Consider the following 55724-nt stretch of genomic DNA (forward strand, 5'->3'; position numbering starts at 1 on the left):
GCTTTTGCACCTCGTCCATGTGGCCGCGAAAGTAGGCCAGCACGTCGGCGTGCGCGCCCAGCTCGAACCGGTACACCGACGAATTGCCGACGATGCGCTCGCCAAAGCGCCAGAAGCGCGGGTATTCGTGGATGATCAAAAACTCGCCCGGCTGGGTGAAAAAATCGTCCAGCGGGCCGACGATGACCACGTCCAGGTCCACGAACAAGGCCGTGCCCGTGAGGCCGTGCAGGTCGGCCTCGAAGGTGGTCAGCTTCTTCCAGGCGCCGTCGCGCTGGCCGGGCTTCAGGTGCAGATTGAGCGGCGGAATCGGCAGGCACTGCACCTCGGGGCGAATGCCGGTGGCGTCGTCCGTCAGGCAGACAAAATTGAAGTCGCCCGACAGGTGCCGGCGCACCATGCCGTAGAGGCGATTGACGTACTCGGGGCCGTACTTGGTGCCCCATTTCATGCACAAAATGTGCCGCTGGCGCTGGTCAGTCATGCGCGGATAGCTATCAAATAAATAGTCATCGAAAGGTCAATCCGGACGATTTTTCTTGATCGACTTTTGTTTGGGCGGCGCCTTCTTCAGCTTGCCGCCCGGTGACAGCCGCTGGTTGCCCAGCACGCGCACCACGCGCACCTCGGGGCGCTGGCCGCCGCGCTTGCTGTACTTCAGCACCTTCACGTCCTTGGGACCGGCGCGCCGGTCTTCGTCGGGTTCGTGGGTCTTGGCGGGCTTGGGCCGCCACAGCACCAGCAGCTTGCCGATGTGCTGGATGGGCGCGGCGTTCAGCTCGTCGGCCAGTTGCTGAAACATCGCGTCGCGCGCGGCGCGGTCGCCCTCCAGCACGCGGATCTTGATCAGCCCGTGGGCGTTCAGCGCCTGGTCGGCCTCCTTGTGCACGGCGGGCGTCAAGCCGTCGCCCCCGATCATGACCACGGGGTCGAGGTGATGGGCCTCGGCGCGGTGGGCCTTGCGCTGGGTGGGCGTGAGTTCGATTTTCGGCATGCCCGTATTATCCGGGCAGCATGAAAGTCAAGTCCAAAAGCAAAAAGGTCAACAAGGCCTGGCTGTCCGACCACCTGAACGACCCTTACGTCAAGCGGGCGCAGCAAGACGGCTACCGTGCGCGCGCGGCCTACAAGCTCAAGGAAATCGACGAGACCTTGGGCCTGATCAAACCCGGCCAGCGGGTGGTGGACCTGGGGGCCACGCCGGGCGCCTGGAGCCAGTACCTGCGCCGGCGCATGGCGCCGCAGGGCGCGGCGGTGGGGGAACTGGACGGCACGATCGTGGCGCTGGACATTCTGCCCATGGAGCCGATCGAGGGCGTGCAGTTTCTGCTGGGCGACTTTCGCGAGGACGTGGTGCTGGCGCAGCTGGCGGCTGCGCTGGGCGGGCAGGCGCTGGACGTGGTGGTGTCGGATATGGCGCCCAATCTGTCGGGGGTGGAGTCCAGCGATGCCGCGCGCATCGCGCATCTGGTGGAGCTGGCGGTCGAGTTCGCGGGGCAGCACCTCAAGCCCGAGGGGGCGCTGGTGGTCAAGCTGTTTCACGGCAGCGGCTACAGCCAGCTGGTCAAGCTGTTCAAGGAGCGCTTTCGCGTGGTCAAGCCGATCAAGCCCAAGGCATCGCGCGCGCGCTCGGCCGAGACCTTTCTCGTGGGGATCGGGCCCAAGTAGGCGCACGCGCCGGTCGGCCGCCGCGCGGCGGGCCGTGGCGCCTGCGCAGCCAAAGCGGCTTTCGTTACAGGGTTGACGGACGTCAATCGGGTGTTTTGCCTTGAAACGCCTAAAATCAGTCTCATCTGCGTCCAACGCAGCTATTTTCTGAACTGGAGCACAGGCTTTGAATAATCAATGGTTTTCCAAGATCGCCGTCTGGATGGTGATCGCCATGGTGCTGTTCACGGTGTTCAAGCAGTTCGACGGCGGCCGCGCGGCCGGCGCCAACCATGTGGCGTATTCCGACTTCCTGGCCGACGTGCGCAATGACCGCGTCAAGAGCGTCACGCTTCAGGAGGGCCAGGGCGGCACCGACATCGTCGCCATCCTGAACGACGACCGCCGCGTGCGCACCCAGGCCACGTATCTCGACCGCGGCCTGGTGGGCGACCTGATCAACCACAACGTCAAGTTCGACGTCAAGCCGCGCGAAGAAGGCTCGCTCTTGATGACCCTGCTGGTCAGCTGGGGCCCCATGCTGCTGCTGATCGGCGTGTGGGTGTATTTCATGCGCCAGATGCAGGGGGGAGGCAAGGGCGGCGCCTTCAGCTTCGGCAAGTCCAAGGCGCGCATGCTGGACGAGAACAACAACACCGTCACCTTTGCCGACGTGGCCGGCTGTGACGAGGCCAAGGAAGAGGTCAAGGAGGTGGTTGACTTCCTGAAAGACCCGCAGAAATTCCAGAAACTCGGCGGGCGCATCCCGCGCGGCCTGCTGCTGGTGGGCCCCCCGGGCACCGGCAAGACCTTGCTGGCCAAGTCGATTGCCGGCGAGGCCAAGGTGCCGTTTTTCTCCATCTCGGGCTCCGACTTCGTCGAGATGTTCGTCGGCGTGGGCGCGGCGCGCGTGCGCGACATGTTCGAGAACGCCAAGAAGAATGCCCCCTGCATCATCTTCATCGACGAGATCGACGCCGTGGGCCGCCAGCGTGGCGCGGGCCTGGGCGGCGGCAACGACGAGCGCGAGCAGACCCTCAACCAGATGCTGGTCGAGATGGACGGCTTCGAGACCAACCTGGGCGTGATCGTGGTGGCCGCCACCAACCGTCCCGACATCCTGGATGCGGCGCTGCTGCGCCCCGGCCGCTTCGACCGCCAGGTCTACGTCACGCTGCCCGACATCCGTGGTCGCGAGCAGATCCTGAACGTGCACATGCGCAAGGTGCCGATCGGCCAGGACGTCAACTCCAGCGTCATCGCGCGCGGCACGCCGGGCATGAGCGGCGCTGACCTGGCCAACCTGTGCAACGAAGCCGCGCTGATGGCCGCGCGCCGCAATGCGCGCGTGGTCGAGATGCAGGATTTCGAGCGCGCCAAGGACAAGATCTTCATGGGCCCCGAGCGCAAGAGCATGGTCATGCCCGAGGAAGAGCGCCGCAACACGGCCTACCACGAGAGCGGCCACGCGCTGATCGGCAAGCTGCTGCCCAAGTGCGACCCGGTGTACAAGGTCACCATCATCCCGCGCGGGCGTGCCCTGGGCGTGACCATGAGCCTGCCCGAGACCGATCGCTACGGCTACGACAAGGAGTACATGTTGCACCAGATCAGCATGCTGTTTGGCGGGCGCATCGCCGAAGAAGTGTTCATGCACCAGATGACCACCGGCGCCAGCAACGACTTCGAGCGCGCCACCAACCTGGCGCGCGACATGGTGATGAAGTACGGCATGAGCGAGGCCCTGGGCCCCATGGTTTATGCCGAGAACGAGGGCGAGGTGTTCCTGGGCCGCAGCGTGACCAAGACCACCAACATCTCCGAGGAGACCATGCAGAAGGTCGACGCCGAGATCCGCCGCATCATCGACGAGCAGTATGCGCTGGCGCGCAAGCTGATCGAAGACAACCAGGACAAGATGCACGCCATGGCCAAGGCTCTGCTGGACTGGGAAACCATCGACAGCGACCAGATCGAGGACATCATGGCCGGCCGCGACCCGCGCCCGCCCAAGGACTTCACGCCGCGCACGCCCCCCTCGGGCGGCCCCAGCGGCGGCACTCCGGCCGAGGCCAAGCCCACCGAGCCGGCGCCCACGGCGGCCTGATCCGATCGCCGCCTAAAACAACAGCCGGACGCAGAGGACGCAAAAGCAAGCAGAGGACGCGAAAGAAACCATTTTTTGGATTCTTTTGCGTCTTCTGCGAAATCTTTGCGTCCTCTGCGTCCGGTTTTTTTGCGTGGCTCGCAAACCCCATGAATCGTTGGCAGACCACGCGCTTTGACGTGGACCTGACGTTGCCCCGCGTCATGGGCATCGTCAACGTCACGCCCGATTCGTTCTCGGATGGCGGCGCGCACGCCACGCCGGCCGCTGCGCTGCGCCACTGCGAGCAGTTGCTGCGTGACGGCGCCGACATGCTGGACATCGGCGGCGAATCCACCCGCCCCGGCAGCCCGCCGCTGCCGCTGGATCAGGAGCTCGCGCGCGTGCTGCCGGTGCTGGCCGGGGCTGTCAAATTGGGCGTGCCGGTTTCGGTGGATACCTACAAGGCCGAGGTGATGCAGGCCGCGCTGGACTTGGGCGCCGACATCGTCAACGACGTGTGGGCGCTGCGCCAGCCGGGGGCGGCCGATGTGGTGGCGCGCCACGGCCGCTGCGGCGTGTGCCTGATGCACATGCACCGCGACCCGCAGACCATGCAGGCCGCGCCGATGACGGGCGACGCCGTGCCCCAGGTGCTCCAGTTTTTGCAGCGCGCCGCGCACGACCTGCAAGCGCTGGGGGTCGAAAAGTCTCGCATCGTGCTGGACCCGGGCATTGGTTTTGGCAAGACCGTGGCGCAAAACTTCGCCCTGCTGGCGCGCCAGCGCGAGCTGCTGGCACCGGGCTATCCGCTGCTGGCCGGCTGGTCGCGCAAGTCATCGCTGGGCGCGGCCTTGCAGGGCGATGCACCCGCGCCGCCGCCGCCGGCCGAGCGCGTGGTCGCCAGCGTGGCCGCGGCCCTGCTGGCCGTCGAGCGCGGCGCGCGCATCGTGCGCGTGCACGACGTGCGCGAGACGGTGCAGGCGCTGGCGGTGTGGCGGCAAATTTTTTCTCCCTCTCCCTGTGGGAGCGGGTTGGGGTGAGGGCCACCTGGCATGGCGCCGCGCAGGATCGTCAATCGCCAAACGCGCGCAGCGGCGCCAGCGGCGCAAACGCCGCCGCGCGCTTGTCCCGCATCGCCGTGACGGCCTCGCGCACGTTCGCATTGCTCCAGATCGCGCCCTGCACCCAGCCCATCTGGCGCAGGCTGTCGTGCGTGGAGTGCTCACGCGCGTAGTCGATCACCTGCTTGCTGCCCCAGATGGCCACGGGTGGCTTGGCGGCGATCTCGCGGGCGCAGGCCATGGCGCCTTCCAGGCATGCGGCGGGTGACTCGAAGACCTCGTTGACCAGGCCCACCTCGCGCGCGCGGGCCGCAGGCATGCGCCGGCCGGTGTAGGCCAGCTCCTTGACCACGCCCAGCGGCACCAGCTTGGGCAGGCGCTGCAGCGTGCCCACGTCGGCCACCAGGCCAATGTTGATCTCCTGGATGCAGAAGAACGCCTCCGCGCTGGCGTAGCGGATGCAGGCGGCCGTCACCAGGTCCACCGCGCCGCCGATGCAGCCGCCCTGGATGGCGGCGATGACGGGAATGCGCAGCGTCTCCAGCCGGGTGAAGGTGGCCTGCAGCTGGGCCAGCAGGTCGAAGATGGCGGCGCGCCCCTCGGCGCTCTGATCGTCCATCTGGATGCTGCTGCCGAACACCTCCAGCGCCATGCCGGCCGAAAAATGCTTGCCGGTGCTGGAGATCACCAGCACGCGGGCATCCGTGTCCCGGTGCAACTGGGCCAGCACGGCGTCCAGCTCGCGCCAGAAGGCGGGGTCCATGGTGTTCATCGCCTGCGGGCGGCACAGCACCAGGTGGGCGATGTGGTCGCGGACGGAGAACTCGAAGCGGCTCAGGGCGGGCAAGGTCATGGCGAGGTCCTTGGGGGTTTGCGGCAGGCTTGATTCTGACTGGCCACCGCCTGCGTGCGGCGCGCATCGGCGACAAGGAGCGCCGGGTGCCATGCGCTACGATTCCTGCCGAATTTTGCTATCCACAAGGAGACACGCATGACCGTTCAGGGTTTCGATCCCGCCCGCCTGGCCCGCATCAAGACGCACTTTGCCGCCTACGTCCAGGATGGCCGCCTGCCCGGCTGGCAGGTGCAGGTCAGCCGCCGCGGCGAGATCGTCTATCGCGAAAACTGCGGCCAGCGCGACCTCGAGGCCAAGCTGCCGATCGAAGACGACACGGTGTTTCGCATCTACTCGATGACCAAGCCGATCACCTCGGTTGCGGCCATGATGCTGTACGAGGAAGGGCGCTTCGAGCTGACCGATCCGCTGGCCAAGTACATCCCGGCTTTTGCCAACATGCGCGTGTACACCGGCGGGCCGGCGCTCAAGCCCACCACCCGGGCGGCCACCGAGCCCATGCGCATCGTGCACCTGCTGAACCACACCTCGGGCCTGACCTACGGCTTTCACCACATCCACGTGCAGGACGAGATCTACCGCAACGCCGGCTACGAATGGGGCGTGCCCAAGGGCCACACGCTGGAGCAGGCGGTGGACGACTGGGCGCGCCTGCCGCTGCGCTTCGACCCCGGCACGCGCTGGAACTACTCGGTGGCCACCGACGTGCTGGGCCGCCTGGTCGAAGTCATCTCGGGCCAGACGCTGGCCGAATTCTTCCAGCAGCGCATCTTCGACCCCCTGGGCATGAAGGACACGTCTTTTTCGGTGCGCGGCAGCCTCGGCAAGCGCCTGGGCGCGCTCTACATTCCCAACGCCAAGGGCAAGGCCACACGCAACGACGACTTCGGCAATGCCGCGCGCGCCAAGCCCACATTTTTGTCGGGCGGCGGCGGCCTGCTGTCCACCACGCAGGACTACCACCGCTTCACGCAAATGCTGCTGCGTGGCGGTGAGCTGGACGGCGCGCGCCTGCTGGGCAGCCGCACGCTGCGCTACATGACGCGCAACTCGCTGCCCGGCGGGCAGGACCTGGTGCAGTTCGGCATTCCGCTGTTTGCCGAGGTCAAGTTCGACGGCCAGGGCTTTGGCCTGGGCTTTTCGGTGCTGCAAGACCCGATGGCCGCCGGCACCCTGGGCACCGCCGGCGAGTTCGGCTGGGGCGGCGCGGCGAGCACCGCCTTCTGGGTCGATCCGAAGGAAGAAATCACCGTCATCTTCATGACGCAGCTGCTGCCGTCGAGCACCTGGCCCATCCGCACGCAGCTGCGGCAACTGGTTTATTCGGCGCTGGTGGATTGATCCGCAGGTTGCCCAAACAGCGGCAGGCTTTCGGTGAGCGGGGCGGCGGGTTCGGCGGCCGGCACATCGCTGGCGTGACTGAGCGAACCCACGCGCACGCCCAGCAGGCGCAGGCGGCGTGACAGATCCACGCGCTTGAGGCACTGGCCCGCCACCTGGCGGATGCGGTGCGCGTCGGCGGTAGGCTCGGCGATGGTCTGGTCGCGCGTGGCGATCTTGAAGTCATCAAAGCGCAGCTTGATGCCGATGGTCTTGCCCACGTAGCCCTTGCGCTGCAAGTCGGCGGCGACTTGCTCGGCCAGCTCGGTGAAGATGACGCTCAAGGTCGCGCGGTCGCGCACGGCGTGCAAATCGCGCTCGAAGGTGGTTTCGCGGCTCATGCTGACGGGTTCGCTCTCGGTCACCACGGGGCGCTCGTCCAGGCCCCAGGCGGCCTGGTGCAGCCAGGCGCCATGGCTGGGGCCGAAGTGTTCGATCAGCCACGCCGGCTCGCGCGCCGCCAGCTCGCCGATGGTGTGGATGCCGCACTCTTGCAGGCGCGCGTCGGTCTTGGGGCCGATGCCGTTGATCTTGCGGCAGGGCAGGGGCCAGATCAGCGTTTGCACATCCTGCTCGTGCACGATGCTGATGCCGTTGGGCTTGTTGAACTCGCTGGCCATCTTGGCCAGCAGCTTGTTGGGCGCCACGCCCACCGAGCAGGTCAGGCCCGTGGCATCGAAGATGCTTTTTTGCAAAAGCCGTGCCAGCACGCGTCCGCCCTCGCGCTGGCCGCCCGGCACCTGGGTGAAGTCGATGTACACCTCGTCGATGCCGCGGTCTTCCATCACGGGCGCGATGTCCATGATGACCTGCTTGAAGGCGCGCGAGTACTTGCGGTACTCGGCAAAATCCACCGGCAGCAAAATGGCCTGCGGGCACAGGCGCGCGGCCTTCATCAGCCCCATGGCCGATCCCACACCAAAGGCGCGCGCCGCATAGCTGGCCGTGGTGATGACGCCGCGGCCCACGTAGTCCTTGAGGAGCGGAAAAAAATCGACCGGAATGTCGGCCACGTCGCCCGCCGTCCAGGTGCGCTCGGGGCGCTCCTGATTCAGCCGTTCGATCAGCTCATCCTCGTGCCGCCGCGCGCCGCCGATGACCACCGGCAGGCCCTTGAGCTGGGGGTAGCGCAGCCATTCGACGGATGCGTAGAACGCGTCCATGTCGAGGTGGGCGATGCGGCGAATCATGGCTGGGGACACGGGGCAGGATTGTCGCGCTCCACGGCCCCGCTCGATCGAGCCGCCGTACAGCAGGCGGAGCCAGCGAACGCCGTGGCTGGACCTGCGCCAGCCAGTGGCCTTGTCCCCCTGGGGGGAAGGCGCGAAGCGACGCAGGGCGCTACGGTTTGGCCGGCAACACCCGCCCCACGCATTCGCCAAAGCCGATGCGCGCCGCGCCCGGCTTCTCGCACCAGCCGCGCAGCAAGATGGCGTCGCCGTCTTCCACCCAGGTGCGCACCTCGCCGTTGGGCAGATGGATCGGGTTCTTGCCGCCCGCGGTCAGCTCGATCAGGGCGCAGGCGGCATCCAGCGTGGGGCCCGACAGCGTGCCTGTGCCCAGCAAATCGCCGGCCTGCAGGTTGCAGCCATTGACGGTGTGGTGCGCCACCATCTGCGCCGCCGACCAGTAGGCATGGCGGTAGTTGGTCAAGGCCAGCCGCACCGGTGCGCTCTGGGCCTGGCGCATCTGGCTGGTTTCGATCAAGGCCTCCAGCTGAATGTCAAAGCCCCCGCCCGCGCTGTGCGCGCTGCTGGCCAGATAGGGCAGGGGCTGCGGGTCGGCGGCGGGGCGGGTGAAGGGCACGCGGTAGGGCGCCAGCGCCTCCAGCGTCACCACCCAGGGCGAGACGGTGGAGGCGAAGTTCTTGGCCAGAAACGGCCCCAGCGGCTGGTATTCCCAAGGCTGAATGTCGCGCGCCGACCAGTCGTTGAACAGCGCCAGGCCAAAGATGTGGTCCTCCGCCGCGTCAATGCCCACCGCATCGCCCAGCGCATTGCCCTGGCCGATGAACACCGCCAGTTCCAGCTCGATGTCCATGCGCGCGCTGGGTTTCAGCACCGGCGCATCTGCATCGGGCGCCTTGATCTGCCCGCGCGGTCGATGAAAGTCCTGGCCCGAGACGATCACCGACGAGGCGCGTCCGTGGTAGCCGATCGGAATCCACTTGTAGTTGGGCATCAGCGGGTTGTCGGGGCGAAACAGCCGCCCGATGTTGGTGGCGTGATGCACCGAGGTGTAGAAGTCGGTGTAGTCGCCGATGCGCGCCGGCACGGTGTATTCGGCCTCGCTCTGGGCCACCAGGCAGGGCTTGAGCGCGGTTTCTTGCGCCGATCCCGTTTGCAATGCTTTCGATAGCGCGTCGCGCAGCACGGACAAGGGCTTGGGGCCCAGACTCATCAAATGGTTGAGCGTGGGCTCGGCCGCGGCCCGGGCCACGGGCAGTGCGTCACCCGTGAACACGCCGGCGGCCACGGCGGCTGCCATGTCCACGATCTGATCGCCGATGGCCACGCCGCCGCGCCAGGCCTGGCCCGAACCCTTACGCCGGAAGATGCCGTGGGGCAGGTTCTGGATCGGAAAGTCGCTGTTGCCGTCGTTGGCCGACGGCACCCAGCTGGTGCGTTGCGGGTCGTGGGTTGAATTGAGCTGGGGCATGGCGGGCCTCGTGGGTCGTAGGATTCAGAAAGCTGGGGCGAGCATAGCGGCAAGCGGCTTTCCCGTGTCGCTGGGCGGATTGTCCGTGCGCCGGGGCGCATTGTGCGCGTGCGGGCTCGAGCGCAGGCGCCAGTCGGCGTGCATGCGGGTTAACCCGTGACAAAACGGCCGCGAGATGCGATAATTGAGGGCTCGCGCAAGAACGCATGCTTTTTGCGCAGACAGACCGCATCTTCCTTCTCGCCTTGGGCCGCCATGATTTGCCGTGCGGCCCGCACGAACCAAGCCTTGCGCGCAGCGCGTGCCGGGCCGTTCATTCAAGGCCGGGCTCACCTTGCCGGTGATCTCGGTCAACGCTGTCGGATGGTGGGTGTCGATTCATGAACCCGGCGCGCCAACGCATTTCTTGCGCGTGCGCCACCCACCGACAAGCACGGGCTGCGCCGTGCCTTGCGAGAAAGCCATTGTCATCATGACCTCATTCGAGGAAAGCAGCGCCATGGCGCTGGATATCGCCGCGCCCGAAGCCGTCCAGGCCGAGGCCGCTCCCAATCCCTTTGCCGCCCTGGGCCTGTCGCCCGAGCTGCTGGCCGCCATTGCCGACCTGGGCTACAGCGAGCCCACGCCCGTGCAGCAGCGCGCCATTCCGCTGGCGCTCACGCAAGGGGCCGACAACATCAACGACCTGATGGTCAGCAGCCAGACCGGCAGCGGCAAGACCGCCGCCTTCTTGCTGCCCGTGCTGCACACCCTGCTGGTGATGCAGCGCGAGGCCGCCGCGCGCGAGAAGGCTGACTGGGACGCCAAGCTGGCCGAAGCCCTGGCCAAGGGCGAGGCCGCGCCCAAAAAGCCGCGCCGCCACAACCCGACCGACCCGCGCCGCTTCAAGCCCGCCGTGCCCGGCGCGCTGGTGCTGGCGCCCACGCGCGAGCTGGCGCAGCAGGTGGCGCGCGACGCCATCGACCTGGTGCGCCATTGCCGCAACCTGCGCATCGCCACCGTGGTGGGCGGCATGCCCTACCGCGAGCAGATCGCCCAGCTGCAAAACGCCGCGCTCGTCGTGGCCACGCCCGGCCGCCTGCTGGACTTGGCCAGCAACGGCCAGATCGTGCTCGACCAGGTGCGCTTTCTGGTGGTGGACGAGGCCGACCGCATGCTGGACCTGGGCTTTGCCGACGCGCTGGCCGAAATCCACCAGCTGACGGCGCAGCGCCAGCAGACCATGATGTTCAGCGCCACCTTCGCGCCGCCCATCCAGCAACTGGCCCTGCGCGTGATGCACGAGGGCGGCGCGCGGGTGCAGCGCCTGCAGATCGACACGCCGCAGCAAAGCCACGCCAACATCCGCCAGGAGCTGTACTGGGCCGACAGCCCCGAGCACAAGCGGCGCCTGCTGGACTACTGGCTGCGCGACCCCAGTATCGACCAGGCCATCGTGTTTGCCTGCACCCAGATCGAGTGCGACGAGCTGGCCGGTGACTTGCAGCAGGCCGGCTTTGCCGCCGTGGCGCTGCATGGCGCGCTCAGCCAGGGCCTGCGCAACCGCCGCCTGCGGTCGCTGCGCGAGGGCAAGGTGCAGATCCTGGTGGCCACCGACGTGGCCGCGCGCGGCATCGACGTGCCCAGCATCACCCACGTCATCAACCACGGCCTGCCCATGAAGGCCGAGGACTACACCCACCGCATCGGCCGCACCGGCCGCGCCGGGCGCGACGGCCTGGCGGTGACGCTGGCCGAGTTTCGCGACCGCCGCCGCCTGGCCGAGATCGAAGGCCACACGCGCCAGCCCTTCAACGCGCTGATGGTCGATGGCCTGGAGCCCACGCGCCACTTCCCGCCCATCACCCAAGCCGCGCCCCCGCGCAAGGGTGGCGCGCCGCGCCGTGGCAAGGGCCCGCGCCCCGGCGAACACCACCGCGGCGATGCGCGCTCCGGCTTTGGCGCCAAGGCACCGTTCAAAGCCAAATCAGGCTTTGGCGCAGGCCCCAAGGGCGCCGGCAGCTACAAAAACGGCAGCAAACCCGCGCCGCGCTCGCACGCCGGCCGCCCCGCCGCGGCGCGCGCCAAGGCCTACAGCCCGGCGCGCTGAACGCGGATCGCTTGAATATCGGGCGGTGACCCGGGTGCCGAATGGGCGCCGTCAAGGCGCATCGGGCATCAGCACCGCCGCGCCCTGAAAGCGCCCGGCGCGCAGGTCGTCCATCGCCTGGCCGGCGGCCTGCAGCGGGTAGCGCCGGGTGTGCACGTGCAGCGGCGGCAGGGTGCGCAGCGCTTCGAAGAACTCGCGCGCGTCGGCGCGCGTGAGGTTGGCCGCCGACAGCAATTGGCGCTCCTGCCACAGCAGGGCATAGGGGAAGGCCGGGATGTCGCTCATGTGGATGCCGCCGCACACCACGCGCCCGCCCTTGCGCACGGCTTTCAGCGCCAGCGGCACCAGCGCGCCGACGGGAGCAAACAGGATGGCCGCGTCCAGCGGCTCGGGCGGCGCCTGATCGGAGTCGCCCACCCAGGCGCAGCCCAGTTCGCGCGCATGCTGCTGCGCCGCCGTGTCACCCGCGCGCGTGAAGGCAAGCACGCGCCGGCCTTGCGCAACGGCCACCTGCGCAATCAGGTGGGCGGCGGCCCCAAAGCCGTACAGACCGAGCACGTGCGCGTCCGCGCCGGCCATGCGCAGCGAGCGCCAGCCGATCAGCCCGGCGCACAGCAGCGGCGCGGCGCTGGCGTCGTCCAGCGCCAGGTGGTCCAGCGGCACGCAAAAATCGGCCCGCGCGACCACGTGCGTGGCAAAGCCGCCGTCGCGCGTGCAGCCGGTGAACTCGGGCGCATCGCACAGGTTTTCCTGCCCCGCCAGGCAGTAGCGGCAGCGCCCGCAACTGCCGCCCAGCCAGGGCACGCCCACGCGCTGGCCCATGCGCAAGTCGGTCACGCCCGCACCCAGCGCATCGACGGTGCCGACCACCTCGTGGCCCGGCACCACGGGCCAGCGCGCCATCGGCAGGTCGCCATCCTGCAGGTGCAGGTCGGTGCGGCACACGGCGCAGGCGCGCACGCGCAGCCGCACTTCGCCGGCAGCCGGCTCGGGCAGCGGGCGGTGCTCGGCGCGCAAGGCCGCGCGCGCACCGCGCAGCACCATGGCAAGCGACTTTTCTTCGGCGGCGGCGGGGCTGTTCATGGCAGGTTTGAGCTTGATCCCCATTGTGCGCCAACGGCGGCCGTGTCCGTCGCTGCGGAGCCGGCGCTCATCAGCCAGCGGGCAAAGGGCTTGCAGAAGACGGCGCTCTCTTTGTGCCTGCGGCGTGCGGCGGCTTCGGTCGCTCGTCGCCCCGCGGGGGTCAGGCCAGCACGCGCCCCGGGTTCATGATGCCCTGCGGGTCCAGCGCGGCCTTGATGGTGCGCATCAGCTGCAGCGCCACGGGCGACTTGTAGCGCGGCAGCTCGTGCGCCTTCAGGCTGCCGATGCCGTGCTCGGCGCTGATCGAGCCCGCGTGGCGCGCCACGCTGTCGAACACCAGGGTGTTGATGCGCCGTTCTTCATCGCGCAGGAAGGCCTTGCCATCGGCGCCGTCGGGCGCCTGCACGTTGTAGTGCAGGTTGCCGTCGCCCAGGTGGCCAAAGTTGACCAGCCGAACACCGGCGATCTCGCGCGCCAGCAGCGCGTCGGTCTCCTCGACAAAGGCGGGGATGCGCGCGATCGGGATGCTGATGTCGTGCTTGATGTTCAGGCCCTCTTCGGCTTGCGCCAGCGGAATGCTTTCGCGGATGTGCCACAGGCCCTTGGCCTGCGCCAGGCTCTCGGCCACCACGGCGTCGGCGACGCAGCCGGCGTCCAGTGCCACTTCCAGCAGGCGCTCGAACAGGGCGCGGGCGTGCTGCTCGCTCTCGTGGTCGGAGTTTTCCAAGAGCACACAGTACGGTGCATCGCGCCACAGCGGCACGCGCAGCTGCGGGTAGTGCTTGTCCACCAGCGACAGGGCAAACTGGCCCATCACCTCGAAGCCCGTCAGCCCCGCGCCCAGGTGCTGGTGCGCCAGGCCCAGCAAGTCCACCGCAGCCTGCATCGAAGGCAGGGCGGCCCAGGCCGTCAGGCGCGCGGCGGGGCGCGGGTACAGCTTCATGGTGGCGGCGGTGATCACGCCCAGCGTGCCCTCGCTGCCGATGAACAGGTCGCGCAGGTCGTAGCCGGTGTTGTCCTTGCGCAGGCCCGTGAGGCCGTCCCAGATCTCGCCCTGCGGCGTGACCACTTCGAGGCCCAGGCACAGCTCGCGCGTGTTGCCGTAGCGCACCACGGCGGTGCCGCCGGCGTTGGTGCCCAGGTTGCCGCCAATGGTGCAACTGCCCTCGGCCGCCAGGCTGAGCGGAAACAGGTAGCCCGCGCCCTCGGCGGCGGCTTGCAGGTTCTGCAGGATGGCGCCGGCCTCCACCGTCATGGTCAGGTTGGCGCCGTCGATGGTGCGCACCGCGTCCATGCGGCGCAGGCTCAGCAGCACCTGCGTGCCGCTGCCGTCGGGCACCGATCCCACCGACAGGCCGGTGTTGCCGCCCTGCGGCACGATGGACGCGCCGTGCGCCGCGCAGGCGCGCACCACGGCGGCCACCTCGGCGGTGCTGGCAGGGCGCACCACGGCCAAGGCCTTGCCCTGCTCGCGGCCGCGCCAGTCGCGCTCGTAACTGCTCAGGTCGCCCTCGGTCAGCACGTGGGCGGCGCCCACGGTTTGGCGCAGGGTGTCGAGGAGGGGGGCGTAGGTGGTCATGGCGAAATACTATCGAAATGAGAGCTGTTGGCGCTTGTCCATCAAGGGCGAGGGGTCAAAAAACGCTTGCATTCAGTTGAAGCGCCGTCGGCCCCTCGCCCCTCCCTCTCCCCAGAGGGGCGAGGGCGATCGGCCCTGCTGGCTGGAATCCCCTCTTCCCAATGATGCGCGGTCGATCGGCTTGGCGGGCTTTGCCCCCTCTCCCTCTGGGAGAGGGTGGGGGTGAGGGCCAGCAGCGGCGCACCGTCCACCAGCGCTCATGAGCCCACCGACGCCCGAGCTTGCCGCAGACGCAGCCGCACATGCGCCGTGCACGCCACGAACAGCGCCAGCACCAGCACGATCTCGGCGGCGGCCAGCCACGATGCCGGGGCGCGCTCGGTGCTGGCGCGCACCACGCCTTCGATGAAGTACAGCCACACCAGCAGCGTCAGCCAGCGGTAGGTGTGCATGCGAAAACGCGCCAGGCCCGGCAGCGCGGCCGCCAGCGGCAGCACCTTCAGCGCCCACCAACTGCCGCCGGGGCGCAGCGGCGCCAGCCACAGCTCCCAGGCCAGGCCCAGGGCAATCAGGGTCAGGGTGGTGGTGACGGCCAGCGCGCGGGTGAGGCGGGCGGCGCGCGAAGGTGCGGCAGCAATCGCGCCAACGTCTGACATGGGGATGGGCATGGGCGATGGCATCATACAAAGCATGATTGTCTCCTCCCTGCGCGGGCGCTTGAACCAGCTGGTGGCCGACGTGACCGCCATTCCGCTGTGGCCCACGCTCATCACCCTGTGGGAGCGCTTTCAGCAAGACCGGCTGGGCCTGAACGCCAGTTCGCTCACCTACACCACGGTGCTGGCGCTGGTGCCGTTTTTTGCCGTGGTGTTGTCGGTGTTCACCGCCTTTCCGGCATTTGGCCACATGCAGGGGGCGCTGCAGCAATGGCTGGTCACCAGCCTGGTGCCGGCCGGCATTGCCGACAACCTGATGGGCTATCTGACGCAGTTTGCCGGCAAGGCCAGCCAGTTGGGGCTGCTCGGTCTGGTCGGCTTGGCGGTCACGGCCGTGTCGCTGATGCTGACCATCGACACCACGCTCAACCAGATCTGGCGTGTGCAGCGCCCGCGCCCGCTGAGCCAGCGCATCCTGGTGTATTGGGCCGCGCTCACGCTGGGCCCGCTGTTGCTGAGCGCCAGCCTGGTCATCACGTCGTATGTGCTCACCGTATCCAAGGGGTGGTTGCCCGACATGCCGGTGGGGCTCGGCGTGGGGCTCGCCATCCTGCAATTTTTGCTGATGACCGGTGGCTTCACCCTGCTGTACCGCTACGTGCCCAACACGCCCGTGCGCTGGCGGGATGCGCTCAGCGGCGCCGTGTTCGTCACCGCCGGCCTGGCCCTGGCGCGGCAGGTGCTGGGGCTGTATCTGGGGCGCATTCCCACCTATTCGGTCATCTATGGCACCTTCGCCACGGTACCGATCCTGCTGCTGTGGATCTACGTCGGCTGGCTGATCGTGCTGCTGGGCGCCGTCATCGCGGCCTACCTGCCCACGCTGCTGTCAGGCGCGGTGCGGCGCGGCGGCGGGCCGGGCTGGGAGTTTCGGCTGGCCATCGAGGCCCTGCAGGCGCTGGCGCGCGGGCGCGCCGACGCCGTGCACGGCCTGACACGCCCGCAACTGGCGCGTGCGCTGGAGGTCGATGGCCTGCAACTGGCCCCGGTGCTGAACGCGTTGGAGGCGCTGGACTGGATCGGCCAGCTCAGCACCCAGCGCGAAAACCAGGAGCCGCGCCTGGTGCTGCTGGCCGATCCGGCAACAACGCCGCTGGCGCCGCTGGTCGATCGCTTGCTGCTGGCACCGACGGCCATGCCCGGCTTGTCGTGCCAAGACAAGCCCTGGTCGGCGCTGATGCTGGCTGATGTCGTGGCGCCTCGACCGAAAGACGCTCAGGCGCTCAAATAGCGCGACTGGCCAGGCGCGATGCCCAGGCGCACCGCCGCGCCCGGCTCGAACATCACGACGCCGGCGTCGTGCGGCTGGTCGCAAATCAGCGCAATATCGCCCACGCGCACGCGGTAGCGCGAGAACTCGCCCAGAAACTCGGCGCTCTCCACCTGGCCATCCAGCCACACGCGCGCGGCGTCGCTGGCCGCGCCCGCTGCTGCGATCTGCATCTGGTGCGGGCGAAAGGCCAGCGTGGCCGCGCCCAGCGCAGGCGGCCGGGCGGGCGCGGGCAGGGTCAGGCGGCCCAGGCCGGGCGCGTCGAAGCAGAGGGTTTCGCCGTCCAGCGCCGCGATGGTGCCCGCCAGCAGATTCGCAGTGCCGACAAAGCCGGCGACGAAGCGGTTGTGCGGCTCGTCGTACAGCCCGGCGGCCGTGCCCACCTGTTGCAGCACGCCTTGATCGAGCACGGCCATGCGGTCGGCGGTGGTCATCGCCTCTTCCTGGTCGTGGGTGACGAAGATGGTGGTCAGGCCCAGGGTGCGTTGCAGGTTCTTCAGCTCCTCGCGCATCTGCACGCGCAGCTTTTTGTCCAGGTTGGACAGGGGCTCGTCCAGCAGCAGCAGCTTGGGCTCGATCACGATGGTGCGTGCCAGCGCCACGCGCTGCTGCTGGCCGCCCGACAGTTGCCCGGGGCGGCGCTGGGCGTAGTCCTGCAGGCCCACCAATTCAAGCGCGGCGCCCACCTTGCGGCGGATGGTGTCGCGGCTTTCGCGCCGCTCGACCAGGCCGAAGGCCACGTTGTCCCACACCGTCATGTGCGGCCATAGCGCATAGCTCTGGAACACCATGCCGATGTTGCGCTGGTGCGGCGGCACGCCCGAGATGTCCTGCCCGTCGATGAGCAGCTCGCCGCTTTGGTGCTGGTTGAAGCCGGCGATCAGGCGCAGCAGTGTGGACTTGCCCGAGCCCGAAGGGCCCAGCAGGGCAAAGAACTCGCCCGGTTCGATCTTCAGGGTGATGTCACGCAAGACGGGCGTGGCACCATACGACAAGCTGATGTGCCGGCATTCGAGGGAGGCCTTGTGGGTGCTCATGGATCAAGCCTTTGCGGTGGAGGCCACGGTGGTGCGCGAGCGCTCGACGAAGCGGTGCGAAAAATAGGTGCCCAGCGCCACCACCAGCACGGCCAGCACCGCCAGCGCCGCGCCCGGCCCGCGCCCGGCGATGCTCTGCATGTACAGGTAAATGCCCAGGCTCATCGGCGCCTGGCTTTCGGCGGACACCAGCACCAGCGTGGCCGACAGCTCGACCGCCGCAGTGATGAAACTGGTGACAAAGCCGGCCAGGATGCCGCCGGCCATCAGCGGCACCATCACGCGCCGGATGGTGGACAGGCGCGATGCGCCCAGGCTCTGCGCGGCTTCTTCCAGCGACACATGCACCTGCTGCAGCGCCGCCATGCACGAGCGCAGCGCATAGGGCAGGCGCCGCACCGCATAGGCCAGCATGATGAGCACCCAGGTTTGCACCACCAGCGTGTCGGTGAAGGGCAGCGTGACGCCCTTGAACAGGCGCAGATAGCCGATCGCCAGCACCAGGCCCGGAATGGCCAGCGCGGCCGAGGCCAGCCAGTCCAGCCACTGGCGCGCCGGCAGGCGGGTGCGCAAAATCAGGTAGGCAATCGCGGTGCCGATCACCACGTCCAGCCCCGCCGCCAGCACGCAGTACAGCAAGGTGTTGCCGATCATGCCCTTGGCGTCGCTGAAGATGGTGGCGTAGTGCGCCAGCGTGTAGGCGTCGGGCAGCACCGAGAAGCTCCACACCTGGGCAAAGGACATCAGCAGGATGCCGATGTGCGGCGCCAGCACGATGAGCAGCACCAGCACGATCCAGCCATAGGCCAGCAGCGATTCCCAGGTGGACAGCCGGCGCTTTTGCAGCGCGCCGCCGCCCTTTTGCAGCGTGGCGTAGTCTCTGCCTTTCATCACGCGCGCAGCCAGCCACAGCGCCAGGATGGAGAAGGCAATCATGATCACGCTGATGACGTAGCCCAGCGGGTCGTCCACGCCCGCCGTGGTGATGCGCAGATAGGCCTGCGGCGCCAGCATGTTGGTGATGCCCATCACCAGCGGCGTGCCCAGATCGTCGAACACCTTGACGAACACCAGCGCCGCCCCGGCCAGATAGCCCGGCATGGCCAGCGGAAAGATCACGCGCCGAAACAGGCGCCAGCCGCGCGCGCCCAGGTTGAGGGCCGACTCCTCCATCGCGCCGTCGATGTTGCGCATGGCGGCCACCAGGTTGAGCAGGATGAATGGAAAGTAGTGAATGCTCTCGACGAAGGTCACGCCCACCAGCCCGTCCATGATGGGAATGGTGAAGCCCAGCCAGTCGTCCAGCAGCAGGTTGACCGATCCGTTCTTGCCAAAGATGAGCTGCAACGCCACCGCGCCCACAAAGGGCGGCATGATCAGCGGCAGCACACCCAGCGTCTGGATGGCCAGCGCGCCGCGAAACTCGAAGCGCACCGTCAGATACGCCAGTGGGACGGCGATCACGCTGGCAAAAAAAGTGCTGGCCAGCGCCACCTGCAGGCTGTTGAAAAACGATTCGCGGAAAACGCCCTGGTTGAAGAAGTTGGTGAAGTGGCCCACGGTGAGCGCGCCGGTGTCGGTGACAAAGGCGGTGTAGATCACCGTGCCCACCGGCAGCACCAGAAAGCACAGCAAAAACGCGGTGATCAGGCCGAAGGCAAGCCAAGGGCCCCAGTGGGCGGCCGTGCGGCGCACCGGGGCACCAGCCGCCGGGACTGGCAGGGTGCTTGCAGACATGCGCAGGCGGGGCTTACTTGGCCAGGCCGCGTGCTTCGGTGGCCAGCTGCCGGGCGCGGTCGTAGTTGGCGCGGGCCTTGTCGGACCACAGCTGCTCCATGCCCGTCAGCTCCTTGGCCACGGCGACGTCGCGCCGGCTCTTGCGAAACAGCTCCAGAAATTCCTTGTTCTTGACGTTCTCGGCGCCCACCAGCGGCGTGTAGGCCAGGCTGCGCGCCTGCGCCAGCAGTTCGTTGCCCCTGGTATTGGGCTTGGCCTTGAGCGCGGCCGTGGCCTCCTGGATCGCCTTGGTGGCGGCCTGCAGCTCCTTCAGGCGGAAGGTGATCATCTGGTCGAACAGGCTGATGACGACGGGGTAGCGCTCGCCCGACAGCTCGGTGTTGAATTGCACCTTGGCGCGCTTGGCGATGTCCTGCGGCACCGGGTAGCCGGCGGGCGGTTTCAGCTCGCTGTAGGGCAGGATGGGCAGGCGCGCGATCTTGGGATCGAACAGCAGCTGCTGGCCTGGCACCGACATGGTGTAGGCCATGAACTTCTTCGCCTCGTCGGCATTCTTGGCGCCGGCCACCAGGGCGATGTTGGCCGGCACCACCGCCGTCATGGTGGGGTAAGTGAAGTCCACCGGATAGCCCGAGTACTTGCCCGCCAGTGCCAGAAAGTCGATCACGATGCCGATGCCGTACTGGCCGTTGTTCACGCCGTCGGGCACGGCAAAGCTGCGGTCGGTGACGGCGGCGGCGTTGCCCATCATCTGCAACAGCAGCGACCAGCCCTTGTCCCAGCCTTCGCCCTGCAAGATGGTTTCCACCGTGAGCTGCGTGGTGCCCGAGCGCGAGGGCGAGGAGATGGCGATGTGGCCGAAGTATTCGGGCTTGACCAGGTCGGTCCATTCCTTGGGCGCGGCCAGCTTGTTGGCCTTGAGATAGCGCGTGTTCCACTCGATGCCGTAGCCGGCCAGCGCCTGGCCGTAGTACATGCCCTTGGGGTCGTTCAGCGGGTAGCTGCCGATCTTGGCCGGCGCGTTCTTGTTGATCACCTCGGGCGCGCTTTGCAGCAGCTTGTAGCTGGCCAGCACTTCAAACGCATCGGGCGCGCTGGCCCACATCACGTCGGGGCGCTGGCCCTCGGGCAGCTCGCGGATGTAGGCCACGGAAGCCGTCGTGTTCTTGTTGAGGATCTCGATGGTGATGCCGGGGTTGGCGGCCTCGAAGGCCTTCTTGTAGGCGGTGGTCAGCTCCTTTGGAAAGGAGGTGATGACCGTGACGGTGCCTGCGTGAACGGTTGGGGCGGCGGCGAACACGCCGGTGGCCAGCAGGGCGGCCAGGATCTTGCGTTGCATCGGGTTCTCCTCGGGTGGTGGTCTCCATGCCGGCACGGCGAGCGCGCGTGCGGGTCAAGAACCATTATGGTTTCGGAGGGGCCGCCATGGGCTGCGCGGCGGTGGGGGAAAACCCCCGGGCAGCGCGCCGGCGAGGGCGTGTTGCTACCCGAGTCGAAGGCCCGTGCGCGCGCCAACAGTTCTATCAAATCAATAGCTGCCTGCGCATTGTCTCAGCGCGCTACGGCTCGATATCTTGAAAATTTGCGCGCAAGAACCAGCGCCGGCCTATCGACGCAAGAACCCCCTGAGCGCATCCAGCACCGCCCCCGGCGCCTCGTTCATCAGGGCGTGGCCGGCGTCGACTTCGACGATGCGGCCGTCCCGGGCCAGTTTCGCCAGCGCGCGTGCCGATCTGGGCGGCGTCATCTGGTCGTGCCGGCCGACGACGAACAGCGTGGGGCATTGCACCGCGGCCATGGCCTGCTCGCCGCCGGCATAGTCGTCGCAGGCCTTGAAGCCGGTGTGAAACACGTTCACCTGGCGGTTGCTGGCCAGCATGCGCCGCATCAACGCGCGGCTGGCGCCGTACAGCCAGGTGCCCGGGCCCAGCGCCGATGGGGGCGGGCTGAGCGTGCTGTGCGAAAACACGTTGACCATGTGGATGGCCTTTTCGGGTGCGCTGACCGACGCGTCGAGCAGCGCGGGCGAGACCTTCATCGGAAACGCCGTGCCGCACAGCACCAGGTGGCTGACGCGCTCGGGCGCCGTCGCCGCGGCTTGCAGAGCGATCAGCGAGCCGAAGCTGTGGCCCACCAGCGCGGCCTGCGGCGCGCCCACGGCGTCGAGCAGGGCCAGCACGCTGTCGGCCGCTTTTTCGACGCTGGCCGGTGGCGCGCCCCGGCTGCGCCCCTGGCCGGGCAGGTCGATGGCCAGCACGTTCCAGCCGTGGTGGGCGAAGTGGCGGCTTTGCAGGATCCACACGCTGTGGTCGTTGAGCACGCCGTGGATGAAGACCACGGTGGGCTGCGCCGGGTTGAAGGGCTTGCCGCCGGTGTAGGCGTAGAGCGAGTGGCCGTTGACGTTGATGTCCATGCTCAGGCTCCTGCCTTTTCAGCGGCCTTCAGGGCACGCTTCAAATCATCGATCAAGTCATCCGCATCTTCCAGCCCGATCGACAGGCGGATGGTGCCCGGCCCGATGCCGGCGGCGGCCAGGGCCTCGTCGTTCATGCGAAAGTGCGTGGTGCTGGCCGGGTGGATGACCAGGCTGCGGGCGTCGCCCACGTTGGCCAGGTGGCTGAAGATTTTCAGGCTGTCGATGAAGACCTTGCCCTGCGCGCGCGTGCCCTTGGTGTCGAAGCTGAACACGCTGCCCGCCCCGCGAGCGCCGTGCTTGAGCAGTCTGCTGGCCAGCGCGTGGCTGGAGTGCGCCGGCAGCAGCGGATGGCCCACGCGCGCGACGAAGGGGTGCTCGGCCAGAAAGCGCACGATCTTCTCGGTGTTGGCCAGGTGGCGCTCCATGCGCAGCGGCAGCGTCTCGATGCCCTGCAGCACCAGCCAGGCCGTGTGCGGGCTCATGCAGGCGCCGAAGTCGCGCAGGCCCTCGCGCCGCGCGCGCAGCAAAAAGGCGCCCACGGTGCTCTCGTCGCTGAACACCATGTCGTGAAAGCCGGCGTAGGGCTGGGTCAGCTCCGGGAATTTGCCCGACGCATCCCAGTCGAAGCTGCCGCCATCGACCAGCACGCCGGCAATCACCGTGCCGTGGCCGCCCAAAAACTTGGTGGCGGCGTGATAGACGATGTCGGCACCGTGTTCGAAGGGTTTGAGGAGGTAGGGTGTGGTGAAGGTGTTGTCCACCAGCAGGGGCAGGCCGGCCGCGTGGGCGATGTCGGACACGGCGGCGATGTCCAGCACATCCAGCCCCGGGTTGCCCACGCTCTCGCCAAACAGCAATTTTGTGTTGGGGCGAATGGCGGCGCGCCACGCATCCAGATCGCCCGGTTTGACGAAGGTCGTTTCGATGCCGAAGCGCGGCAGGGTGTAGCCCAGCAGGTTCTGGCTGCCGCCATAGATGGCGCTGCTGGCGACGATGTGGCCGCCCGCGCCCATCAGGGTCGCGATGGCCAGGTGCAAGGCCGCCTCGCCGCTGGCGGTGGCAATCGCGCCGATGCCGCCTTCCAGCGCCGCCACGCGCTGCTCCAGCACGGCGCAGGTGGGGTTGCTGATGCGGCTGTACACGTGGCCGGCGCGCTCCATGTTGAAGAGCTGCGCGGCCTCATCGCTGGAGCCGAACACGAAGGAGGTGGACAGGTGAATGGGCACCGCACGCGCGCCCGTCACCGGGTCGGGCTGGGCGCCGGCGTGCAGGGCGAGGGTGTCGAAGCCGGGGTCTGAGTAGCCGGGCATGGGGTCTCCTGATGGGGTTAGTACAGCGACACGGAAAACTCGAAACATGAAAGCGCGACTTCGCACCCATGGCGGCGTTGCAAATCCTCGCGATAGCACCGGCTATCGCTGCGGTTTGCGCCTTGCCCTGGGCGCGAATTCATCACTTTCATTTTGTCCCTCTGCTTCCGCGTCGCTGTACTGGGCAGCGGCCGATTGTGGGCTATATTCTTTCGATCATGAAAGTCCGCGACATCTTGCGCCTGAAGGGCCAGGCCCTGTACACCATCACGCCCGAGCACAGCCTGGCAGACGCCGCACAGGTGATGGCTGACAACGATATCGGCTCGCTGGTGGTGATCGCGCACGGGCGCGTGGTGGGCATCCTGACCTTTCGCGAGGTGATCCAGGCCACCGTCAGGAACGGTGGCTCGTTTGCCGGCCTGTCGGTGTACCGCAGCATGGACCCGGGCCCGCTGATCTGCACGCTGGAGACCGAGCTGGACGAGGTGCGCCGCATGATGATCGGCCGCCATGCGCGCTACCTGCCGGTCATCGACAGCCAGCAACTGATGGGCGTCATCAGCTTCTACGACGTGGCCAAGACCGTGGTGGACAGCCAGAACTTCGAGAACCAGATGCTCAAGGCCTATATCCGTGACTGGCCCGAGGAGGGCGCGGACGCTCCGGCCGCGCCCTGAACGGCCGAGCACCGGCGGCGGGTGCGGCCCTGGCCACCTGCAAACGCTCAAGGAGACTTTCATGGGCATCGCCCGATTCAAGTGCCTCACCATCGCGGCGGCGCTGCTGGCCGTCACCGGCGCCTGGGCCCAGTTCGACCCGGCCCGCGTGCACACCGAGCCGCCGCCCGTGCACGCCCGCTTTGCGGCGCCGGCGGTGCAGTTCCACACCCCGGCGTTCGACCCCTGGCAGATCGACTTCACCAGCCACGCGCAGATGATGGCGCGCCTGCAGGCGCTGGTGGGCCGCCCCTCGGTGCACCTGGAGATCGTGGGCGAAAGCGGCCAGGGCCGCGCGCTGCCGCTGGTGCTGCTGGCGCACCAGGGGCGCTGGCAGCCCGACAGGCCCACGCTGATGCTGGTGGCGCACCAGCACGGCAACGAGCCGGCGCCGGGTGAGGCCATCCTGGTGCTGCTCGAGCGCTGGAGCAGCCCCGAATTCGCCGAGATGCTGCGCCGCGTGAACGTGGTGGTGCTGCCGCGCGCCAACCCGGACGGCGCGGCGCTGTTCCAGCGATCCACCGCCGTGGGCGACATCGACATGAACCGCGACCACCTGCTGCTGCGCACGCCCGAGGCGCGCGCCGTGGCCCGCGTGGCGGCGCGCTATCGCCCGCAGGTGGTGCTGGACATGCACGAGTTCACCGCCGGCGAGCGCTGGGTGACGCGCTTTGGCGCCTGGACCAAGTACGACGTGCTGCTGCAGGCGGCCACCACCGGCAACCTCGACGCGGGCGTTTACGCCGCCGGCATGGATGATTTTTTGCCCGCCATCCGCCGCGCCGTGCAGGCCCAGGGCCTGAGCGACTTCTGGTACCACACCACCACGGCCAAGCCCGACGCGCCGGTGGCCATGGGCGGTGTGCAGCCCGACACCTGGCGCAACATCGGCGGGCTGCGCAACGCCGTCAGCATCCTGCACGAGACGCGCGGCTACGGCATCGGCAAGCAGAACCTGGCGCGGCGCGTGCAGTCGCACGTGGTGGCCGCGCAGGCGCTGCTGGAGCAGGTGGCCCACGATGGCCCCGCCCTGGTGGCGCTGTCCCGGCACGCCGACCGCGCCGTGGCCGCCCAGGCCTGCAAGGGCCAGATTGTGGTGGCCGCGCAGCAAACGCCCGAGCCGCGCGAGCTGACGCTGATCGACGCCCAGACCGGTCAGGACCGCAGCGTGCCGGTGGACTGGCGCTCGGCGCTTGCGCTGCAGGTGACGCGCGAGCGCGCACGGCCTTGCGGCTACTGGCTGGCCGCCAGCGAGGGCGCCGCCGTGCGCACGCTGCGGCTGCTGGGCGTGCAAGTCAAACCCATGGCCAGCGCTCGCCCGATCAGCGTGGAGCGCTATGAGTTCAAGAGCGTCGAGACCGGCCAGCGGCAAGACGGCCGCGGCGCCATCCAGGACCAGGGCGGCATCGTCAAGGCACAGGTGGAGCTGCAGGCCCAGCAGCGGCGCCTGCCGGCCGGCGGCTGGTACGTCAGCCTGGCGCAGCCCCTGGCGGGCCTGGTCACCGCCGCGCTGGAGCCCGAATCGCAAAGCAGCTACGTGGCCGCGCGTCTGATTGCCGTGCCCGGCCCGGGTGAACCCGATCGGCTGCTGCGGGTGATGCAGCCGGTGAGATGAAACACCCCCAGTCTCCACTCGCTGCGCGATGTTTCGCCTACCCCCGTCCGGGGGCATCGCCAGCGGGCGGGCCAAGCCCTTCCGCGGCGATCGCGGGCGCGGCCTGCTCCGCGGCCTTCGGACACTTTGGGTTTCATCGGCTGCGGGTGGCGCGCAGCGCCATGGACAACTGAGATGCGCGCAGCGCCGCAGCGGTCTGTGGTGCCGATGCAGCGGCGCGGGCCCATCCTGAAACAGCACCACGCACACGCCTGCTTACTCTCGGTTCCGGAGCGCGCATCGCTTGCCACGAAAGGCTGCGACTGGACATGCACCAATGCGTGCGGCGCTGCGTGGGCGGCCGACGTTACTGGGTGAAACCGCGACTTAGAGTCGGCTCTCGGTCGCCAAATTCTTGCAATTGCGTCAAACGCCCTATGCTTTGAACGGTCTCCACCATTCAATCGACTTGTGAGCAACGAAACAAAGAAGATTCATCTGGCGCTGCAAGGCGGCGGCGCGCACGGCGCGTTCACCTGGGGCGTGCTCGATGCGCTGCTGACCGACGGGCGCCTGCAGTTTGCCGGCATCAGCGGCACCAGTGCGGGCGCGCTCAACGCCGTCGCCGTGGGCCATGGCTGGGCGCGCGCGCAAGGCAGCGAAGCCGAGCCGGCCGAGGAAGCGCGGGTGGCGCTGGCGCACATCTGGCGCCGCGTGATGAACCTGGGCGCCATGAGCGAAGGACCGGGCCGGCTGGCACGCCTGATGCTGGGGGCCCTGCCGGGCGCCTGGGGGCGCGTGTCGCCCTATCAATCCAACCCGCTGGACTACAACCCGCTGCGCCAACTGGTGACCGAGGCGATCGACTTCGACGGCGTGGCGCGCCTGCAGCAGCCGCGCGTGTTCGTGGCCGCGACCGAGGTGGAGACCGGGCGGGCCGAGATCTTCAGTGGCAAGCGCCTGACGGCCAACGCGGTGATGGCCTCGTGCTGCCTGCCGCAGCTCTTTCATGCGCCCGAGATCAATGGCAAGACCTATTGGGACGGCGGCTACTCCAGCAACCCGGCGCTGCAGCCCCTGATCGAGATGGGCGAGACCGACGACATCCTGCTGGTGCAGATTAACCCGCTGCGCCGGCGCGGCACGCCGGCTGCCGTCGGCGACATTGCCGCACGCATCGACGACCTGACCTTCAACGCCAGCCTGATCGCGCAGATGCGCACCATCGGGCTGGTCAACGACCTGATCGACAGCGGTGCGGCGCAGCCGGGCCTGCGGCGCATCCGCATGCACCGCATCGGCGGCGACGGCGTGCTGGACGAGCTGGCGCCGGCCAGCAAGACGACCCCCGAGCCGCAGACCGTGGAGCGCCTGTTCGAGCTGGGCCGGCAGTCCGCCAACCGCTGGCTGAAGAAGCACCTGGCGGCCGTGGGCGAGAAGAGCAGCATCAACATCCGGCGTGACTACGGGGACCCGCTGCGGCTGGACTTCGGCATACCGGAGTTCGACGGCGAAGACGGTGCGGATGACGCCGAGGACTCACCGACCAGTTGACCGGCGGCTGTCCCGCCCGCGTGCCGGCCAGGGGTCAGCGCGCTGGCTGCGCCAGCAGCACCAGCAGGGCGCCCGCACCGCCCTCCAGCGGCTTGGCCTGCACGAAGGCCAGCACTTCCTTTTTCTGGATCAGCCAGCCGTGCACCTTGGCCTTGAGCACCGGCGCGCGTCCCGGCGAGCCCAGGCCCTTGCCATGCACCACGCGCACGCAGCGCAGGCCGGCGCGCACGGCGTCGCGCACAAACGCGCCCAGGGCTTCGCGCGCTTCATCCACGCGCAGGCCGTGCAGGTCGATCTGGCCCTGCACGGCCCAGTGGCCGCGGCGCAGGCGCGCGGTCACGTCGGGGCCGATGCCAGGGCGGCGAAAGCTCAGGTGCTCGTCCACGTGCAGCAGGGTGCTGGCGTCGAATTCGTCGGACAGCGACTCGCGCAGCACCGCCTGCTCGTCCAGGGCGCGCTGGCGCGGTTCGGGCGGCGCCGGGGGCGGCACATGCACCACGCGGCCATGGGCGCGCAGCGGCTGCGTGGGGCCGATGGCGCGGGCAAACAGGTTCTGGTCGGCGCGGGCCTGCTGTTCGGCCCGGGCGCGTTCGGCCGCGGCCTGCGTGGCGCGCTTCTGCGCCTCGGCCAGTTGCTGGCGCATGGCCTTCAGGTCCTGGAGCGACTTGGCCTTCATATCAAGCCTTTCTCGGCCATCGACAAGGCCTGCCCCGGCGCGACGATGACGTGGTCGAGCACGCGCACGTCCACCAGCGCCAGCGCGGCCTTCAGCGTCTGCGTCAGCGCCTCGTCGGCGCGGCTGGGCGCCGTGCTGCCGCTGGGGTGGTTGTGCGCCAGCACCACGGCACCGGCCTGGTGGTGCAGGGCGCGCAGCACCACCTCGCGCGGGTAGACGCTGGTTTGCGTGAGCGTGCCGCGAAACAGTTCTTCCAGCGCGATCAGGCGGTGCTGGCTGTCCAGAAACAGCACCGCAAACACCTCGTGCGCGCGGGCGGCCAGTTGCAATTGCAAATAGTGCTTGACGGCCTGGGGCGTATCCAGCGCCGCGCGCTCGCGCAGCTGCTCGGCCAGCGCGCGGCGCGCCAGCTCCAGCACCGCCACCAGCTCGGCGCGTTTGGCCGGTCCGCCCAGGCCCTTGACGCGCTTGAGGTCGTCCGCGCCGGCGTGCAGCAGGCCGGCGATGCCGCCGAATTCATCGAGCAGCTCCTGCGCCAGTTGCAGCACGCTCTTGCCTGCCAGGCCGGTGCGCAGCAGCAGGGCCAGCAGCTCGGCATCGCCCAGGGCGCCAGCACCGCGCGCCAGCAGCTTCTCGCGCGGGCGGGCGTCGGGGGGCAGGTCTTTCAGGGGCATGGGGGCAGCATAGCAAGGGCGGGGTGGGGCAACCGAACAGCCGGAGGCAGCCGGACGCAGAGGACGCAAAAAATACGCAGAGGACACAAAACAGACAAAGCAAAGAAGTTCTTTTGCGTCTTTTGCGAAACCTTTGCGTCCTCTTCGTCCGGCTGTTCTGCTGCCCAGTACCCGCAAACACCGCCCGACCCACGGCGTTTCCTAAAATCATGGGTTTTCCAAGTCCATTGCCATGCCCCGCGTCGAACCCGCCTCCTTTTTGACCCTGCACTACCGCCTGGCGGGCCCGCAGGGCGATGTCATCAACACCTTTGCCGGTCGGCCGGCCACGCTGTCGCTGGGTACGGGCGAACTGGCGCCTGCCGTGGAGCAGCGCCTGCTGGGGCTGGAGGAGGGCACGCGCACGGTGTTCGAGATTCCTGCCGGCGAGGCGTATGGCGAGCGCAACCCCGACTTTTTGCAGTGGCTGGCGCGCAAGGACCTCAACGAGCTGGGCGACCCCGACGAGCACTACGCCGTGGGCGACATCATCCAGCTGCCCACCCCCGGTGGCGAGGGCCAGATCGGCGCCGTGGTGCGCGCGGTGCGCGAGGACGGCGCGCTGCGGCTGGACTTCAATCACCCGCTGGCGGGGCAGCCCGTCACCTTTGAGGTGCAGCTGATCGGCGTGCTATGAGCGATTCAAAAGTCTTCAGCGCCGCCGAAGTGGTTCTGGCCGAACCCAGGGGGTTCTGCGCTGGCGTGGACCGCGCCATCGAGATCGTCGAGCGCGCGCTGGCCAAGTTCGGCGCGCCCATCTACGTGCGCCACGAGATCGTGCACAACACCTACGTGGTGAACGATTTGAAGGCCAAGGGCGCGATCTTCATCGAGGACCTGGCCGAGGTGCCGGCCGGCGCCACGCTGGTGTTCAGCGCGCATGGCGTGCCCAAGTCGGTCGAGGCCGAGGCCGAGCGGCGCGGCTTCACCGTCTTCAACGCCACCTGCCCGCTGGTGACCAAGGTGCACGTGGAAGTGGCCAAGCTGTACCGCGAGGGCTATGAGTTCATCATGATCGGCCACGCGGGCCACCCCGAGGTGGAAGGCACCATGGGCCAGCTCGACGCGGGCATTCATCTGGTGCAGGACGTGCAGGACGTGGCGCGCATCCAGCCCGCACAGCACGACAAGCTGGCGGTGGTCACGCAGACCACGCTCAGCGTGGACGACACGGCCGAGATCATGGCGGCCATCAAGGCGCGCTTTCCGCTGATCCGCGAGCCCAAGCAGCAGGACATCTGCTACGCCACGCAAAACCGGCAGGACGCCGTGAAGCTGCTCACGCGCCAGGTGGACGTGGTGATCGTGGTGGGCAGCGCCACCAGCAGCAACACCAACCGCCTGCGCGAGGTGGCGCAGAAGCTGGGCACCACCACCTACATGATCGACGGGGCCGACGAGCTGCGCGCCGAATGGTTCGAGGGCAAGCCGCGCATCGGCGTGACGGCCGGCGCCTCGGCGCCCGAAATCCTGGTGCGCCAGGTGCTCGCGCGCCTGGACGAGCTGGGCGTGAGCTCGGTGCGCAAGCTGGGCAGTACGCCCGAGACCATGAAGTTCCCTCTGCCCAAGGTCTCAAGCCTTCGGTGATCCGGCGAGGCTGAGCGTCGGCTGGAGCATCTACGCTGATGGGCGTTCGAGTCGATCGAAAACTATCATTTATATAGCTGTTCGCGCTTGATACACGGGCTCTGGATCGACATTTATCTGAAATACGCTGGCGGCTGACCCAGACCGCCGGCCCCTACAATCACCCCATGCTTGATCCGGTTTGCTCCGCAGAACCTGGGCGCCACCGTGCTGGCGCGTCTGGCCACCCGCAAGAATCCGCAGCCTTATCTGGACGAAGCCGCCTTCACCGCGCTGGAGAGCGAGCGCAAGACCATCGAGACCCGCACCGAAGCCTTGCAGGCCGAGCGCAACGCCGCCAACAAGCAGATCGGCCAGCGCAAGGCCAAGGGCGAATCGGCCGACGACGTGATGGCCGCGTGGCCGGCATCAAGGACGAGCTGGACGCCTCGGCCGCGCGGCTGGACGCCATCCAGGCCGAGCTGAACGCGCTGCTGCTGGCCGTGCCCAACCTGCCGCACGCCAGCCGTGCGGTGGGCGCCGACGAAGGCGCCAACGTCGAGGTGCGCCGCTGGAGTCCTCATGGCCGACGGGCCGCGTGCCTTCGACTTGCCGTGCGCGACCACGTCGATCTGGGCAGGCCCTGGGCCTGGACTTCGAGACCACCCCGGCCAAGCTGTCGGGCGCGCGCTTTGCCTTCATGCGCGGGCCCATCGCGCGACTGCACCGGGCGCTGGCGCAGTTCATGCTGGACGTGCATACGCAGCAGCACGGCTACACCGAGTGCTACACGCCCTATATCGTCAACGCCGAGACGCTGCTCGGCACCGGCCAGCTGCCCAAGTTCGAGGCCGATCTGTTTGCCGCCAAGAAGGGCGGACAGGAAGGCGAGGGCGAGCCGCTGTACCTGATCCCGACTTCGGAGGTCTCGCTCACCAACAGCGTGCGCGACGAGATATTGGCCGAAGCCGATCTGCCCATCAAGCTCACCGCGCACACGCCCTGCTTTCGCTCCGAGGCCGGAGCAGCCGGGCGCGACACGCGCGGGCTGATCCGCCAGCACCAGTTCGACAAGGTCGAGATGGTGCAGATCACCCACCCCGAGCGCAGCGACGCCGCACTCGAAGAAATGGTGGGCCACGCCGAGGCCGTCTTGCAAAAGCTGGAGCTGCCCTACCGCGTGGTGCTGCTGTGCACCGGTGACATGGGCTTTGGCGCCAGCAAGACCTATGACCTGGAGGTGTGGGTGCCGGCGCAGGACACCTTCCGCGAGATCTCCTCGGTCAGCAACTGCGAGGCCTTTCAGGCGCGCCGGCTGCACGCGCGCTTCAAGAGCGCGCAGGGCAAGAACGAGCTGGTGCACACGCTCAACGGCTCGGGCGTGGCCGTGGGCCGCGCGCTGGTGGCCGTGCTGGAGAACCACCAGCAGGCCGACGGCTCGATCCGCATCCCCGCGGCGCTGCGGCCCTATCTGGGGGGCGCCGAGGTCCTGGGCGCCTGATCGAGCTTGCCGGCTTCCTGCCGCAGGCGGGCCAGCAGGGCCTGCACCAGCGGATTGGCGGGCGCCTGGCGCCACATGGCCAGCATTTCCGAGGCCGGTTGCGTGCCCTTGAGCGGCCTGAACCTGAGGTGCGGCAGGCCCACGCGCCGCAACGCCGCGGGCACCAGCGCCACGCCCTGGCCCAGCGACACCAGCGCCAGCACCGACAGCCAGTGACGCACCTCGTGGCGCAGCTCGGGCGCAAAGCCGTGCGCCAGGCACAGCTCGTAGATGCGCTGGTGGTAGGCGGGTGATACCAGGCTGGAAAACAGGATCAGGCGGTCGTCCTTCAGCGCGGCCAGGTCCACCGTGCGGGCGTGGGCCAGGCGGTGGCCCTCGGGCAGGCAGGCCAGGAAGGGCTCGGCCACGATCAGCTGGCTGGCAATGCCCGCCGGCGGCTGGATCGAGTGCACCAGCGCCATGTCCAGGCGCAGCTGCTGCAGACCCAGCAGCTGCTCGGCGCTGTTGGCTTCCAGCATGTCCACGCGCACCCGCGGGTGCGACTGCTGCAGGCGCTGCAGGGCCTGCGGCAGGCCGCGGTACAGGCTGGAGCCGACAAAGCCCAGCCGCAGGTGGCCAGTGGTGCCGCGCGCCACGTCGCGCGTCTCCTGCGCCGCCTGGCGGCTGAGCGCCAGCAGCTGGCGCGCCTTGACCAGCAGGTGCTCGCCCGCCTCGGTCAGGCGCACGCCCTTGGGGTTGCGCTCGAACAGACGGGCCTGCAGCTCGTCCTCGAGCTGGCGGATCGCCACCGACAGCGGCGGCTGCGAGATGCACAGGCGCTGCGCGGCGCGGCCGAAGTGCAGTTCCTCGGCCAGGGTCACGAAGTAGTTCAGCAGTCGCAGTTCCATGATTGCAATAGGCACTGTGTATGGACAAAGATTTTATTGATATTGGACTTGAATTGGCAGCGGTGCTGCAATCGGGCCATCACGCAGCCAGGAGACACCGATGTCCGCCAATGACCCGACCCAGATGAGCGCCTTGGCCCAAGCCAGCGCCGCCGCCCACCCCGTGCCCGACCGCGGCCACGTCAACAACTACCTGGAGGACCCCGAGCTGCAGCAGCTGCTGGCGCTGTACCTGCCAGCCGAGCTGTACGCCCACCTGCAGCCCTACTTCGAGCGCATGGGCGAGCTGGCCGGCGGCGCCGTCGATGACTGGGCGCTTCAGGCCGACCGCAACCCGCCGACGCTGGAGATGCGCAGCCGCTCGGGCAAGGAGGTGCAGCGCATCGTCAAGCACCCGGCCTATGTCGAGATGGAAAAAATTGCGTTCCAGCAGTTCGGCCTGGCCGCCATTTCGCACCGCGACGACATGCTGGGCTGGAAGGGCAAGATGCCGGCCATCGTCAAGTACGCGCTGACCTATTTGTTCGTGCAGTCCGAGTTCGGCCTGTGCTGCCCGCTGTCGATGACCGATTCGCTGACGCGCACGCTGCGCAAGTACGGCGAGGAAAAGCTGGTCGCCAAGTACCTGCCGACGCTGCTGGCCATGGACTTTGATTCGGCCGTGCAGGGCTCGATGTTCATGACCGAGCAGGCCGCGGGCTCGGACATCGCGGGCACCCTGACCACGGCCTACCCGCAGGAGGATGGCAGCTGGCGCCTGTATGGCGAGAAATGGTTCTGCTCCAACCCCGACGCGGGCTTTGGCATGGTGCTGGCACGCGTCGAGGGCGGGCCGCCCGGCATGAAGGGCATCTCGCTGTTCCTGCTGCCGCGCCAGTTGGACGATGGCAGCACCAACCACTACACCATCGTGCGCCTGAAGGACAAGATGGGCACGCGCTCCATGGCCAGCGGCGAGATCCGCATGGAAGGCGCCGTGGCCTACCTGGTGGGCGAGCAGGGCCGGGGCTTCGTGCAGATCGCCGACATGGTGAACAACTCGCGCCTGTCCAACGGCATGCGCTCGGCCGGCATGATGCGCCGCGCCGTGGCCGAGGCCGAGTACATCGCCCGCGAGCGCTGGGCCTTCAAGCATCGCCTGCAGGACTTGCCGCTGATGAAGGTGCAGCTGGACAAGCTGCGCGTGCCGGCCGAGCAGGCGCGCACCATGGTGTTCCAGACCGCGCAGACGCTGACGCGCTCTGACGCTGGCGACAAGACGGCCTATGCGCTCTTGCGCATCCTCACGCCGCTGATCAAGTTCCGCGCCTGCCGCGACGCGCGCAAGGTGACCGGCGACGCCATGGAGGTGCGCGGCGGCTGCGGCTACATCGAGGAATGGGCCGACCCGCGCCTGGTGCGCGACGCGCATCTGGGCTCGATCTGGGAGGGCACCAGCAACATCGTGGCGCTGGACGTGAAGCGCGCCATCAAGCGCGAGGGCTCGCTGCCGGTGCTGCAGGACTATCTGCATGGCCTGCTGAAGGACACCCAGGGCATCACGCCGGCCTACCGCCAGGCCTTGACCGACGCCCTGGCCGGCGCCGTGCAGCTGGCCGAGCGCGCCGTGGCCGAGCATGGCGAAAAGTGGGTGCGCCAGGCCGCCACGGCCCTGTACAACTGCACCACGGCGATTGCCATGGCCTGGGAGGCGTGCAAGACCGGCTCGCAAGAGCGCCTGCGCCTGTCGCAGCTGGTGCTGGTCCACCGCGTGCTGCCGCGCGACCCCTTGAATACAGGCGGCGTGCCCACCGAGTGGCTGCCCTGACCTGGGAGCGCCGGCATCTTGCCGGCTTCCTGCCCCGTGCCGGCACGATGCCGGCACTCCAAATCATCCCAACCGCAACCGGAGACAAAACATGCCCATCCTCAAACGCAGCCTGCTCGGCCTGATGGTCGCCGCCGCCCTGGTCGCGGCCGCGCCCGTGCTGGCGCAAGAAAAATTCCCCGACCGCCCCATCAGCTTCGTCGTGCCGTTTCCGCCCGGCGGGCCCACCGACGCCATGGCGCGCCTGCTGGCCACCGAGCTGACGCGGGAGCTGGGCCAGAGCGTCGTCGTCGACAACCGCGCCGGCGCCGGCGGCAACATCGGCGCCGACTCCGTGGCGCGCGCCAAGCCCGATGGCTACACCATCCTGTTCGGCACCTCGGGGCCGCTGGCCATCAATCACAGTCTGTACAAGGGCCTCAAGTACGACCCGCGCACCAGCTTCGAGCCCGTGATCTACGTCGGCTACCTGCCCAACGTGCTGGTGGTGCGCCCGAGTCTGGGCGTGGACAGCGTGCAGGCCCTGATCGCCAAGGACAAGGCCGATCCGGGCAAGCTGAACTACGCGTCCTCCGGCAACGGCGCCTCATCGCACCTGGCCGGCGTGATGTTCAACGAGATGGCGGGCACCAAGCTCATCCACGTGCCGTACAAGGGCACAGGCCCGGCGCTCAATGACCTGCTGGCCGGCCAGGTGGACATGACCTTCACCGACATCCTCACGGCCATGCCCTACATCCAGTCGGGCAAGGTCAAGGCGCTGGGCGTGGCCACGGCCAAGCGCTCCAGCGCCATGCCCGACATTCCCACCATCGCCCAGCAGGGCCTGCCGGGCTATGACGTGAGCGTGTTCTTTGGCGTGGTCGCCCCCAAGGGCACGCCGGCCGACCGCGTCAAGCTGCTGAACCAGGCCTTCGTGCAGGCGCTGGCCAGCGACAAGGTCAGGCAGAGCTTTGCCAAGCAGGGGCTGGAGGCCGCGCCCGAGCACTCGCCCGCTTACCTGGGCCAGTTCATCAAGAAGGAAGTCGATGCCTGGGCCAAGGTGGTCAAGCAGTCGGGCGTGCAACTCGACTGAGGCCGGGAGATTGCCATGCAACACAAGACAGGCGCTCTGGCCGGCGTTCGGGTGCTCGACCTCTCACGCATTTTGGGCGGGCCCTACTGCGGCCAGATTCTGGGCGACCATGGCGCCGACGTGCTGAAGGTGGAGCCGCCGCAGGGTGACGACACGCGCACCTGGGGCCCGCCCTTCAGGGACGGCGTGGCGTCGTACTACTTCGGTCTCAACCGCAACAAGCGTCTCCAGTTTCTCGACCTGGCGTCGCCCGAAGGCCAGCAGCGCGTGCGCACGCTGATGGCGCAGGCCGACGTGGTGCTGGAAAACTTCAAGGTTGGCACCATGGAGAAGTGGGGCATCGGCTACGAGCAGATGAAGCAGGAGCTGCCGCACCTGGTGTGGTGCCGAGTGACGGGCTTTGGCGCCGACGGCCCGCTGGGCGCCTTGCCCGGCTACGACGCGGCCATCCAGGCCCTGGCCGGCCTGATGAGCATCAACGGCGAGGCCGGCGGCGATCCGCTGCGCGTGGGCCTGCCCGTAGTCGACATGGTGACCGGGCTGAACGCCGTCATCGGCGTGCTGCTGGCGCTGCACGAGCGTGCCACCAGCGGCCGGGGGCAACTCGTCGACGCGGCGCTGTTTGACTCGGGCCTGTCGCTGCTGCACCCGCACGCGGCCAACTGGTTCATGAGCGGCAAGCTGCCGCAGCGCACCGGCAACGCGCACCCCAACATCTACCCCTACGACGTGGTCCACACGGGCGGCGCGCCGGTGTTTCTGGCGGTGGGCAACGACCGACAATTCGCCCTGCTGTGCCAGCACATCGGCCAGGCGTCACTGGCGCAGGACGCGCGCTTTGCCAGCGCCGGCCAGCGCTCGGTCCACCGCGTCGAGCTGAAAGCCGTGCTGGAGGCGGCCCTGAGGCAGGCCGACGGCGCGCGCCTGGCCGACGAGCTGATGGCCATCGGCGTGCCCGCCGCCGCCGTTCTGAACGTCGAGCAGGCGCTGACGCATCCGCACACGCTGCACCGCGAGATGGTGGTGAAGATGGGCGCCTACACCGGCCTGGGCGCGCCGGTCAAGCTCAGCCGCACGCCCGCCACCTATCGCCATGCGCCGCTGAGCGAAGGAGCGGATTTCTTGCCCATCGACCCGGGCCAGTAGCTCATACAAACCCCAGATTGCGTGTGCTGTAGTTGCCCAGGTTGGGCAGCACGCTGGCCAGGTCGGTGTTGGACACGCCCAGCCAGCTGGCCAAGGTGGCGCCGTACTGGTCCACCGACACGCTGGGCAGCAGGCGGCCCTGGCCCACGTCGTCGGGGCCGCCGCTGGCGATGACCGGGGCATTGCCGTAGAAGGCCGCGCCCTTGACGGAGCCGCCCAGCACGAAGTGCATGCTGCCCCAGCCGTGGTCGGAACCGCCGTTGTTGCTGACCAGGGTGCGCCCGAAGTCGGAGGCGGTAAAGGCGGTGACCTGCTCGGCCACGCCCAGCTCGACCGTGGCCTGATGGAACGCCGCCAGCGCCTGGCCCACGCGGCCCATCAGGGCGGGGTGGGTGTCGAGCAGGCTGTCGTGCGTGTCGAAGCCGCCGATCGAGACGAAGAACACATGCCGCTTGGCACCCAGGGCGCCGCGCGCGGCGATCAGGCGCGCCACCACCTTGAGCTGGTCGCCCAGGCTGTTGCCGCTGGGAAACGCGGTGGCCAGGTTGACGCTGGCCAGGGCGCTGCTCAACTGCGCGTTGGCGTTCAGCGAGCGCTGGCAGACGCGCACGTATTCGTTTTCCATGTTCTGGCTGCGCGCGCCGGTCATCAGCGACTGCAGCACCGACGATGCGGCGGCCGAGCCGAACAAGGGCGAGGCAATGCCCCGCACGGCCACCGATCCATTGGGCGTGACCTGGTACTGCACCGCGCTCTTGCCGGCCAGGTACACCGCGTTGCCGGACACGCCCATGCTGGTGAAGGTGGCGTTGCCATTGCCCGACGCAAACAGATCGCCCATGCGCCCGCCCCAGCCCGAGGTGGCGCCTTCGGGCGAGGACGACTGCCAGTAGGACTGCTGGTCGTTGTGCGAAAACAGCTTGGGCGGCAGCGGCACCGAGCGCGCCTGGTACTGCGCCAGCGTGGTGGGCTGCACCAGCGTGCCCACGTTCAGCAGCACCGCCATCCGTCCGGCGTTGAACAGAGGTGCCAACGGGTCCAGCCCCGGCGCCAGGGCATATTGCCGCCCGCCGGGCAGTGCCGTGCCGGGCTTGAGCAGATTGGCCGCCAGCGCGCTGCGGTCGATGCGCAGATTGCTGCGCAGCGCATATTGCGCGTCGTAACTGGCCTGGTCGTAGGGCACCAGGGTGTTGGCGTAGTCGTTGCCGCCGAACAGGAAGACGCACACCAGCGCCTTGTAGTCCGTGGCGGTCTGGGCCGCTGCCTCGCCCATGGCCGACAGCGACAGCGCCCAGGGTGCGGCGCTGCCGGCAATGGACAGCGCCGAGGCGCGTTGCAAGAAGACGCGGCGCGAGGCGTTGTCGGGGCGGATGCGTGCAAAGTCGGACATCGGGCGCTCACTTCTGGGCAATGAATTCGGGCGACGCCATGACCAGGGTCAGCGCGATGAAGATGCGGTTGCGCGGCCCGTTGGCGGTGTTGGGCGCCACCGATTCGACGGCCGACTGGATTTGCCCCAGCGTGGCGCCCGAGAGCGCGCCGCCGGCCAGCACCTGGTTGATCTCGGCCACCAGGGCCGCCGCGCTGGCCGTGGCGGCCAGCGGCGTCAGCGTGCCGTAATCGGCCTTGATGTCACCCGTCACCGAGTTGCCGATCACCTGCTGCATGTAGTTGACATAGCCGGCCACCGTCACTTCGTTGGTGATCTGGAACTCGGGCGCCGTCAGGCCCTGGGTGGCAAAGCTGGTGTCGGGCGGCACATAGCCGGGACGGAAGAAGTTGAAGACCGAGGGCGAGCGCATCGGGCTCTGGCCCAGGCGGCTGGAGGGGTCCGACAAGTCGCCGATGGCCCAGGTGTCGCTGGTGGAGGTGACGCCGTAGCTGCGCGCCCAATTGAGAAAGCGCGTCACGGGCTCGCGCAGCTTGCCGAAGTTGGGCGCGGCCGCCACGCTGGCGTCGCGCGCCTCGGGGTCGAGCAGGATGGCCGTCAGCAGGGCCTTCATGTCGCCGCGCACGCCCGCGCCGTTGTTGGCAAAGGCAGCGGCCACGCGCGTGACGTAGGCCGCGCTGGGGTTGCTGGTGACCAGCCGCTGGATCATCTGCCGGCCCACGAACACGGGCAGGTTGGGATGGTTGAACAAGGTGTCCAGCGCGCTGTTCAGGCTGTCGGTGGCCGTGGCGCCCGACGGCACCGTCGCGCCCAGAAATGACTTGGCGCCGGTCTCGTAGCGGCTGGCCACCTGCACCATGGGGCGGCGCATGATCTCGGGCGGGTAGGGCCTGGTCAGGCCCGAGCTGTCCAGGTCCCAGCCGGTGAACACGCGCGCCAGCCCGCTCACGTCGGCCTGCTTGTAGGTCTCCACCGGCTTGCCGCCCGCGCTTTGCACGCTGCCATCCGGGTTGAGTTGCAACAGGCCGATGGTGAACAGCTGCATCAGCTCGCGGGCGTAGTTTTCGTCCGGCTGGCTGCCGGTGGCCGGGTTGGCCTTGACGTTGCCGCGAAACGTGAGGAAATAGCCCATGGCCGGGTTCAGGCTGATCTGGCCCAGCAACTGGCGGTAGTTGCCAAAGGCGTTGGCTTCCAGGACGTCCAGGTAGCTGCCCACGGCAAATTGGGGCCACGACGAATTGATGCCCAGCACCGACACCACGCACAGCTCCGACAGGGCCAGCACCACGCGCTGGCGCAGCGCGTCGGGGCTGGCGATGAACTTGCGCCAGATGGTGTTGTCCAGCCCCTTGGTGCTGAAGATGTTGGCCGCGTCGCCATAGCCCTTGGCCGTGAGCCAGTCGAAGTGCGAGGCGCTGCGCGGCAGCGCAAACTGCGTGTCGAGCCAGCCGGTGAACGAGCCCGCGCTCATCAGCGCGTCCAGGTCGGCGCGCGTGTAGCCCAGCGTGGCCTGCGTGAGAAAGCGCGCCGCATCACGCACCGACGTGGGCTTGTCGGTGGCGGGGACGGGCGATGATGGGGGATTGAGCCCCGGGCCGGGCGAGGGCCCGTCGCCCCCGCCGCAGGCGCTCAGCAGGCCGCCCGCGGCGGCGAGCAGCGCGGCGCCGGTGTAGGTGGATGCGGGTGTATTGGGTGCGGGAGCAGGGGCGGAGGCGACGGATGGCGCTGAATCGGTTTCCGGTTCGATCGTCGGTGCGTGCATGGGTGGCGGTCTTGTGGGCCTGGTTGTGCCCGCAAGGTTAATCACGCGCGCCACAGCGAACAAGCGCGGGCAAACAACGTTACGAAAAAGCGCGCCGCAATGTTGCTAGAATGCCAAGTTCGACACTGCGGAGAGGTGGCAGAGTGGTCGAATGTACCTGACTCGAAATCAGGCGTACGGTTTCCGTACCGAGGGTTCGAATCCCTCCCTCTCCGCCAGAGCATTGAAAACCGCGCTACGCAAAACGTAGCGCGGTTTTTTCTTGCCCGCAGGCGTCGTCAGATCCGGATCACGATTCGGCCCGGGACCTTGCCGGCCGCCATGGCCTCGTAAGCCTGGTCGGTCTGGTGCAGCGCAAAGGTCGCGCCGATGCGCGCGTTCAGCCGCCCGGCCGCCAGCAGCCGGTTGATGGCGGTGGCGGCCTGCGCCAGGTCGCTTGCCGAGGCGTTGCTGATGGCAAAGCCATGCAGGCTCACGTCGCGGGTGTACATCGGGCCCACCGGCAGACTGGCCGCGCTGCCGCGCAGACCGGACATCACGATCACGCGCCCGCCCAGGCGCATCAGCGGCAGCACGGCGGCAAAGTCGTTGCGGCCGCTGTTGTCCCACCACACGTCGATGCCCGCGGGCGCGGCTTGCCGGGCCTGCTCGTAGCGGTCGTCGTCGTGGTAGTCGATCAGCACGTCGGCGCCGCAGTCGCGGCACCAGTCGTGGTCGCGCCGCGCCGCCGTGGCGATGATGCGCGCGCCCATGGCGCGGGCCATCTGCACGATGGCGCTGCCCACGCCGCCGCCGGCGCCCTCGACGAACAGCGTGTCGCCGGCCTGCAGGCGGGCCTCGCGCACCAGGCCCAGGTGGGCCGTGGCGCCGGTGTGCAGGACGGCCGCCGCGTGCTCGGGCTCGACGGCGTCCGGCAGGCGGTAGAGTCGATCGGCCGCGACAACCGCGCATTCGGCCAGCGCGCCCTGGCGTCCGGCGTGCCCCAGGCTGTTGCACCACACGCGATCGCCCACGGCAAAGGCGGCCACGCCGGCACCCACCTCGACCACGGTGCCCACCGCGTCGCGCCCGATCACGAAGGGCAGCGGCGTGTGGGTGCGGTACGCGCCGGAGCGCACGAACAGGTCCACATGGTTGACGCCGCTGGCGGCCACCTGCACCCGCACGTCGGTGGGGCCGGGGCGTGGCACGGGCAGGGCGCCGATGCGGATGGGGCCGCCCACCTGGTCGATGTAGGCGGCTTGCATGGTGCGGGCGCGGGACATTCGCGGCTCCTCAAGGCGACGGGTTCGAGGCGGCGCCCAACAGCTCGCACAGGCGCGCCAGATCGCGCACCACGGTGTGCGGCGCCTGCGGCAATTCAGCCGGCCAGGCGCGGTCGGCGCGGTTGACCCAGGCGCTTTGCATGCCGGCGGCCAGGGCGCCGGCGGCGTCCAGATGCGGGTCGTCGCCGATGTGCAGCACCTGCGATGGGCTGACCCCGGCGGCGCTGGCGCCGGCCTGGAAGATGCGCCGGTCGGGCTTGGCCACGCCCAGGTCGCCGGCCGCCACCGCGGCATGAAAGAAGGGCGCCAGGCCCACGCGGCCGATGTCGGCGTTGCCGTTGGACAGCGCCACCAGCGGATAGCGCGCGGCCAAAAACGCCAGCGCCGGCCGCGCATCGTCGAACAGGGTGACGCGCTGGCGCTCGCGATAAAAGACCTCGAAGGCCGGTTCTGCCAGCGCCGGGTCTTCGCCGGCGCCCAGCAGCAGGTGGCGAATGCATTCGCGGCGAATCGCGCCCAGGTCGTGGGCCAGTTCGGGCCGCGCTTGCACCACGGATTGCCGCGCCGCAGCGACGGTGGCGCGGTCGGCCGACAGCGCGGCGGCACCGGGTGCGCGGGGTTGCAGCCAGGCGCGCACGGCCCGGTCGGCGCGCTCGATGGTGGGCCACACGGGCCACAAGGTGTCGTCCAGATCGAGGGTGATGGCGCGGATGCGGGTCACATCAATCATGCGGCGAGAATAGCGCATGGCATTTTTTCGACCCGAGCCCACCCGCGCAGCAGGCAGTCCGGTGAGCGAGCGCATCGGCGTGCTGCTGTGCAACCTGGGCACGCCCGACGCCGCCACGCCGCCGGCGGTGCGCCGCTATCTGGCGGAGTTTTTGAGCGATCCGCGCGTGGTGGAGATCCCGCCGGCGCTGTGGCAACCGATCCTGCACGGCATCATCCTGCGCCGGCGCCCCGCCGTGTCGGCCAAAAAATACCAGAGCATCTGGCTGCCCGAGGGCTCGCCCCTGCTGGTGTACAGCCGCAAGCAGGCCGTGATGTTGCGCGGCTATCTGGGCGAACGCGGCTGCGACGCAAGCGTGCGCCTGGCCATGCGCTACGGCCAGCCATCGGTGGCCACTGAGCTGGATGCGCTCAAGGCCGAGGGCTGCACGCGCGTGCTGGTGCTGCCGCTGTATCCGCAATATTCAGGCACGACGACGGCCAGCGTGATCGACGCCGTGACCGAATGGACGCGCGCCACGCGCCACGTGCCGGAGCTGCGCTTTGTCAACCGCTTTCACGACGACGTCGGCTACATCGGCGCCCTGGCCAAGCGCGTGCAAGAGCACTGGATGGCCAAGGGCCGGCCCGACACGCTGTTGATGAGCTTTCATGGCGTGCCGCAGCGCACGGTCGATCGGGGCGATCCGTACGTGGCCGAATGCCGGGAGACGGCGCGTCTGCTGGCCGCGCAACTGGGCCTGGGCAAGGACCAATGGCAGTTGTCGTTTCAGTCGCGTTTTGGCCGTGCCCAATGGGTGGGCCCGGCCACGCAGGCCACGCTCGAGCAACTGGGCCGCGCCGGCGCCCGGCGGGTGGATGTGGTGTGCCCCGGCTTCGTCAGCGACTGCCTGGAGACGCTGGAAGAAATCGCCATCGAGGGCCGGGCCGCCTTCACGGCAGCCGGCGGCGGCGAGCTGGACTACGTGCCCTGCCTGAACGATCACCCGGCGTGGGTCACCGCGCTGGCGGGCTTGGTGCAACGGCACCTGCAGGGTTGGCAGCCGCTGCCTCGATGAAGGCGCTGACCCGCTCGAGTTGCACCGGCACGTTCAGCGCGGGGGCGTGGCCGCAGCCGGGCACTTCGTCCCATTGCAGCAGGCCCCGCGCGCCAGGGCCGCGGCGTGTCATCTGCTCGGCAGTTTCGTGCAGCACCAGGTCGGACTGCTCGCCGCGCAGCAGCAGAACGGGGATCGTGAGCGCGTCGTAGTGATGCCAGATGGCGTAGTCGTCCGGGTGGTGCGTGAACTGCCCGACGATGGCCGGGTCGTAGTGCGGCGTCACGCGGCCGTCGGGCAGACGGCGCGTGCTGCTCTCCGTCAGGCGCCGCCACTGCGCGTCGGTCAGAAAGCCGTAGGGCTTGTAGGCGGCGCGGAAGAACGACTCCAGCTCGGTGACGGTGGCAAAGGCGGGCGGGCTGCCGGCGTACTGCCTGATGCGCTCGATGGCGGCAGCGGCCAGTTGCGGTGCGTTGTCATTGAGCACGAGGCTCTGGATTCGCCGCGCCAGCTCGGGCTCGAAGTAGCCTGACGCCGCCACGGTGCCGATGGCCCCACCCATCGAGGTGCCGACCCAGTGGCAGCGCTCGATGCCCAGTTGCACCAGCAGCTCGCGCGCCAGGCGGGCGTAGAAGGCCAGGCAGTATTCGTGCTCGGGCTGCCGCGCCCACTGGCTCAGGCCGCGGCCGATGGTGTCGGGGCAGACCACGCGCCAGCCGCGCGCGGCCAGGTGGGCGGCCAGCTCGTCCATGTCGCGCCCGGTGCGCGCCAGGCCGTGCCAGGCGATGACGGTGCCACGCGCGGCGCCTTGCGGCTGCCAGTCGGTGAAATGAATCTCGCGTCCGGCGCAGGCGAGATAGTGGGACGTGAAAGTCACGTGGAGTGACCTCGGTGGGAAGGCTTGGCAGCTGCGTGGGCCACGCGCGCGCGCAGCTTGCCGACCACGCCGGTCGGGAAGTAGTAGACCGACAGCACGAACAGCAGGCCCAGCCACAGCAGCCAGCGGTCCGGTGAAAAGAGGGCGGGCAGCAGCGGCACGGCCGAGGTGGCCTCGCCGGCCAGGCGCAGCAGGTCCTGCAGGTAGCTTTGCGCGACCATGAACAGCACGGTGCCGACCAACGCGCCGTAGATGGTGCCCATGCCGCCGATGACGACGATCAGCAGAACGTCGATCATGATCTCGAAACTGAGCGAGGTCTCCGGCCCGTTGTAGCGCAGCCAGAGCGCCAGCATGCAGCCCGCCAGCGTGGCGAACAAGGCCGACAGCACCGAAGACAGCGTGCGGTACACGACCACGCGGTAGCCGATGGCCTCGGCGCGGAATTCGTTTTCGCGGATCGCCTGCAGCACGCGGCCGAAGGGCGAGTTGACGATGCGCAGCAAGGCCAGCACCAGCGCCACGCAGACGATGAACAGCAGGTAGTAGGCGATGATCTTGCCGTCGATCAGCACGCCGAAAAACTCGGTCTCGAACGGCTCGAAACTGGGCGAGAGCCATTCGGGCAGCTTGAAGGTCAGGCCGTCCTCGCCGCCGGTGATGACCGACAGTTGCGAGGCCAGCGTCTGGAACGCCGCGGCCACGGCCAGCGTGATCATGGCAAAGAAGATGGCGCGCACGCGCAGCGAGAACAAACCGATCACCAGCGCCAGCACCAGCGACAGCGCCAGCGCCACCACCGTGCCCACCGTCAGCGCCGTCCACGTGGCGCCCAGGTGGGTGCAGGCCACGGCGATGCCGTAGGCGCCGATGCCGAAGAACATGGTGTGCGCAAAGCTGACGATGCCGGTGTAGCCCAGCAGCAAATCGAACGCCGCCACCAGCACGATGAAGATCAGCACCTTGGCCGCCACGTTGAGCGCCTTGACGCCCGGAAACACGAACGGCGCCACGGCCAGGCCCAGCACGATGACGATCAGGATGGCGGCCAGCAGCTTGCTGCGCGGCAGGTCGTGGGAGAGGAGGCGGCTGAACATGGTTTGTGAACGAAAAGTGGCTCCAGCCCTTTTGCAACAAGCGCAAGAAGCTCTGTTTATGATAGCAATAGGTTAGAAATACCGGACGCAGAGGACGCAAAGGATTCGCAGAGGACGCAAAAAATGCAGAGCCAAAAAATGGTTTTCTTTTGCGTCCTCTGCGTACCTTTTGCGTCTTCTGCATCCGGTCTCGTTTTCATTTCGACGCCGCGTAAATGCCCTGCGGGCGCCACAGCAGCACCGCCACCATCAGCGCGATGTTGGAAAAGAGGGCCACCTTGGGCGCCAGAAAACCGGTGTAGTTGGCCATCAGGCCGACCAGCAGGGCGCCGATCAGTGCACCGGCGGTAGAGCCAAGGCCGCCGATGATGATGACGATGAAGATCAGGATGTTGACCTGCGAGCCCATCTGCGGCACCACGATCTGCTGGTACAGGCCCCACATCACGCCGCCCAGGCCGGCCAGCGCGCTGCCGACCACGAACACGCCCACGAACAGGCGCCGGATGCGGTAGCCCAGCGATTCGACCATCTCGCGATCCTGCACGCCGGCGCGGATGAGCAGGCCGACCTTGGTGCGCGCCAGCGTCCACAGCAGCGCGGCAAACACGAGCACGCCCACGACGACGGCGACCACGCGGTACTTCTCGATCACCGCATCGCCCACCAGCCACGAGCCCTGCATGCCGGCCGGCAGCGGCAGCGGAATCTGCTGCGGGCCCCAGATCACCTTGATCAGCTCCTCGCCGATGATCATGCCGCCCATGGTGATGAGAATCTGCTTGAGATGCTGGCCGTACACCGGGCGCACGATGAAGCGCTCGAAGGCCACGCCCACCGCGCCGGCCACCAGCATGGCCACTGCCATCGCCGGCAGCACCGCGACCAGGTTGCGCCACAGCTCGGTCGATCCGGTCCAGTCGCTCATCGCGCCCAGCACGCTGGTGGCCACGAAGGCGCCCAGGGCAATGAACACGCCGTGGCCGAAGTTCAGCACGTCCATCAGGCCGAACACCAGCGTCAGGCCCGAGGCGATGATGAAGATGATCATGCCCATGGCCAGGCCGGCCACCGTGAGCGTCAGCCAGGTCGAGCCCGAGCCCACCAGTGGCAGCGCCAGCAGGGCCAGCACGGGCACCAGCAGCAGGGGCTTGTAGTCGAAGTCGAGCGCTTTCATGCGGGGTGGTTTGCTATTGATTCAGAAGCTGCTAGCGCTGGATGGGCGGGCGCTGGGGCATGATTTGTCTTGAATGGCGCGGTGCCTGATCGAAGGCCGCTGCCCTCACCCCAACCCTCTCCCAGAGGGAGAGGGAGTAAAACCGGCAGAGCCGATCGCCCTCGCCCCTTTGGGGAGAGGGAGGGGTGAGGGGCTGCCCCCGACCGGCCCTGGCGCGGTGATTGGTTGCCATGGCATTCATCCGAGCGACAAGCCGAGCAAGCGCTGCTGCAGCGCTTCATCGGCGGCCAGCGCCGCCATGCTGCCGGCATGCACCACGCGCCCGTCGTCCATCACCGCCACGGTGTCGCCCAGGCGCTTGGCAAAGCCGATGTTCTGCTCCACCAGCAGGATGGTCACGCCGCTCTTCTTGAGCTGCGCGAAGGCCTCGATCATGTTGTTGATGATGGCGGGCGCCAGGCCCTTGCTGGGCTCGTCCACGATCAGCAGTTCGCGCGGCTCGACGATGGCGCGCGCCACGGCCAGCATCTGCTTTTGCCCGCCCGAGAGCTTGCCGGCCGGGTGGTTCCAGAACTTCTCGACCGCCGGAAAGAGCTGGAAGATCCACTGCAGGCGCTCGCCGTCGATCTGCGCTGTGGTGCGCGCGCCGCGCGCGGCCAGCACCATGTTTTCCTTGACCGTCAGGTCGGCGAAGATACCCATGTTCTCGGGCACGTAGGCGATGCCCTGCTGGGCGATCTGCGGCGTGTGCTGGCGCGTGATGTCCTGCCCGTTGAAGGTGATGCGCCCCTGGCTGGCGGACCACAGGCCCATGATGGTGCGCAGCGTGGTGGTCTTGCCCGCGCCATTGCGCCCCAGCAGCAAGGTGAGCTGCCCGCGCGGCACAGCCAAGTCCACGCCGTGCAGGATGTGATAGGCGCCGATGTGGGTGTGCACGCCTTGCAACTCGAGCAGGTTCGGGGTCATGCGGGCGTCCCCTGAATACCGGACGCAGAGGACGCAAAAGTTGCGCAGAGGACGCAAAAGAAAACCAATTTTCTTTCGGTATCTTTTGCGTCCTTTGCGAATTCTTTGCGTCCTCTGCGTCCGGCTGTCTCGGCTGTTTTTGTGGCGTGTCTCATGCGGCCGCTTCCTCGTCCTTGCTCACGCCCAGATAGGCCTGCTGCACCACGGGCGAGGCGATGACTTCGGCGGGCTCGCCGTCGGCCACCAGCTGGCCGTTGGTCAGCACGATGATGCGGTCGGCCAGCTCGCGCACCACGTCCATCTTGTGCTCGACCAGCAGGATGGTCTTGCTCTTGTCTTTCTTCAGCGCGCGGATCAGGTCGAGGATGACGGGCGCCTCGTCGTGGCTCATGCCGGCGGTGGGCTCGTCGAACATGTAGACCTGCGGATCGAGCGCCATCAGCAGGGCCACCTCCAGCTTGCGCTGGTCGCCGTGCGGCAGGCTGGCCACGGGCATGCCTTGCTGCGCCTGCATGGCCACCGACGCGAGGATGTCCTGCGCGCGCCGGGTCCAGTCGGTGTGGTCGCTCCAGATGCGCCACGGGTTGAGCGCCTGTGCGCCGCCCTGCGTGGCCTGCACGGCCAGGCGCACGTTCTCCAGCACGCTCAGGTTGGGAAACAGGTTGGTGAGCTGAAACGCCCGCCCCAGCCCGGCCTTGGTGCGTGCCGAGGGCGGCAGCGCCGACAGGTCGCGCCCGTTCAGGCGCACGCGCCCGCTCGTGGCCTTGAGCTGGCCGGAGATGAGGTTGAAGTAGGTGGTCTTGCCCGCGCCATTGGGCCCGACGATGGCCGTGAGCGTGCCGGGCGCGAAGGCGCAGGTGACCGCGTTGACGGCCACGTGGCCGCCGAAGCGGATGGTCAGGTCTTCGGTTTCGAGCATGGATCTGTAGCTCCCTCTCCCCGCGGGGGAGAGGGTGGGGGGTGAGGGGCGGGGGCGTGGATCAAGCCGGCGCGTCGCCATCGTCGCTGGCCCTCACCCCAACCCTCTCCCAGAGGGAGAGGGAGGAAAAATCGCAATCAGCGCTTGTTGCGGATTGGCACGTTCATTTCTTCGGGCTTGATCTCGTGCACCAGCTCGGGCACGCCCCAGGCAAAGGCCGGGTCCACCTTGATCTTGAAGTGGTACATGCTTTGCATGGCCTGGTGGTCTTCCTTGCGGAAGGTCATCTTGCCCTTGGGCGTGTCAAAGCTCATGCCCTCCATGGTCTTGATGAGCTTGTTGGTGTTGGTGTCGCCATTGGTGGCCTTCAGCGCCGTCACGATCGCCTCGGCCGCGGCAAAGCCGCCGGCGGTGAAGAAGTCGGGCGGCGCCTTGAACTCCTTGTAGTGCATGGCCACCAGGGCGTCGTTGGACGGGTTCTTGGGGATGCCGTAGTAGTAGTAGGTGGCGCCTTCCATGCCGGGGAAGGCCTTGTAGCTGGCCATGGCCGGCAGGATGTTGCCGCCGGTGAAGACCTCGATGCCGTAGCGCTTTTTCAGGTCCTGCGCGGCCAGCGCGGCAAAGGGCGGCGTGCCGCCGGCCCAGATCACCTCGATGGCCTTGCGGCCGGGCTTGTCCTTGAGCGCGTCGATCAGGCGCTGGATGCCGGCGGTGAAGTCGGTGGTGGTTTGGGGCAGGTATTCCTCGTGCACGATCTTGGCGTGCTTGAGCGCGTCCTTGAAGGCCTTCACGCCGTCTCGGCCAAAGGCGTAGTCCTGCGCCAGCGTGGCGATGGACACGCCGTCCTTGTCCATCGCGGTGGCGTTGCTGATGGCGTCCTGGCTGCTGTTGCGGCCGGTGCGGAAGATGTACTTGTTCCACTTGTCGCCGGTGATGGAGTCGGCCACGGCGGGCTCGACCAGCAGGATCTTCTTGTACTCCTCGGCCACCGGCAGCATGGCCAGCGCCACGCCCGAGCTGGTGGGGCCGACGGCCAAGTCCGCCTTGTCGTCGGCGTAGGCGGTGGCCAGCAGGCTCTTGCCCAGGTCGGGCTTGCCCTGGTCGTCCTTCTCGATCAGCACGATCTTCTTGCCCGCCACTTCCATGGTGCCGCCGGTGGCGTAGTTCAGGCCCATCATCAGGCCGGTCTGGGTCTGCTTGCCGTAAGCCTCCAGCGGGCCGGTCTTGCTGTAGATGTGGGCGATCTTGATCTCGCCGGCGGCCAGCGCCGAGGTGCTGATGAGGGCGGCCGCGGCGGCCAGGGCCATGAGGGAGCGACGTTGCATGTGAGAGTCTCCTGTTGAATGTCGAAAGCCAGCAATCCAAAGATCATGCAAAAGGCATGCCAAGTTGCAGCGCCTCGATTTTGCGCGTGATTTGGCTGCGTCCGGGCTTGATGTGAACAAATTTCAGGCAAATTGATGCCTGAAAATCAGTCAATCGCCTGAAACGGGATCAGTGTTAACCCGTTGGCTCTGCGCGAACCGAGGCATCCAGGCGCTCATACAAGGTGGCGCGCGAGATGCCCAGCAGGCGCGCGGCCGCCAGCTTGTTGCCGCCGGTGGCGCGCAGCGCGGCGGCGATGGCGCGCTGCTCCAGCGCGCGCACCTGGCGGGCCAGCGGCTGCAAGAGGGTGTCGGCGCCTGCCGGCGCTTCGGCGGCGGGCAGCGCCGGCTGGATCTGGGCCACGCCGGCCAGGCGCAGCACGGCCTCCATGTGCTCGCCATCCAGCCGGTCGGAGTCGGCGTGCAGGGCGGCCTGCTCCAGCACGTTGCGCAACTCGCGGATGTTGCCGCGCCAGTGCTGCGCGGCCAGCAGGGCCAGTGCGCCGGGGGTCAGCTCGGGCGGTGGCGTGCCGCGCTGGGCCATGTCCTCGCCCAGCACCTCGAGCAGCGCCGGGATGTCGCCGCGGCGCTCGCGCAGCGGCGGCACGCGCAGCGGCAGCACGCTCAGGCGGTAGTACAGGTCTTCGCGAAAGCGCCCTTCGCGCACCAGCGCCGGCAGGTCGCGGCTGGTGGCGGCAATCAGCCGCGCGTCGAACGGCACCAGCTGGTTGCTGCCCAGCGGCTCGATCTCGCCCTCCTGCAGTGCGCGCAGCAGCTTGGCCTGCAGCGGCAGCGGCATGTCGCCGATCTCGTCCAGAAACAGCGTGCCGCCGTCGGCCAGCTTGAACTTGCCCACGCGGCCCTTGCGCTCGGCCCCGGTGTAGGCGCCGGGCGCGACGCCGAAGAACTCGGCCTCCAGCAGGGTGTCGGGCACGGCCGCGATGTTGACGCTGACAAACGGCCCCGACGCCCGCCCCGACGCGGCATGGATGCCGTGCGCCAGCAGCTCCTTGCCGGTGCCGGTCTCGCCCAGCAGCAGCACCGGGCTGCCCGACTGCGCTGCGCGCCGTGCCTGGCGCTTGACCTCGACGGCGCCCGGGCTGGCGCCGACAAAGCTGGCCAGGGTGTATTTGGTGCGGCGCGGGGCGCCGCCCTGGCTGCGCTGGGCGTCCAGCTCGCGCCGCGCGTCCAGCAGGTCTTGCTGCAGCCGGGCAAACTGCGCCGTCAGCGCCCGCATGTGCGCCGATGTCTGGTCGAACAGCACGATGCCCAGCACGCCGATCACCTCGCCGGCCGCGTCGCGCAGCGGAATGCGGCTGACCACGAAGGTGCCGGCCTTGTTGGCCAGCAGGTCGATCAGGATCGGCTTGCCGGTGCGCAGCACCTCGTGCATCTGCGTGTTGTCGATGACCTGGGCCACCGGCTGGCCGACGAAGTCCTCCTCGCGCGCAAAGCCCAATGCCGGCAGAAAGCGCCGGTATTGGTCGTTGATCCACACCACGCGTGCGTCGCGGTCGATCAGCAGCATGCCTTCGCTGGCGTTGGCAAACAGATCGAACATCGAGCGTGCCGCCAGCGCCAGGATGCGGTCGCCGTCGCGCGGCAGATCGGGTGGGGGCGGTGTCTGATTGGCGGACATCGGGTTGATGGTAGCGTGCACGCGACATTTTTAAAAATACCCGGGCAAAATAATTTAACCCGGGTACAATAAGTGCATGAACACGATTTACACGTCCCGCTACACCGCCTTCGCGGGCGATCGCCTGCTGGCCTGTGGTGCGTATGCCGACATTGCCCAGGCCTTGGCGTCCCTGGACGAGCAGGAGCAGCCCGTGCTCGTCTTCGATGATGCCACCGGCGCGCCGGTGGACGCGCCACCGCGCCCCGAGCACGCCGCATTGCTGGCGCGCATGGGCGTCGATGGAGCCCGTGCATCCGTCCCGGCAAACGGCCGGGCCGCGCCCCGCCCGTCGCCGGGCCGCCCGCGCCTGGGCGTGGTGGCGCGCGAGGTGACCCTGCTGCCACGCCACTGGGATTGGCTGTCGGCGCAGCCGGGCGGCGCCTCGGCCGCCTTGCGCCGTTTGGTCGATCAGGCCCGCAAAGCCGGCGAATCGGCCGATGACCGGCGCCGCGCCATCGAGCGATGCTACAAATTCATGAACGCCATCGCCGGCCACCGCCCCGGCTTCGAGGAGGCGACGCGCGCGCTGTTCGCGGGTGAGCGCGAACGCTTCGAGACGCTCATCGCGGCGTGGCCGACGGACGTCGCGGCCCATGCGCGCCGGCTGGCGGCGCCGGGCTGGCTGGCGCCCGAATCCAGCCACTGATCCTTTTTTCGGTTTCCATGAACACCCTGCATCTCATCTACGGCCCCCAGGGGGCCGGCAAATCCACGCGCGCCGGCGAACTGGCGCGCATCCATCGAGCCCTGCCGCTGGCCATCGACGACTGGATGGGCCCGCTCTTTGGCCCCGACGTGCCGCGGCCCATGGACCTGGCCTGGGTCATGGATCGGGTGCAGCGTTGCGAGTCGCGCATCTGGCTCACCGCCGAAGCCGCCCTGCGCGCCGGTTGTGCCGTGGTGCTCGACCTGGGCTTCATGAAGCGCGCGCAGCGCGAGGCCGCCGCGGCCCGCGCCAGTGCAGCAGGCCTGGCGGTGCAATGGCATTTCGTCGATGCGCCGCTGGCGCTGCGGCGCGAGCGCGTGGCCCGGCGCAACACGCAGCGCGGTGCCACCTTCGCCTTCGAGGTGACGCCGGCCATGTTCGACTTCATGGAGTCGCAGTACGAGCCGCCCAGTGCCGAAGAGCGGGCGCGCGCCATCGTGCTGGAGTCGGCCTCGTGAGCGCCGCCCCATCCGCCGCGCCGCGCGCAGTCAGCCAGCGCCCGCTGTGGCGCACCTACCTGGCCTTTCTGGGGCCGATGGTGCTGGCCAACATCCTGCAATCGCTGTCGGGCAGCGTGAATGGCGTCTACATCGGGCAGATGCTGGGCACCGATGCGCTGGCCGCTGTCGCGGGCATGTTCCCGGTGGTGTTCTTCTTCATCGCGCTGGTCATCGGCGTGGGCGCCGGCGCGTCGGTGCTGATCGGCCAGGCCTGGGGCGCGCGCGAGCCGCACAAGGTCAAGGCGATTGCCGGCACCGCGCTGGCGCTGGGCGGCCTGATCGGCCTGGGGGCCGCGGTGCTGGGCGAGTCCTTGGCCCGCCCCGCGCTGACCGCGCTGGGCACCGCGCCCGAGCTGCTGCCGGACGCCGTGGCCTATGCGCGGGTGATGATGCTCAGCATGCCGCTGCTGCTGGTGTTCATCCTGTACACGCAGCTGCTGCGCGGCGTGGGCGACACGGTCACGCCGCTGCTGGCGCTGTGCCTGTCCACCGCCGTGGGCCTGCTGGTCACGCCGGCGCTGATCCGGGGCTGGCTGGGCCTGCCGCGGCTGGGCGTGGTCAGCGCGGCCGTGGCCGGCTGGGTGTCGTTTGCGCTGGCGCTGGCTTTTTTGTGGGTGTATCTGCGCCGCAGGCGCCACCCGCTGGCGCCCGACGCCGAACTGCTGCGCGCGCTGCGCATCAACGGGCGGCTGCTGCGCGCCGTGCTGCGCATCGGCGTGCCCACGGGCGTGCAGATGGTGACCATCGCCATGGCCGAGCTGGCCATCCTGGGCCTGGTCAACCGCTACGGGGCCGACGCCACGGCGGCCTACGGCGCGGTCAACCAGATCGTCAACTACGTGCAGTTCCCGGCGCTGTCGATCGCCATCACGGCCTCGATCCTGGGCGCGCAGGCCATCGGCGCCGGCCGGGTGGAGCGCCTGTCGGCCATCGTGCGCACCGGCCTGCTGCTGAACGGCGTGCTGACCGGCAGCCTGGTGCTGCTGGGCTACGGGCTCTCGCACTGGCTGCTGGGGTTTTTCCTTACCGCACCGTCGGTGCTGGCCATGGCGCAGGGGCTGCTGTATGTGATGCTGTGGGGCAGTGTGATTTTTGGCATGCAGGCCGTGGTGGCCGGCGTCATGCGCGCCAGCGGCACGGTGTGGGTGCCCACGGGCATCAGCGTGGCCTCGATCGCGCTGGTGCAGTTGCCGGCGGCGCACGCGCTGTCGGCGCGTTTCGGACTGCCGGGCGTGTGGATGTCGTACCCGGTGGTGTTCAGCGTGATGCTGGCGCTGCAAAGCGCTTTCTATCTGCTGGTGTGGCGCTACCGCCGGATCGAACGGCTGGTGTAGCTGCCGCACCGGGGGCGCTGGCCGGGCCCCCGCGGCTGCCCTACACTGGAGCGGCTTTTCAACCCAAGCTCTGGAGGTGCTCGCAGTGTACGAACGAATCCTGGTGGCGCTGGACGGCTCGCGCTTTTCCGAAGAAGTCATTCCCTATGCGGTGGCCCTGGCCGCGCGTGGTGCGCCGCTCACGCTGCTGCGCGTGGTGGAGAAGGCGGCAGACGAACCCGATGCACGCGCCTATGTCGAGAACCTGGGCGTGGCCCACGGCGCGCGCGGCCAGTGCGTGCTGGCGTCGGGCGACGTGGCCGAAGCCATCCTCGCGCAGGCGCGCGCCGTGCCTGAAACGCTGGTGGTGATGACCACGCACGGGCACTCTGGCCTGATGGAAGCCATGGTCGGCAGTGTGGCGCTGCGCGTGGTGCGCGGCAGCGCCGGCGCGCCGGTGCTGGTGTACCGCCCCACGGGTGGGGCGCCGGCGACCGTGCCCGGTATCCGCAACGTGGTGCTGCCGCTGGATGGCACCGAGCTGTCCGAGGCCATGGCCCCGCAGGCCGCGCAACTGGCGCAGAGCCTGGGTGCCCAGCTGGTGGTCGTCAACGTGGTCAACCCGGCAGCCACCGCGCGCGGCGAGACGCCTGACAGCGACGCGATGAAGGGGCTCGAGACCGGCTACGTGCGCGCTTGCGCCCGCGATCTGGCCGCGCGCTACCAGGTGGCGACCACCTGGGAGGTGCTGCACGGCGATCCCGGCGCGGCCATCGCCGACTTCGTCCGCGGCCGGCCCGACGCCATCCTGGCCATGGTCACGCGCGGGCGCACGGCGCTGCAGTCGGCGCTGCTGGGCAGCGTCACCACGGGCTGCCTGCGGCAGGCGGGGGTGCCGGTGCTGGTGCGGGTGCCTTGAGGGGGCGGATGACCTGGGCCGTCGGCCGGCCCTGGCTTGCGCAGCCGCTTGCGGCCCAGGCGCTATGATTTCAGTAGCTTCTGGCGCCCATTGCGTGTGCGCTGGAGCCTGATTTCTCGTCAATCCATCGAGTCCGACGCTGCGCAAGCATGGACATGGGCCGCAAGGGTCCCGGGCCCGATTTGCCATGCCGGCGGCACAATGGCGACTGACCATGACCGAACCCTTGGAGCGCCAGCGCATCGACAAATGGCTGTGGGCCGCGCGCTTTTTCAAGACGCGCGCGCTGGCCGTGCAGGCCATCGAGCGCGGGCGCGTGCAGGTGGCGGGCGCCAACGTCAAGCCGGCGCGCGAGCTGAAGGCGGGTGAGCTCGTTCGGGTGCGCCAGGGCGAGATCGAGCGCGAAGTCCAGGTGCGGGCGCTGAGCCCCATGCGCGGCCCCGCGCCCGTGGCGCAGCAGTTGTACAAAGAGACCGCGGCCAGCGCGGCCGCGCGCGAGCAGGCCGCGGCCGATCGCCGCCTGGCGCCCGAGCCGGCGCACAGCATCGCCCAGGGCCGCCCGACCAAGCGCGAGCGCCGCGCGCTCGACGAGCAGCGCCACGCCGACTGGGGTGAGCGCTGGTCGGCTTCGCTTGAAGATTGATGACTCGCCGGATCCCCATGCAGCCCATCGACGTCCCCGACCTGCTGCCGCCCGCCAACCGCGCGCGCCTGCAGCAAGCCCAGCGCCTGGATACGCCCATGGGCCAGGGCCGCATCGTCTGGCACGCCTGGGGCGAGCGCCGCGCCGGCGTGGCGCCGCTGGTGCTGTTTCATGGTGGCAGCGGCTCGTGGACGCATTGGGTCAAAAACATCCTGCCCCTGGTCGACGCCGGCCGCTGGGTGCTGGCGGTCGATTTGCCGGGCTTTGGCGACTCCGACCCGCCGCCGGGCGGCACCGACGCCGACGCCATGATCGAGCCGCTGGCCACCGGCCTGCGCACGTTGCTGCCGGGTGAGGCGGTCGACCTGGTGGGTTTTTCCTTCGGCGGCATGACGGCAGGCCTGCTGCTGGCCGCGCATCCCAAGCTGGCGCGGCGCGTGGTGCTGGTGGGCGCGCCGGCGATGGGCCTGACGTCCGGTCGCCAGTTCGAACTGCGCGCCTGGCGTCACCTGGGCACGCCCGAGGCGCAGGCCGACGCGCACCGCCACAACCTGGGCGTGCTGATGCTGCACGATGCGCGGCTGATCGACGGGCTGGCGCTGCAAGTGCACATCGCCAACGTGGCGCGCGACCGCCTGCCGCGCCGGCGCCTGGCGCACACCGACATCCTGGCGCGCACGCTGCCGCGGGTGCCGTGTCCGGTGCACGCGATCTACGGCGCGCACGATGCGGTCTATGGCCCAGCCGTCGATCGGCTCGAGGGTGCATTTGCCGCTGCGGCGCTGGATTTTCGCGGCCTGCAACGGATCGAGGGCGCCGGTCACTGGGTGCAGTTCGAGGCGCCGGCCACGTTCGACGCGGCGCTGGGTCGCGCGCTGGCGATTTGAATTCAAAGAGACAAATCGCGCTCCAGCCGGTTCCCATATTGCGCGGGCAGCTCCTGTTTTGATTGCAAAGGACTTGTTTTATGCCCATCTCGATGCGGATCGACTTCGTCTCCGACGTGGCCTGCCCCTGGTGCGCCGTGGGTCTGGCCTCGCTGCAACAGGCGCTCAAGAACAGCGCCGACGCCGTGCAGGCCGAGCTGCACTTTCAGCCCTTCGAGCTCAACCCCGACATGGGGCCCGAAGGCGAGGACATCGGCGAGCATCTGGGGCGCAAGTACGGCTCCACGCCCGAGCAGCGCGCACGCATCCAGGCCACCATCCGTGAA

The 55724-nt window shown here is 68.6% G+C and carries 49 protein-coding genes, 1 tRNA gene and 1 pseudogene (2 of these 51 running past the window's edge); 24 read left to right on the forward strand and 27 right to left on the reverse strand.

Going from position 1 to position 55724, the window contains the following annotated elements; translation table 11 throughout:
- Positions 1-451: the 5' portion of a glycosyltransferase gene (locus U1F38_RS03270; protein ID WP_409985608.1), read on the reverse strand. Its footprint begins 272 nt before the window's first position; 451 of the gene's 723 nt are visible here — the first part of the coding sequence; its start codon is at positions 449-451; the stop codon falls past the left edge of the window.
- A gap of 69 nt (positions 452-520) precedes the next feature.
- The gene (locus U1F38_RS03275) at positions 521-994 is read right to left on the reverse strand and encodes a YhbY family RNA-binding protein (protein WP_409985609.1); all 474 of its coding nucleotides are present in this window, start codon (positions 992-994) and stop codon (positions 521-523) included.
- Between the two features lie 20 nt (positions 995-1014).
- Here U1F38_RS03275 and U1F38_RS03280 point away from each other — a divergent pair, with 20 nt between their 5' ends.
- The 3 genes from U1F38_RS03280 (at position 1015) to folP (ending at position 4776) form a co-directional block, all read left to right on the forward strand.
- Entirely contained in the window at positions 1015-1668 is a 654-nt protein-coding gene (locus tag U1F38_RS03280; RefSeq protein ID WP_409985610.1) for an RlmE family RNA methyltransferase, read from the forward strand.
- Positions 1669-1834: 166 nt separating this feature from the next.
- Positions 1835-3754 carry an ATP-dependent zinc metalloprotease FtsH gene (gene ftsH, locus U1F38_RS03285; protein ID WP_409985611.1) on the forward strand — a complete coding sequence of 640 codons (1920 nt, stop codon included), beginning with the start codon at positions 1835-1837 and terminating at the stop codon, positions 3752-3754.
- 149 nt (positions 3755-3903) lie between these two features.
- The gene (folP, locus tag U1F38_RS03290; protein ID WP_409985612.1) at positions 3904-4776 is read left to right on the forward strand and encodes a dihydropteroate synthase; all 873 of its coding nucleotides are present in this window, start codon (positions 3904-3906) and stop codon (positions 4774-4776) included.
- A gap of 31 nt (positions 4777-4807) precedes the next feature.
- Here folP and U1F38_RS03295 read toward each other — a convergent pair whose 3' ends face one another.
- A complete protein-coding gene (locus tag U1F38_RS03295) occupies positions 4808-5650 on the reverse strand; it encodes an enoyl-CoA hydratase-related protein (protein ID WP_409985613.1) in 843 nt (280 codons plus the stop codon).
- 138 nt (positions 5651-5788) lie between these two features.
- On the opposite strand from U1F38_RS03295, the gene U1F38_RS03300 reads away from it, so the two are divergent.
- Positions 5789-6994 carry a serine hydrolase domain-containing protein gene (locus tag U1F38_RS03300; RefSeq protein WP_409985614.1) on the forward strand — a complete coding sequence of 402 codons (1206 nt, stop codon included), beginning with the start codon at positions 5789-5791 and terminating at the stop codon, positions 6992-6994.
- On the opposite strand, the gene dinB is transcribed toward U1F38_RS03300, so the two are convergent.
- Together dinB and fahA are read right to left on the reverse strand one after the other, a co-directional pair.
- Complete coding sequence (dinB, locus tag U1F38_RS03305) at positions 6973-8223, reverse strand: DNA polymerase IV (protein WP_409985795.1); 1251 nt, start codon at positions 8221-8223, stop codon at positions 6973-6975. The two genes, U1F38_RS03300 and dinB, sit on opposite strands and share 22 nt — an antisense overlap.
- Positions 8224-8374: 151 nt before the next feature.
- Positions 8375-9691 (reverse strand): fumarylacetoacetase, encoded by a 1317-nt coding sequence (fahA, locus tag U1F38_RS03310; protein ID WP_409985615.1) that lies wholly within the window; start codon positions 9689-9691, stop codon positions 8375-8377.
- Positions 9692-10163: 472 nt separating this feature from the next.
- Here fahA and U1F38_RS03315 point away from each other — a divergent pair, with 472 nt between their 5' ends.
- The gene (locus U1F38_RS03315; RefSeq protein ID WP_409985616.1) at positions 10164-11780 is read left to right on the forward strand and encodes a DEAD/DEAH box helicase; all 1617 of its coding nucleotides are present in this window, start codon (positions 10164-10166) and stop codon (positions 11778-11780) included.
- Between the two features lie 51 nt (positions 11781-11831).
- On the opposite strand, the gene U1F38_RS03320 is transcribed toward U1F38_RS03315, so the two are convergent.
- The 3 genes from U1F38_RS03320 to U1F38_RS03330 form a co-directional block, all read right to left on the reverse strand.
- Positions 11832-12863, reverse strand: coding sequence for a zinc-dependent alcohol dehydrogenase family protein (locus tag U1F38_RS03320; RefSeq protein WP_409985617.1), 1032 nt, complete (start codon positions 12861-12863; stop codon positions 11832-11834).
- A 160-nt stretch (positions 12864-13023) separates the two neighbouring features.
- The gene (locus U1F38_RS03325; RefSeq protein ID WP_409985618.1) at positions 13024-14442 is read right to left on the reverse strand and encodes an FAD-binding oxidoreductase; all 1419 of its coding nucleotides are present in this window, start codon (positions 14440-14442) and stop codon (positions 13024-13026) included.
- 257 nt (positions 14443-14699) lie between these two features.
- Positions 14700-15098, reverse strand: a complete 399-nt coding sequence (locus U1F38_RS03330) for a DUF2069 domain-containing protein (protein ID WP_409985619.1) — start codon at positions 15096-15098, stop codon at positions 14700-14702.
- A gap of 34 nt (positions 15099-15132) precedes the next feature.
- Here U1F38_RS03330 and U1F38_RS03335 point away from each other — a divergent pair, with 34 nt between their 5' ends.
- The gene (locus tag U1F38_RS03335) at positions 15133-16389 is read left to right on the forward strand and encodes a YihY family inner membrane protein (protein WP_409985620.1); all 1257 of its coding nucleotides are present in this window, start codon (positions 15133-15135) and stop codon (positions 16387-16389) included.
- On the opposite strand, the gene U1F38_RS03340 is transcribed toward U1F38_RS03335, so the two are convergent.
- From U1F38_RS03340 to U1F38_RS03360, 5 genes are all read right to left on the reverse strand, one after another.
- On the reverse strand, positions 16374-17465 hold the full coding sequence (locus U1F38_RS03340) for an ABC transporter ATP-binding protein (RefSeq protein ID WP_409985621.1): 1092 nt from the start codon (positions 17463-17465) through the stop codon (positions 16374-16376). The genes U1F38_RS03335 and U1F38_RS03340 overlap by 16 nt on opposite strands.
- Before the next feature lie 3 nt (positions 17466-17468).
- Positions 17469-19202, reverse strand: coding sequence for an ABC transporter permease (locus tag U1F38_RS03345; RefSeq protein ID WP_409985622.1), 1734 nt, complete (start codon positions 19200-19202; stop codon positions 17469-17471).
- 13 nt (positions 19203-19215) lie between these two features.
- Positions 19216-20541 carry an ABC transporter substrate-binding protein gene (locus U1F38_RS03350; protein WP_409985623.1) on the reverse strand — a complete coding sequence of 442 codons (1326 nt, stop codon included), beginning with the start codon at positions 20539-20541 and terminating at the stop codon, positions 19216-19218.
- A gap of 267 nt (positions 20542-20808) precedes the next feature.
- The gene (locus tag U1F38_RS03355) at positions 20809-21615 is read right to left on the reverse strand and encodes an alpha/beta fold hydrolase (RefSeq protein ID WP_409985624.1); all 807 of its coding nucleotides are present in this window, start codon (positions 21613-21615) and stop codon (positions 20809-20811) included.
- A 2-nt stretch (positions 21616-21617) separates the two neighbouring features.
- On the reverse strand, positions 21618-22928 hold the full coding sequence (locus U1F38_RS03360; protein ID WP_409985625.1) for an O-acetylhomoserine aminocarboxypropyltransferase: 1311 nt from the start codon (positions 22926-22928) through the stop codon (positions 21618-21620).
- 218 nt (positions 22929-23146) lie between these two features.
- On the opposite strand from U1F38_RS03360, the gene U1F38_RS03365 reads away from it, so the two are divergent.
- From U1F38_RS03365 to U1F38_RS03375, 3 genes are all read left to right on the forward strand, one after another.
- Positions 23147-23608, forward strand: a complete 462-nt coding sequence (locus U1F38_RS03365) for a CBS domain-containing protein (RefSeq protein ID WP_409985626.1) — start codon at positions 23147-23149, stop codon at positions 23606-23608.
- A 61-nt stretch (positions 23609-23669) separates the two neighbouring features.
- Positions 23670-25262, forward strand: coding sequence for a M14 family metallocarboxypeptidase (locus U1F38_RS03370; protein WP_409985627.1), 1593 nt, complete (start codon positions 23670-23672; stop codon positions 25260-25262).
- 450 nt (positions 25263-25712) lie between these two features.
- Entirely contained in the window at positions 25713-26795 is a 1083-nt protein-coding gene (locus U1F38_RS03375) for a patatin-like phospholipase family protein (RefSeq protein ID WP_409985628.1), read from the forward strand.
- Positions 26796-26829: 34 nt separating this feature from the next.
- Here U1F38_RS03375 and U1F38_RS03380 read toward each other — a convergent pair whose 3' ends face one another.
- Positions 26830-27471, reverse strand: coding sequence for a Smr/MutS family protein (locus tag U1F38_RS03380; protein WP_409985629.1), 642 nt, complete (start codon positions 27469-27471; stop codon positions 26830-26832).
- The gene (radC, locus tag U1F38_RS03385) at positions 27468-28145 is read right to left on the reverse strand and encodes a RadC family protein (protein WP_409985630.1); all 678 of its coding nucleotides are present in this window, start codon (positions 28143-28145) and stop codon (positions 27468-27470) included. The genes U1F38_RS03380 and radC overlap by 4 nt, the downstream gene beginning before the upstream one ends.
- A gap of 232 nt (positions 28146-28377) precedes the next feature.
- On the opposite strand from radC, the gene U1F38_RS03390 reads away from it, so the two are divergent.
- The 3 genes and pseudogenes from U1F38_RS03390 (at position 28378) to serS (ending at position 31251) form a co-directional block, all read left to right on the forward strand.
- The gene (locus U1F38_RS03390; RefSeq protein WP_409985631.1) at positions 28378-28821 is read left to right on the forward strand and encodes a peptidylprolyl isomerase; all 444 of its coding nucleotides are present in this window, start codon (positions 28378-28380) and stop codon (positions 28819-28821) included.
- Positions 28818-29771, forward strand: coding sequence for a 4-hydroxy-3-methylbut-2-enyl diphosphate reductase (gene ispH, locus U1F38_RS03395; RefSeq protein WP_409985632.1), 954 nt, complete (start codon positions 28818-28820; stop codon positions 29769-29771). The genes U1F38_RS03390 and ispH overlap by 4 nt, the downstream gene beginning before the upstream one ends.
- A gap of 171 nt (positions 29772-29942) precedes the next feature.
- Positions 29943-31251, forward strand: a pseudogene (gene serS, locus U1F38_RS03400) (serine--tRNA ligase).
- Here the strand turns inward: serS and U1F38_RS03405 are convergent.
- Positions 31218-32138 carry a LysR substrate-binding domain-containing protein gene (locus U1F38_RS03405; protein WP_409985633.1) on the reverse strand — a complete coding sequence of 307 codons (921 nt, stop codon included), beginning with the start codon at positions 32136-32138 and terminating at the stop codon, positions 31218-31220. The pseudogene serS and the gene U1F38_RS03405 sit on opposite strands and share 34 nt — an antisense overlap.
- A gap of 100 nt (positions 32139-32238) precedes the next feature.
- Between U1F38_RS03405 and U1F38_RS03410 the strand changes: the two genes are divergently transcribed.
- The 3 genes from U1F38_RS03410 (at position 32239) to U1F38_RS03420 (ending at position 36166) form a co-directional block, all read left to right on the forward strand.
- Positions 32239-33945 carry an acyl-CoA dehydrogenase family protein gene (locus U1F38_RS03410; protein WP_409985634.1) on the forward strand — a complete coding sequence of 569 codons (1707 nt, stop codon included), beginning with the start codon at positions 32239-32241 and terminating at the stop codon, positions 33943-33945.
- 91 nt (positions 33946-34036) lie between these two features.
- A complete protein-coding gene (locus U1F38_RS03415) occupies positions 34037-35020 on the forward strand; it encodes a Bug family tripartite tricarboxylate transporter substrate binding protein (RefSeq protein ID WP_409985635.1) in 984 nt (327 codons plus the stop codon).
- A gap of 15 nt (positions 35021-35035) precedes the next feature.
- Positions 35036-36166: a CaiB/BaiF CoA transferase family protein gene (locus U1F38_RS03420; RefSeq protein ID WP_409985636.1), complete on the forward strand. Its 1131-nt coding sequence runs from the start codon at positions 35036-35038 to the stop codon at positions 36164-36166.
- Position 36167: 1 nt separating this feature from the next.
- On the opposite strand, the gene U1F38_RS03425 is transcribed toward U1F38_RS03420, so the two are convergent.
- Positions 36168-37556, reverse strand: a complete 1389-nt coding sequence (locus tag U1F38_RS03425; RefSeq protein ID WP_409985637.1) for a DUF1501 domain-containing protein — start codon at positions 37554-37556, stop codon at positions 36168-36170.
- 7 nt (positions 37557-37563) lie between these two features.
- Complete coding sequence (locus tag U1F38_RS03430) at positions 37564-39318, reverse strand: DUF1800 family protein (RefSeq protein ID WP_409985638.1); 1755 nt, start codon at positions 39316-39318, stop codon at positions 37564-37566.
- Positions 39319-39447: 129 nt separating this feature from the next.
- Between U1F38_RS03430 and U1F38_RS03435 the strand changes: the two genes are divergently transcribed.
- Positions 39448-39536, forward strand: a tRNA-Ser gene (locus U1F38_RS03435).
- Between the two features lie 60 nt (positions 39537-39596).
- Here the strand turns inward: U1F38_RS03435 and U1F38_RS03440 are convergent.
- Both U1F38_RS03440 and U1F38_RS03445 read right to left on the reverse strand, forming a co-directional pair.
- Positions 39597-40583, reverse strand: coding sequence for an NADPH:quinone reductase (locus tag U1F38_RS03440; RefSeq protein WP_409985639.1), 987 nt, complete (start codon positions 40581-40583; stop codon positions 39597-39599).
- A gap of 10 nt (positions 40584-40593) precedes the next feature.
- Entirely contained in the window at positions 40594-41313 is a 720-nt protein-coding gene (locus U1F38_RS03445; RefSeq protein ID WP_409985640.1) for an HAD family hydrolase, read from the reverse strand.
- A gap of 16 nt (positions 41314-41329) precedes the next feature.
- On the opposite strand from U1F38_RS03445, the gene hemH reads away from it, so the two are divergent.
- Positions 41330-42370: a ferrochelatase gene (hemH, locus tag U1F38_RS03450; protein ID WP_409985641.1), complete on the forward strand. Its 1041-nt coding sequence runs from the start codon at positions 41330-41332 to the stop codon at positions 42368-42370.
- Here hemH and U1F38_RS03455 read toward each other — a convergent pair.
- From U1F38_RS03455 to U1F38_RS03485, 7 genes are all read right to left on the reverse strand, one after another.
- Positions 42309-43226, reverse strand: a complete 918-nt coding sequence (locus tag U1F38_RS03455) for an alpha/beta fold hydrolase (RefSeq protein WP_409985642.1) — start codon at positions 43224-43226, stop codon at positions 42309-42311. The genes hemH and U1F38_RS03455 overlap by 62 nt on opposite strands.
- Positions 43223-44323: a branched-chain amino acid ABC transporter permease gene (locus U1F38_RS03460; protein WP_409985643.1), complete on the reverse strand. Its 1101-nt coding sequence runs from the start codon at positions 44321-44323 to the stop codon at positions 43223-43225. The genes U1F38_RS03455 and U1F38_RS03460 overlap by 4 nt, the downstream gene beginning before the upstream one ends.
- Positions 44324-44519: 196 nt before the next feature.
- Complete coding sequence (locus tag U1F38_RS03465) at positions 44520-45500, reverse strand: branched-chain amino acid ABC transporter permease (protein WP_409985644.1); 981 nt, start codon at positions 45498-45500, stop codon at positions 44520-44522.
- 237 nt (positions 45501-45737) lie between these two features.
- Entirely contained in the window at positions 45738-46466 is a 729-nt protein-coding gene (locus U1F38_RS03470) for an ABC transporter ATP-binding protein (RefSeq protein ID WP_409985645.1), read from the reverse strand.
- A 151-nt stretch (positions 46467-46617) separates the two neighbouring features.
- Entirely contained in the window at positions 46618-47385 is a 768-nt protein-coding gene (locus tag U1F38_RS03475) for an ABC transporter ATP-binding protein (RefSeq protein ID WP_409985646.1), read from the reverse strand.
- 137 nt (positions 47386-47522) lie between these two features.
- On the reverse strand, positions 47523-48710 hold the full coding sequence (locus U1F38_RS03480) for a substrate-binding domain-containing protein (protein ID WP_409985647.1): 1188 nt from the start codon (positions 48708-48710) through the stop codon (positions 47523-47525).
- A gap of 175 nt (positions 48711-48885) precedes the next feature.
- Positions 48886-50388 carry a sigma-54 interaction domain-containing protein gene (locus tag U1F38_RS03485; RefSeq protein WP_409985648.1) on the reverse strand — a complete coding sequence of 501 codons (1503 nt, stop codon included), beginning with the start codon at positions 50386-50388 and terminating at the stop codon, positions 48886-48888.
- Positions 50389-50464: 76 nt separating this feature from the next.
- On the opposite strand from U1F38_RS03485, the gene U1F38_RS03490 reads away from it, so the two are divergent.
- The 7 genes from U1F38_RS03490 to U1F38_RS03520 form a co-directional block, all read left to right on the forward strand.
- Complete coding sequence (locus U1F38_RS03490; protein WP_409985649.1) at positions 50465-51076, forward strand: DUF2239 family protein; 612 nt, start codon at positions 50465-50467, stop codon at positions 51074-51076.
- Between the two features lie 17 nt (positions 51077-51093).
- Positions 51094-51594, forward strand: coding sequence for an AAA family ATPase (locus U1F38_RS03495; protein WP_409985650.1), 501 nt, complete (start codon positions 51094-51096; stop codon positions 51592-51594).
- 77 nt (positions 51595-51671) lie between these two features.
- Positions 51672-52970, forward strand: coding sequence for an MATE family efflux transporter (locus U1F38_RS03500; RefSeq protein ID WP_409985796.1), 1299 nt, complete (start codon positions 51672-51674; stop codon positions 52968-52970).
- An 85-nt stretch (positions 52971-53055) separates the two neighbouring features.
- On the forward strand, positions 53056-53868 hold the full coding sequence (locus U1F38_RS03505) for a universal stress protein (RefSeq protein ID WP_409985651.1): 813 nt from the start codon (positions 53056-53058) through the stop codon (positions 53866-53868).
- Positions 53869-54082: 214 nt separating this feature from the next.
- The gene (locus U1F38_RS03510; protein ID WP_409985652.1) at positions 54083-54511 is read left to right on the forward strand and encodes an RNA-binding S4 domain-containing protein; all 429 of its coding nucleotides are present in this window, start codon (positions 54083-54085) and stop codon (positions 54509-54511) included.
- A 17-nt stretch (positions 54512-54528) separates the two neighbouring features.
- Complete coding sequence (locus U1F38_RS03515; RefSeq protein ID WP_409985653.1) at positions 54529-55398, forward strand: alpha/beta fold hydrolase; 870 nt, start codon at positions 54529-54531, stop codon at positions 55396-55398.
- 80 nt (positions 55399-55478) lie between these two features.
- Positions 55479-55724: the 5' end (the start) of a DsbA family oxidoreductase gene (locus U1F38_RS03520; protein WP_409985654.1), read on the forward strand. 408 nt of this gene lie beyond the right edge of the window; only the first 246 of its 654 coding nucleotides appear in the window; the start codon lies at positions 55479-55481; the stop codon falls past the right edge of the window.

This window comes from Ottowia sp. (genome assembly GCF_046348305.1).
In the GTDB taxonomy this organism is placed as follows: Bacteria; Pseudomonadota; Gammaproteobacteria; order Burkholderiales; family Burkholderiaceae_C; genus Ottowia.

Excerpts from the sequence above, each read along its gene's own strand:
- U1F38_RS03275 (WP_409985609.1), bottom strand. The coding sequence starts at position 994 with ATGCCGAAAATCGAACTCACGCCCACCCAGCGCAAGGCCCACCGCGCC.
- U1F38_RS03280 (WP_409985610.1), top strand. The coding sequence starts at position 1,015 with ATGAAAGTCAAGTCCAAAAGCAAAAAGGTCAACAAGGCCTGGCTGTCC.
- folP (WP_409985612.1), top strand. The coding sequence starts at position 3,904 with ATGAATCGTTGGCAGACCACGCGCTTTGACGTGGACCTGACGTTGCCC.
- U1F38_RS03295 (WP_409985613.1), bottom strand. The coding sequence starts at position 5,650 with ATGACCTTGCCCGCCCTGAGCCGCTTCGAGTTCTCCGTCCGCGACCAC.
- U1F38_RS03300 (WP_409985614.1), top strand. The coding sequence starts at position 5,789 with ATGACCGTTCAGGGTTTCGATCCCGCCCGCCTGGCCCGCATCAAGACG.
- dinB (WP_409985795.1), bottom strand. The coding sequence starts at position 8,223 with ATGATTCGCCGCATCGCCCACCTCGACATGGACGCGTTCTACGCATCC.
- fahA (WP_409985615.1), bottom strand. The coding sequence starts at position 9,691 with ATGCCCCAGCTCAATTCAACCCACGACCCGCAACGCACCAGCTGGGTG.
- U1F38_RS03315 (WP_409985616.1), top strand. The coding sequence starts at position 10,164 with ATGACCTCATTCGAGGAAAGCAGCGCCATGGCGCTGGATATCGCCGCG.
- U1F38_RS03320 (WP_409985617.1), bottom strand. The coding sequence starts at position 12,863 with ATGAACAGCCCCGCCGCCGCCGAAGAAAAGTCGCTTGCCATGGTGCTG.
- U1F38_RS03325 (WP_409985618.1), bottom strand. The coding sequence starts at position 14,442 with ATGACCACCTACGCCCCCCTCCTCGACACCCTGCGCCAAACCGTGGGC.
- U1F38_RS03330 (WP_409985619.1), bottom strand. The coding sequence starts at position 15,098 with ATGTCAGACGTTGGCGCGATTGCTGCCGCACCTTCGCGCGCCGCCCGC.
- U1F38_RS03335 (WP_409985620.1), top strand. The coding sequence starts at position 15,133 with ATGATTGTCTCCTCCCTGCGCGGGCGCTTGAACCAGCTGGTGGCCGAC.
- U1F38_RS03340 (WP_409985621.1), bottom strand. The coding sequence starts at position 17,465 with ATGAGCACCCACAAGGCCTCCCTCGAATGCCGGCACATCAGCTTGTCG.
- U1F38_RS03345 (WP_409985622.1), bottom strand. The coding sequence starts at position 19,202 with ATGTCTGCAAGCACCCTGCCAGTCCCGGCGGCTGGTGCCCCGGTGCGC.
- U1F38_RS03350 (WP_409985623.1), bottom strand. The coding sequence starts at position 20,541 with ATGCAACGCAAGATCCTGGCCGCCCTGCTGGCCACCGGCGTGTTCGCC.
- U1F38_RS03355 (WP_409985624.1), bottom strand. The coding sequence starts at position 21,615 with ATGGACATCAACGTCAACGGCCACTCGCTCTACGCCTACACCGGCGGC.
- U1F38_RS03360 (WP_409985625.1), bottom strand. The coding sequence starts at position 22,928 with ATGCCCGGCTACTCAGACCCCGGCTTCGACACCCTCGCCCTGCACGCC.
- U1F38_RS03365 (WP_409985626.1), top strand. The coding sequence starts at position 23,147 with ATGAAAGTCCGCGACATCTTGCGCCTGAAGGGCCAGGCCCTGTACACC.
- U1F38_RS03370 (WP_409985627.1), top strand. The coding sequence starts at position 23,670 with ATGGGCATCGCCCGATTCAAGTGCCTCACCATCGCGGCGGCGCTGCTG.
- U1F38_RS03380 (WP_409985629.1), bottom strand. The coding sequence starts at position 27,471 with ATGAAGGCCAAGTCGCTCCAGGACCTGAAGGCCATGCGCCAGCAACTG.
- radC (WP_409985630.1), bottom strand. The coding sequence starts at position 28,145 with ATGCCCCTGAAAGACCTGCCCCCCGACGCCCGCCCGCGCGAGAAGCTG.
- U1F38_RS03390 (WP_409985631.1), top strand. The coding sequence starts at position 28,378 with ATGCCCCGCGTCGAACCCGCCTCCTTTTTGACCCTGCACTACCGCCTG.
- ispH (WP_409985632.1), top strand. The coding sequence starts at position 28,818 with ATGAGCGATTCAAAAGTCTTCAGCGCCGCCGAAGTGGTTCTGGCCGAA.
- U1F38_RS03405 (WP_409985633.1), bottom strand. The coding sequence starts at position 32,138 with ATGGAACTGCGACTGCTGAACTACTTCGTGACCCTGGCCGAGGAACTG.
- U1F38_RS03410 (WP_409985634.1), top strand. The coding sequence starts at position 32,239 with ATGTCCGCCAATGACCCGACCCAGATGAGCGCCTTGGCCCAAGCCAGC.
- U1F38_RS03415 (WP_409985635.1), top strand. The coding sequence starts at position 34,037 with ATGCCCATCCTCAAACGCAGCCTGCTCGGCCTGATGGTCGCCGCCGCC.
- U1F38_RS03420 (WP_409985636.1), top strand. The coding sequence starts at position 35,036 with ATGCAACACAAGACAGGCGCTCTGGCCGGCGTTCGGGTGCTCGACCTC.
- U1F38_RS03425 (WP_409985637.1), bottom strand. The coding sequence starts at position 37,556 with ATGTCCGACTTTGCACGCATCCGCCCCGACAACGCCTCGCGCCGCGTC.
- U1F38_RS03430 (WP_409985638.1), bottom strand. The coding sequence starts at position 39,318 with ATGCACGCACCGACGATCGAACCGGAAACCGATTCAGCGCCATCCGTC.
- U1F38_RS03440 (WP_409985639.1), bottom strand. The coding sequence starts at position 40,583 with ATGTCCCGCGCCCGCACCATGCAAGCCGCCTACATCGACCAGGTGGGC.
- U1F38_RS03445 (WP_409985640.1), bottom strand. The coding sequence starts at position 41,313 with ATGATTGATGTGACCCGCATCCGCGCCATCACCCTCGATCTGGACGAC.
- hemH (WP_409985641.1), top strand. The coding sequence starts at position 41,330 with ATGGCATTTTTTCGACCCGAGCCCACCCGCGCAGCAGGCAGTCCGGTG.
- U1F38_RS03460 (WP_409985643.1), bottom strand. The coding sequence starts at position 44,323 with ATGTTCAGCCGCCTCCTCTCCCACGACCTGCCGCGCAGCAAGCTGCTG.
- U1F38_RS03465 (WP_409985644.1), bottom strand. The coding sequence starts at position 45,500 with ATGAAAGCGCTCGACTTCGACTACAAGCCCCTGCTGCTGGTGCCCGTG.
- U1F38_RS03470 (WP_409985645.1), bottom strand. The coding sequence starts at position 46,466 with ATGACCCCGAACCTGCTCGAGTTGCAAGGCGTGCACACCCACATCGGC.
- U1F38_RS03475 (WP_409985646.1), bottom strand. The coding sequence starts at position 47,385 with ATGCTCGAAACCGAAGACCTGACCATCCGCTTCGGCGGCCACGTGGCC.
- U1F38_RS03480 (WP_409985647.1), bottom strand. The coding sequence starts at position 48,710 with ATGCAACGTCGCTCCCTCATGGCCCTGGCCGCCGCGGCCGCCCTCATC.
- U1F38_RS03485 (WP_409985648.1), bottom strand. The coding sequence starts at position 50,388 with ATGTCCGCCAATCAGACACCGCCCCCACCCGATCTGCCGCGCGACGGC.
- U1F38_RS03490 (WP_409985649.1), top strand. The coding sequence starts at position 50,465 with ATGAACACGATTTACACGTCCCGCTACACCGCCTTCGCGGGCGATCGC.
- U1F38_RS03495 (WP_409985650.1), top strand. The coding sequence starts at position 51,094 with ATGAACACCCTGCATCTCATCTACGGCCCCCAGGGGGCCGGCAAATCC.
- U1F38_RS03500 (WP_409985796.1), top strand. The coding sequence starts at position 51,672 with ATGGTGCTGGCCAACATCCTGCAATCGCTGTCGGGCAGCGTGAATGGC.
- U1F38_RS03510 (WP_409985652.1), top strand. The coding sequence starts at position 54,083 with ATGACCGAACCCTTGGAGCGCCAGCGCATCGACAAATGGCTGTGGGCC.
- U1F38_RS03515 (WP_409985653.1), top strand. The coding sequence starts at position 54,529 with ATGCAGCCCATCGACGTCCCCGACCTGCTGCCGCCCGCCAACCGCGCG.